This window comes from Vagococcus silagei, from assembly GCF_004795745.1.
GTDB lineage: Bacteria > Bacillota > Bacilli > Lactobacillales > Vagococcaceae > Vagococcus > Vagococcus silagei.
The window spans coordinates 115,344-173,014 of the sequence record NZ_SDGV01000001.1 but is presented as its reverse complement, the minus strand read 5'-3'; the positions used below and the strand labels follow the sequence as shown (position 1 = coordinate 173,014).

Here is a 57,671-nt window from a genome sequence, read left to right as displayed (position 1 = left end):
ACAGTTGGGACATATGGCGGCGTGAAAGTAGGTATGTTAGCTAATCTAAAAGTAGCACATTTAATTAAAGATTTTTTAAAAACAGAAGGCTCTGACAAACCACTTGTCATTGACCCAGTTTTAGCTCTAAAAGAATCTGGTTTTGAGACAAGTGAAACGATTATCCAATTTTTTAAAGACGAATTAATCCCTTTAGCCACGATCATTACGCCAAATCTGCATGAGGCAGAATTATTATCAGGCATATCACCAATTGATACTGTTGCAAAAATGAAGCAAGCGGCGTGTCGTTTAAAAGAATTAGGTACAAAATCTGTGGTAATCAAAGGCGGTTTGCGTTTTCCAGGTATGGAAGCAGTCGATCTTTTTTATGATGGGATCGAGTTTTTAGAATTTCGTGAGTCTAAATTAGCAACTTCGACGAACAACGGAGCTGGTTGTACCTTTGCCTCAGCTATCACTTGCTACTTGATGATGGGACATTCGTTGCCAGATTCTGTGAAACAAGCCAAGGCATTTGTTTATCTGGCAATTGAAAATGGGATTGCATTTTTACCAAACTTAGGTAACGTTTGGCAAGGATTTAGAGAAAGTGAATAAAATTTAATCTTTAGATTTATTTTAAAGTCGGAATCGTGTACACTAGTATTATAAGAAACAAAACAAAAATTATGATCGGTGTAAAATAGAAAGAGGTTATTTTATGAATTTAGTGCGTCAACAAGAATTTGTGCAAGCATTTCACTATGATGCTTTACCAAATGAACATACAGAAGAAACAGCAATTAATGTTAGCCTTAACCCATTTCCAATTGAGGAAGGCACACCTTTAAATCCGGAAAAAGATTCAGTATTAGGTTTAAGAATTGAATTTAAAATTGTGTTAGAAAAAGTGGCCTTATCTGGAGATGTAGCGCAATTTGTACAGTTAATTGATCGTAAAGTCGATAAAATTGAAGATTTTTCGCCTGAAGAAATTAATGAACTTGTACGACCTTTATTTGTTTTAATTGAGCGTTTGGCTTATGAAATTACAGAAATTTCATTAGATGAACCTGGTGTTCAATTAAACTTCTCACCAGAAGCTTAAAACTAAAGTTTGAAGTGTTGCGTTAATGAGCAACACTTTTTCTGCGTGTATAACCATTTTTGTTTTTTTAATATGATATAATTTATTTTAAATCAAAGATTACTACAAGTTGACGTTCGAGTATCAAACGATGACTATGTAAAGAAAAGAGGGCTAGTGATGCTTAATTCAGATATTCGTGTAACAAGTCGTTTATTTAGTAAGGAAAGAAAAAGAGCTACCGAAAAAAGTGAGATTATTCTTTCAGACATTTCTAAAAAACGTCTTGAAAATCAATTAGAGTTAAGTTGGATGAATACCAATCAATTAGAAAAATCATACATTGTCATTGCTTGTCAGGTCATGTTGAATGAGTGGAATCGTTTGTTCCCTGATTTTCGCATTTTCCGCGCGTTTTTAGATTATCAAGAAGCCGGGGAATCATCCTATAATCTGACATTTGAGATCCCACGTACGTTATCTAAAGATGAAATTAAGAGTTTAGTCTCATCAGCTGTTCGTTTGTTAGAAAGTTGCTTAATAAGAGTGACAGAAAGAATGGCTAGACAATCTGCTGAAATGGCAAATCAAACCGTATCAGCAGAAAATTATGGGGTTAATCAAATTGAATTTGATGATCAAGTGCAAAATTATGAGGGCGAAATTCCAGGTATGGATGCGCAACAGTGGATGATCGCCCAAAGTAGTATCTTAAATAGTGATTGGAAAAATGATAATTTAAGATTGCAGGAAACCGTCAAAGAATATTTGAAAGAATTAACGCAAGAAAGAATTGCCAAAGATGAACTTTTACAGAAAAATTCAGACTTGTCGTATCAATTAGAAGAAGCTAAATTATTAAATAAAAAACTCGATCAAGCTAATTTAATTTTAATTGAAGCGGTTAAAAAGGCAAAAGGTAGTAAAAACAAAGGTCATCAAATTGAGGAAATTGATATGGACTTTGTTGATAATGAACTTGAATTAGATGAAACAAAGGATGAAAAACGTACACGTAGACAACGTTATTCAAAACTTGAAAAAGAGAATAAACGCTATCAAGAGATGATTGATCAGTTGTTATCTGAAAAAGAAGCCATCATTCGTGAAGCGCAACAAGATGTGAAGCAACTTGAAGATGAACTAATTGTCATTCAAAAACGCACACACGAAGATGATGCTAAACTAAAAAAACTACTTTCTGAACAACAAATGATGCAAGAACGTGAAGACGCATTGAAAGAGGATTTTGATGTTGTAAATAATAATTTAACGAAAACTAAGGAAGCTTACGCTGAAAAAGTAGCACAGCTTGAAAATATGCAAATTGTCATCGATGAAACTCAAGCTAAGGTATGGCGTTTGGAAACGGATGTTAACGAGTGGAAACGTAAGCATGAGTTTACGCAAAAACAGTTAACAAAAGAACAAACAGAATACGAAGAAGACACGGTGAAATGGGAACATGGATATAAACGTATGGATGAAGCGGTTAGTAATCTGAAAAAACGTGCTTTGAAATATCAACTTCTTTTTGAGGAAGTCGTTAAACGGACGTCTCAACTCGAAAACGAGATTAAACCAGCGCCGGTGACGAGTGAATCAATTGTAATGCAAAACATTTTCAATGAGATTAAAGAAGTACCTTTAACTCTGGAAGAATTAACTGATTTAGATGATCATTATGAACCTGATCCATCAAAAGGTCACGATGTGATGAATGACATGGTTCGAAAAATGACCGTGGATCAAAGTAAGGTTGAAAAAGAGATTTATATGCTCTTTGAAAAATCTAAGAATCCCGTGAATGACGAATTAAAAGTTCCAGAAGAAGAATATGCTTTAGATATGGCAGAACTAACGTACTTGCCTGTTCGTTGGAATAAGATTTATCAGATTAACTTAATCAATAAGAATATGGATTTCTTAAAATGGTGTTTACCATACATCAAAAACTTAGAAAACTTTTGGGATCAAATTGGCGCATTAGTCAAACAACCAATGTTTGAGAATAATGTTGTTCTAATGGACAACCGCACATTTGTATTGCTTAAAGCTTACAGCCAATTGTCAAATTATTTGGATACTTACTATGTAAAACCAGCGCAATATGTCGAACAATATGCAACGAATAAGGGGACGAAATAATTATTATGCTAGATCAACATGTATTGGATATTTTAAATGAAGAGTTACCGCAATATAAAAAAAAACAAGTCGTGACTGTCTTGACGCTCCTAGAAGAAGGGAATACGGTACCCTTTATTGCGCGTTATCGTAAAGATCAAACAGATAGTTTAGATGAAGTGATGATTCGTGAAATTTCAGATCGCTATCATTATGTTGAAAATTTGGTAAATCGGAAGGCAGAAGTGATTCGTTTAATTGAAGAACAAGGTAAATTAAACGATGCTTTACGTAAAAAAATTGAAAAAGCGACTAAAATGCAACAAGTGGAAGATTTGTATCGACCATTTAAACAAAAACGTCGTACCAAGGCAACTATTGCCAAGGAAGCAGGATTGGAACCTCTGGCAGTATGGTTGTTAAGTTTTCCTAAAACAGGTTCAGTTACTGAAAAGGCGACTGAATTTATTAATTCTGAACAGAAAATCACTTCAGCTGAAGAAGCATTACAAGGTGCACATGAAATTTTAGCTGAACAAATTGGTGATAATCCTGAATACCGTAAATGGTTACGCCAATATTTATGGGATTATAGTTTGTTTGTTGTGAAAGAAAAAGATAAAGCCTTGGACGAAAAACAAGTCTATGAAATGTATTATGATTTTTCAGAACAAGTTCATAAATTAGTGCCCCATCGTATTTTAGCTGCTAATCGCGGTGAAAAAGAAGGCATTTTAAAAGTCAGTCTTGATATTGATGAAGAAAAAATTGAAAAATATTTTGCTCGTCATCTGATTAAAGACGAAGCAAGTATAGCAACAGCTTATATACAAGAAGCGTATCGTGATAGTTACAAACGTTTTATTCGCCCGAGTATTGAGCGTGAAATTCGAAATGAATTAACTGAAAAAGCTGAAAAACAAGCTATTTCAATTTTTGGTGAGAACTTACGTCATTTATTGTTACAATCACCGTTAAAAGGTAAAGTTGTCTTAGGTTTTGACCCAGCTTACCGTACTGGTTGTAAATTAGCAGTCATGGATGCGACTGGAAAAGTTTTAGCGATTAAGGTCATCTACCCGCATAAACCATCTGGTGCTGCCAAAAAGGCAGAAGCAGGTAAAGAATTCTTGAAGTTAGTCGAAGAATTTAATGTGGATATGGTCGCAATTGGCAATGGAACTGCGAGTCGTGAGTCAGAATTATTTGTTTCTGAAGAATTAGCTAAATTAAAACGTGATGTTTATTACGTGATTGTCAATGAAGCCGGTGCTTCTGTCTATTCAGCGAGTGATGTTGCTCGTGAAGAGTTTCCAGATCTACAAGTTGAAGAACGTAGTGCCGTAAGTATTGGGCGTCGTTTACAAGATCCATTAGCTGAATTGGTTAAAATTGAACCGAAAGCAGTTGGCGTGGGACAATATCAACATGATGTGTCACAAAAATTGTTAACAGAACAATTAGATTTTGTCATTGAAACAGCAGTTAACCAAGTAGGTGTCGATGTCAATACTGCGAGTGCGCAATTACTGCAACATATTTCTGGTTTGAATAAGACAACGACAAATAATATTGTCCGTTTCCGTGAAGAAAATGGTGTCTTTACCAATCGTAAAGAATTGAAAAAAGTACCACGCTTAGGACCAAAAGCTTACGAGCAATCAATTGGTTTCTTGCGTATTCCTCATGGTGATAACTTGTTAGATCAAACAGGAATTCACCCGGAAAGTTACGCCGTAGTTAAAAAACTATTGAAAAGCTTAAAATTAGCAATCGATGATCTTGGCACAGAGGAAGCAAAACAAAAGATTCAACATGTTGATGCCACAACGATGGCTGCAGAGCTAGAAATTGGTTTAGAAACATTTGAAGATATTCGTAGTGCGTTACTCCAACCAGGCCGTGATATGCGTGATGACATGCCAGCTCCGTTACTTAGAAAAGATGTTTTAAGTATGAAAGATTTACAACCAGGTATGGAGTTAACAGGGACTGTTCGTAATGTCGTTGACTTTGGTGTCTTTGTTGATATCGGTGTGAAACAAGATGGTATGGTGCATATTTCTAAGCTAAGCGATAAGTTTGTTAAACATCCAACTGATATTGTCGCAGTCGGTGATATTGTTAAAGTTTGGGTTGAGAGTGTTTCGTTAGAAAAACAACGCATTGCCTTAACAATGCTACCTGTAACAAAATAAAATAGGAGAATGGTGATATGAGTCAAGAAGAGTTACAAACTTTAGTGGAACAGATATCTAGAGATGTCTTTAAACGCGAGTTTCGACACACTGCCATTTTCAATAAACGATTAAAAACAACTGGTGGTCGCTATCATTTAAGCGACCACCATTTAGATTTTAATCCACTAGTTCTCGAAAAGCATGGAATGACTGAGCTTGTTGGTGTTATTAAACATGAATTATGCCATTATCATTTACATTTGGAAGGTAAAGGCTACCGTCATCAAGACGTAGATTTTAAAAAGTTGTTGCAAGAAACGGGAGGTAGCCGTTATGTTAAAGCCATGCAAACACCTACTGAAATGTATAGTAAATTATATCAATGTACCACTTGTCAAAAAAAGTATCCACGAAGAAGACGAATGAACACGAACCGCTATCGTTGTCAGTGTGGGGGACGCTTAGAAGAGTTGACAAATACGAAATAAACCATTATATTTTAAGAAGATTCTTTTTAGCATCGATGATGGAATTGGCAGACATGCAAGACTAAGGATCTTGTGCCCAATTACGGGCGTGAGGGTTCGACTCCCTTTCGATGCATCAATTGAATTTTGTAAAAAAGGCCTTTGCTTGGTTTTAATTAACGAGCGAGGGCCTTTTTTTGTAAAAAAATAAAACGAATGACCATTTTTTCATTAAAAGTATAAAAACTAAAACAAATGAATACGGTATTTATTACCTTTAAAAAAACAAAAAATGTTAAAAATACTAAAACTCAGTTTAAGCCCGTCATTACTGTAATAGCTTTTGGAAACGCTTGCTAAAAAAGATAAAATACATAATTCACAAACTAATAATTCCAAGTCTATGCTATGATAATTCTAAGACTCTACTTGAAATTATGTTGACATTTTATTTAAAACGCGTTATATTGAAAGTGGTTACAACCAGATGGTTATGATAACTTAAATTGAAAGGAGAGATACGATGATTAATTGTATCGTAACGGGGCATGGAGAGTTTTCAGTAGGGTTAACTCATGCTTTAGAAATGATAGCTGGTCCACAAGCAAATATGGTAGCGTTGCCATTCAGAGAGGAAGATCCTCTAGAAACTTACGTGGATAATATGGCAAATCTAAAAACTAAATTGACTGAGGATTCAGATACTCTCTTTATTTTTACAGACTTACTTGGGGGAACACCTTTCAATCAGGCAATGTTGTTAAAAGGCGACAATCCAAACATTTCTGTAATTGCCGGTACAAATTTACCAATGCTTTTAGAATTTATGGGTCAAAACTTGATGGGAACTACCCCAGCTGAAATTTTAACTCAAATTATTGAAAGCGCTAAAACTGGTATGGTTGTTGGCGAATTAAAAGCGGCTGAAGAAGTCGATGAAGTGGATGGCATTTAATATGTGGCAGAACATACTTTATACGTCCATAGCAATTATTATTATTATTATCGTGACACTTGGTATTTTTTATTTAGTGAACATGAAAAATTTGAAAGCACAAAAAGCCCACTTTAAAGATTTACATCAAAATTTAAAAGTCGGTGATCGCGTTTTAGTTCTAAATGGTATTTATGGAGAGGTAGCTAAAATTAGTGATGAAATCATTGATTTAAGACTGAAATCGGGTCAACTGATGGAAGTTTCGCGATACTCAATTTCAAAAATAATTAAAGATTAGTTAGGGGATAGGAAAATGGCAAATATTTTATTAACAAGAATTGATAACCGTCTAATTCATGGACAAGTAGCAACACAATGGTGTGGCACAATCGGTGCGAACTTAATTTTAGTGGCCAATGACCGCGTTTCAGAAGACAAAGTGAGACAAGGCTTAATGGACATGGCGGCGCCAACTGGGGTAGCAACACGTTACTTCAGTATCCAAAAAACAATTGAAATTATCCACAAAGCGGCTGACCGCCAAAAAATATTTATCGTTGTTGATTCACCAGAAGATGCATTAAAATTAGTAGAAGGGGGAGTTACTGATATAAAGAAAGTCAACATTGGTAATATGCATATGGCTGAAGGTAAACGTCAAGTGGCAACAACTGTTGCGGTAGATGACAAAGACGTGGCAGCATTTAAACGTCTTGAAGAACTTGGCGTAAAACTGGAAATTCAACGTGTACCGTCAACTGCAGTGGAAGATATTTCAAAACTTTACAAATAAAGAAGGAGTGAAACATAGTGGATTATTCAATTATTCAGATCTTATTAATCTTTATTATGACTTTTATCGTCGCAATTGACCAATTCAGTTTCTTAGAATCTCTTTATCAACCAATTGTAACCGGTTTATTAGTTGGTTTGATTTTAGGAGATGTACAAACTGGGTTAGTTGTTGGTGGTACTTATCAATTAATGACAATTGGTAACATGCCAGTTGGTGGAGCGCAACCACCTAACGCTGTAATTGGTGGTATTATGGCAGCTGTTCTAGCGGTAACATTAAAACTAGAACCAACTGTCGCTGTAGCAACTGCAATTCCGTTCTCATTATTAGGACAATATGGTGTAACTTTGATTTTTACTTTAATGTCGCCAGCAATGTCTGTTGCTGATAACTATGCACATGAAGCAAATACCAAAGGAATCGATCGTTTGAACTATATTGCGATGATTGGTTTAGGTACAATCTTTGGTTTAATCGTGACACTTTTCTTTATTGGTGGTGCCACATTTGGTCAAACAGTTGTAGATGCAATTCCTGGCTGGTTAATGTCTGGACTTAGTGCAGCTGGTGGAATGATGCGTTACGTTGGGTTTGCAATCCTTATGAAAGTTATGTTGTCTAAAGACCTTTGGGGATTCTTATTTGCAGGTTTTGGTATGGCAACAATTGTTATGGCTTCAGAAAGTTTAGCAGGACCAGCATTAATTATTTTAGCATTCATTGGTTTTGCCATTGCTTACTGGGATTTCCAAATTCAAACAAAATTCAAACGTGCTGCAGCTGAAGGTAGCTTAAATGATGGAGGAGGAGAAGAAGATGGCATATAATATTCCTGATACGTATCAAGATTTAACACCGGCAGAGCCTCTTGATAAAAAAACGTTAAATCAAATGGTCTGGCGTTCGCTATTCTTACAAGCGTCATTTAACTATGAAAGAATGCAAGCTGGTGGATGGTTATACTCGATTTTACCTGGACTTAAAAAAATTCACACAAATCAAGATGATTTAGCCGCGTCAATGAGTCATAACTTAGAGTTCTTTAATACTCACCCATTCTTGGTGAACTTTGTAATGGGTATTGTTCTATCAATGGAACAAAATAAAGCTGATATTCCGACAATCCGTGCCGTGCGTGTTGCTGCAATGGGGCCTTTGGGTGGTATTGGTGATGCGTTGTTCTGGTTTACATTGGTACCAATTACCGCGGGTATTACCGCCAACATGGCGATTAATGGGAATATAGCCGCGCCATTTATCTTCTTGCTTATTTTTAACGCGGCTCAATTCGCGCTTCGTTTTTTCTTAATGAATTGGTCTTATAAATTAGGGACTAATGCCATTACGATTTTAACTGAAAATGCAAAAGAGTTTACACGTGCTGCGAGTATCTTAGGTATCTTTATCGTGGGTTCGTTAATCTCTGTTTATGGCGCTACAAAAATAAATGTAGTTATTCCAAATGGTACAACGAATGAAGTTCGTCAAATTACAACGGTCGTTCCATCTGAAAAAGCGGTATCTAAATATGATGATATGCTTTATACGAAAGATGAAGACGGTAAATTAACAGAAGAATTCCAAGAAAATGCAAGTGTTACAAAATTAGAAAATGGTCAGTACGAAGTCGTTTTCAATAAAAACGAAGAAAAACCCGTTGAAATTGATTTGCAAAAGATTTTAGATGGTATCTTACCACAAATGTTGCCATTGGCAATTTCAATGTTACTATACTTCTTATTGGCTAAAAAAGGTTGGACACCAATCAAATGTATTGGTCTAGTCTTAATTATTGGTTTAATTGGATCTGGATTTGGTATTTGGATTAATATTTGGCCAGTATAATTTGAGCGTAATTTTAAGGTCATAGGTATCTCTTATACTTATTAACCTGATGGTGAAGTTAATAAAAGAGTCTGTGATAGTGGAATATCACAGACTCTTTTCATTTATAGTGATGATTTGGGATTTTACTAGCTGAGCCTCAACAATTAGCTATCAAAATCACCTTGACATTCTTTAAAAATTCAAGCATAATATAAGTGGTTGATACCAGTTGGTAACTACAAGAGGAGGTGTGTAATGGAAGAAAAGAAGCAGTCTCTGTACGGAAAATTAGTCGACACTTTACGTGAAACAATCAAGACAGAGATGAAGCCGCATGATTTGTTACCTTCTGAACGCGATTTATCAGAAATATATGGTGTCAGTCGAACCACGGTTCGTCTAGCGCTACAAGAATTAGAACATTTAGGCTATATTTATAAACGTCATGGGAAGGGCACGTTTGTTTCAAGTATTTCAGATAATGTCATGAACCTATCTGGAACATATAGTTTTACTGAACAAATGAAGACTTTAGGTCGAACCCCTGAAACTAAAATTATTTCCTTTGAAGAAGTTGAAGCGAATCAATATTTCGCTGAACATCTTGGTGTCTTTCGAGGTGTTAAGATTATCAAAATTAAACGTCTTCGTCTAGCAGATGGCAAACCAATGATGCTTGAACGAAGTTATCTACCAAAAGATAAATTTGATAATTTAACAATTGAACGCTTAGAAGGAAAATCACTTTATGATGTTTTCTTAAATGACTATCAACAGGTCATTCGTTATGCGGAAGAGGAATTTTATGCAAGTTTAGTCAATCGAAAAGATGCTGAATGGTTGGACATCCCAGAAGGTTCACCATCACTTAATATGATTCGTCAAACTTATAATACAAGTAATGAAGTGGTTGAGTACACGCTAAGTGTGGCGCGTGCTGACCAATTTAGATATCGAATATCACACAATCGAATAACTTAAATCAGGAGGAGAATCTTAATGTTAGATTGGAATACAACAGAATTGGATAAAATTGGTGCAACAATTACAACACAAGAAATTAGTCAACAACCAAAACTTTGGCAAGAAGCTTTAGCTATTTTTAAAGAAAATGAAGCGGGTATCGAAAACTTCATCGAAACATTTAAAAAAGAAGCGGGTCAAAAAATTCGCGTTATTTTTACTGGAGCTGGTACAAGTGCTTATGTTGGTGACGTTGTTCGTCCTCACTTAACACGTTTTGGTGACAATGAAAACTTCATTTTTGAAGCTATTCCGACAACTGATATTGTGTCAGCACCCTATTCTTATTTTAAACCAGCAGAACCAACACTTTTAGTGTCATTTGCGCGTAGTGGAAATTCACCTGAAAGTGTCGCAACAATTGATCTTGCGAATCAATTAGTCAAAGACATCAAACATCTTGTGATTACTTGTGCACCTGAAGGAAAATTAGCGCAAAATGCTAAAGACGATAATGATTCATTCGTATTATTAATGCCTGAATTATCAAATGATAAAGGATTTGCGATGACAGGAAGTTTCTCATGTATGACTTTATCGGCATTATTAACATTTGATAAAGAGCATAAGAATCATGATGAGATTGTGAATGCAATGGTTTCTATGGGAACACAAGCTTTAGCACAAGAAGAATTGATTCAAAGTCTTGTCGATCAAAAATTTGATCGTGTTGTATACTTAGGCTCAGGTAGCTTAAGTGGTTTAACTCGTGAGGCACAACTTAAATTATTAGAATTAACAGCAGGTCGCATTACAACTGCTTTTGATTCATCATTAGGCTTCCGTCATGGACCAAAATCATTTGTTGATGAAGAAACATTAGTTTTCGGATTTATTAGTAATGATGCTTATACACAACAATATGATGTTGATATTTTAGAAGAAATTAAAGGCAATGATATTGCAGCAAAAACAGTTGCGATTGCTCAAAACGATTCTACATATACAGGTGAAACAATCGTTCTTAAGGATGATACAGAGCTAACAGATGGTTTCTTAGCTTTACCATTTGTAATGGTCGCTCAAGTTGTTTCATTATTAGCTTCAATTAAAGTTGGCAACAAACCAGATACACCGTCTCCAACCGGAACAGTAAACCGTGTTGTTAAAGGCGTAACCATTCATTCATTATAAAAGGGGATGTTCTAAGTGAACAGATTTTTTGTAAAAGCGAATAAAATATTTTTAGAAGAAACAGTAGAAACCGATGCATATATCGAAATTATCGATGGCATTTTTGGTGACTGTGTTAAAGAAGTATCATCTGATGCTAAAGTAATTGATTTAGGCGACAAATGGATTGGACCTGGTCTAGTCGATACGCACATTCATGGCTTTAAGAGTCATGACGTCATGGATAATGATGCAGAGGGTATCAAAGAGATGTCGAAAGGATTATTAAGTTGTGGTGTGACTTCATTCTTACCAACAACTTTAACAGCTTCATCTGAACTTCTTGGTAAAGTGGCGCATACGGTAGCTTCGGTTAAAGATCAAGTAGAAGGTGCTAAAATTCAAGGGATATTCTTTGAAGGACCATACTTTACTGAAAAACATAAAGGCGCGCAAAACCCAATTTATTTTACGCACCCAAGTATTGAAGAATTTCATGAATGGCAAACACAAGCAGGTGGTTTAATTAATAAAATTGCCCTTGCTCCAGAAAAAGAGGGTGCACTTGATTTTATTTCTCAAGTCACTGCTGAAGGTGTCACTGTTGCTTTAGCGCATAGTGATGCAACATATGAAGAAGCTAAAAAAGGTGTCGAACGTGGTGGTAGTATTTTTGTTCATACTTACAATGGTATGAGTGGCTTCACTCACCGCGAACCAGGAATGGTTGGTGCAGCAATGACTTCTAAAGAGGCATACGGTGAATTAATTTGTGATGGTCATCATGTTCATCCAAAAGCCGTTGAAGTTTTAGTTGATGTGAAAACACCAGATAAAGTAGCGTTAATTACTGACTGTATGCGCGCTGGTGGTATGCCTGAAGGTCATTATCATTTAGGTGAATTCCCAGTTGAAGTGAAAGATGGCGCCGCACGTTTAGAATCAAATGGCTCACTTGCAGGTAGTGTATTACAACTAATTGAAGGTGTCCGTAATGTTGTTGATTGGAATGTAGCAACTGTTTTTGATGCACTTAAAATGGGTTCATTAGTTCCAGCCAAAAGTGTTGGTATTGATGACGTTTGCGGTAGTATCAAAAAAGGTAAACCAGCAGACTTTATCGTTTTAAATAAAGATTTAGAATTACTTGCAACATACTTAGATGGCGAACAAAAATACAGTAAATAATGGGAGATTTTAGCATGAAAAACTTAACAGCAACAAAAAGAAAATTAATGGATCAATTATCAACAAAAGATGGCATCATTGGAGCCTTAGCAATTGACCAACGTGGTGCACTGAAAAAAATGTTAGCTAAAGAAAACTTTCAAGGTGATGTAACACAAGCAATCGTTGACTTTAAAAAACTTGTTTCAGAAGAATTAACACCGTACGCAACATCAATTCTTTTAGACCCAGAATATGGTTTACCAGCTTCAGAAGTGAAAGTAGCAGATGCAGGACTTTTACTTGCTTATGAACAAACTGGTTATGATGCAACTGAACCAGGTCGCTTCCCAGACTTAATCGTTGATTGGTCAGCTTATCGTATCCGTGAGGTTAAAGCAGATGCTGTTAAATTCTTACTTTACTATGATGTGGATGAATCTGCTGAAGTTAACGAACGTAAACATGCATTCGTTGAACGTATTGGTAGCGAATGTGCAGCAGAAGATATTCCATTTTACTTAGAATTATTATCATATGATGCTAACAATGATGACAATGCTTCAAAAGAATTCGCAAAAGTAAAACCACATAAAGTAAATGCAATGATGAAAGAATTCTCTAAAGATCGTTATAAAATTGACGTCTTAAAAATGGAAGTTCCTGTAAACATGAAATTTGTTGAAGGTTTTGCTGAAAATGATGCTGATGTTGTTTATACAAAAGCAGAAGCAGCTAAAATCTTTAAAGAACAAAGTGATGCAACTGACTTACCATTTATTTTCTTAAGTGCTGGTGTAAGTGCTAAATTATTCCAAGAAACATTAGAATTTGCTGCAGAAGCAGGTTCTGAATTTAATGGTGTGCTATGTGGCCGTGCAACTTGGGCAAATGGCGTAAGTGTTTTTGCTAAAGAAGGCGAAACAGCTGCAAGACAATGGTTACAAACAGAAGGACGCAAAAATATTGAAGAATTAAATGAAGTACTTTACCGTACGGCTACTTCATGGCATAAAAAATTCTAAGAAGTAGGTGAAAAGCGATGGTTTTAGCGATTACATTAAATCCGTCACTTGATATTTCTTATCCGATTGAAACGTTAAAAATCAATGATGTCAATCGATGCCAAACAGTCAGTAAAACTGCTGGTGGTAAAGGATTAAATGTTGCACGAGTGATTCATCAAATGGATGGATCAGTCGTAGCAACAGGATTTTTAGGTGGCAATATCGGAAAGTATATTGAAGATCAATTGACAGAACAAGAGATTCAACATCAGTTTCAACATATTAATGGTGAAACGAGAAATTGTATTGCCATTCTGCACGATCAGGGTCAACAAACTGAAGTTTTAGAGGGAGGACCCACACTTTCAGTTGAAGATTTAGAAAAATTGAAAGCTCTTCTTGAAGATTTAGTTGGGGCTCATGATGTCGTGACAATCTCAGGTAGCTTATCAAAAGGCTTACCTGAAGATAGCTATGTTCAATTGATTGAGCAGTTAAATGCAAAGAATAAAAAAGTGATTTTAGATTCTTCTGGTGGTTCGTTGAAAGCTGTTTTAAATTCAAATGTTAAGCCCTATGCAATTAAACCCAATTTAACTGAAATTGAAGAATTGACAGGTGTTGCGGTGTCCTTAGAAGATTTAACAGGTTTGAAATCATTACTTCTAGGAGAACAGTTTATGGCAATTCCATTAATTGTGATTTCCTTAGGAGCTGACGGAGCATTCGTTAAGTCCGGTAAACAATTTTATCGTGTAACAATTCCTAAAATTAATGTTGTCAATCCAGTCGGAAGTGGTGACTCAACTGTTGCTGGTTTAGCTTTGGCACTTGAAAAACAAGCTAGTTTAGAAGAAATTTTGAAAACGGCAATGGCCTTGGGATTGTTGAATACTATGGAACAAAAAACTGGCTTTGTGAATCCGTTAAACTTTGATAAGTATTTTGAATTAGTTAAAGTTGAAGAAATTTAATAAAAATGGGATAGATATAATATTAAAAGCATGAAAACAGGTTTGAACTTGTTTCCATGCTTTTTAGTTTATTCTTATTTTAAATCTGCTAATATTATTAGAATATGCTTTTTATAAATGTTTGAATTCGGTATAATATATATATGTATTTTGTTAGGGAGATGGTATTAAAATGAGATCTTTAAAACAAGAAAAAGAGCCAATGTTATCTTTTTTTCTGATATTTTTAGTTTTTTCTTTGCTTATTCAATTTAGTTTTGCCTATTTAATTAATGAAGAATTAGACATAATAAATTATAATCTTGTGTGGGCAACATCCAAAGTGGATTCAATTGCTACCATGTATCAAGACATTGATATTTTGAATTATCCACCGATTTTTCCGCTATTATTGAGATTAATTAATCCTTTTATGACAGGCTTTTCAGAAGGCCGTATTCCAAGATTAATTTTTGTAGCCTTGAAATTCTGGCCAATTGTTTTTAATGCACTATTAAGCATTTCGGTGTATGTTTTAGCCAAGAAAAATAAATTATTTTGGACTTGCTTCTGCCTCTTTAATCCAGCATTCATTATGAATTCTGCTATTTGGGGTCAAGTCGATTCATTGTATTTACTACTATTAATTCTATGTTTCTATGCACTTAATAACGATCATTTGTATTTAGGCTCATTCTTCTTTGCGCTTGGCTGTTTATCTAAATTGCAATTTTGCTATTTGTTTCCATTATTTTTAATCTTTATTATTCGTAAATATGGTGTTTCGAAAACTTTGAAAGGTATTTTATTGTCATTAGTGACGGGGTTAATAGGATGGCTACCTTTTATGCTCGGAAGTAAAAATATGATGTTACCATTCGAAATTTATTTTGGTGGTGCAAGTATGTATCCTTCTGTGAATATGAACGCTTTTAATATCTACCCACTATTTTACGGAACAGAGTATGGCGACATTAATCGTGCAGTGTTAGGTCCAATCACGTTGAATCATTTAAATTATCTTTTCTTAATTTTGATTGTGATCATAATGTGTTGGCTGTTGTGGAAATACTTTGATAAACCAGGTGTTTCATATATAATTCTAGGCATTTATATCAACAGTGTTTTCATGTTAACAATGGGACAACATGAGAGATACCAGTTGCCTGTCATTGCCTTTTTAATTCTTTATGGTATGGCGTATACCGATAAAGAAGAAATATGGTTTGCAACGCTCTTTAGTTTTATTACTTTTGGAAATCAGTTCTTTATATATTTTATGGACATAATTAAAAACGAGACCATTATGGGTTACGCTTTCTTGATAGGATCTCTGGTTAATATCTTATTATTGGTATTGCTATATATCCGTGGGTCTTACCATATGAAATTAAAGAAAACTGAAATAAGTCTAGAATAATTGAAAAGGCATCTTATCAACTTGTGGATTGATAGGATGCCCTTTTATTTTTGTAAGATTGGTAGACTTTCAATATTTATTTACGTCTTACCATATAGCGTTCTTCTTCATAAATCATTGCAATAATTGATGTGATTGCCGCAACAAGAAGTTCTTTGTCAGGATTGTCTAGCTGAATACTAAAACTGAATGACTGATCATCTTCAGCATTCACCATAATTTTAGCAATTTTCTGTTTACTTTCAGATATGGTAAAAGATTGACCAGTGACTTCGCCATCAATACTTAATTTTTCACCATTGATTTCATACATTGTTTGAAATTGTTTCATGTCTTTAAGAACGGTAATTTCTTTGTGTCCAGGTAATTTAAGGTAGAAACGAGGTAGGTCAAAGAGACCAAAATTGTTCGTTGCGCGTTTAATTGTACCTAACTCATTATTATTTTCATCAAGTAAATCGAATTTTTTCCGAGTAGGAATCGTTCTAAGTGGGTTGAGTTTAAATAAAAGATCACCATTTTCTTTACGAGCAACAATTGTGTTTTCTTCTGTTTTGATTGTTAATGTCATAACAAAAACCTCCCTTTATTATTAGCTATATGATAGCACTTAATTTCAGAATATACTAAAAAAGACATGCATTTTGAAGTACATGTCTTTTTATTTTTGAGTGGGTGCTATGTAACCACAAAGTGTCAGCGCCACCACTTTATAATCCGGGTTCTGTGAGCTGGGGTTCGGCATTAAGCTAATCATCCAAATCTGACAAAAACCGTCGGTTTCATCCGCTTATCTTATTGTTCATCCCAAAGCGCTTTTCCACCCCTTTAATTTCGTTGTTTCTTCCAATTTTCTAATTCTAAGCTGAAGACTTTTTTTGTTTTGGTTAGCTCTTGTATGGTTTTTGTGCCGGTTAGGCTCATTAATTTTTTTAAGTGTTCTTGCCAGTTTAAGAGAGTGGCAATGGTTGCATCATTACCTTGTGTCAGGCATTGATGTAGGATTTCACCGGAAAGTCCGACTGCTTTGGCACCTAAACTGTAAGCTTTAATTATATCAAGTGGGTTTCTAATGCCACCAGAGGCGATAAAATCAGCCTGTGACAAGAATGGCTGTGCTTCTAATAAAGATTCAGCTGTTGTTTGTCCCCAGTCGTAGAGGTAGCTAAACTCTTCTTGTTCACGGCGTTCATTTTCGATTTGAATAAAGTTTGTACCACCACGTCCTGCAACATCAATCATCGTTACACCGATATCGAGTAATTGTTGGATTGTTTCTTGTGACATGCCGAAACCAACTTCTTTAACAATCACTGGTACGTCAAGATGTTGAACGAGAGTCTCAATATTATGCAACCAACTAGAAAAAGCGCGATCACCTTCTGGCATCACAATCTCTTGCGGAATGTTTAAATGTACCTGTAATGCGTCAGCTTGTAAAAGATCAACTGCTCGCTTGGCATTTTCAAGTGAATGATGTGCGCCAATATTTGAAAAAATGAAGCCATCTGGATTTTCTTTGCGGACAATTGTAAAACTGTCACGAATTTCAGAATCATCATGCTTTAAGGCAATACTAACTGAACCAACAGCCATTGCGAGATGACATTCTTTGGCAATCCGACTTAAGTTTTGGTTAATAATTTTAGTTTTTGGGCTACCACCAGTCATGGCATTGATAAAGAAAGGCACCTCTAAATCAAAGGTACCTATCTTTGTATTTAAATTTACATCTGCGATATCAACCGTTGTTAAGGATTGATGAACGAGACGAACGTCATCAAATCCATTGTTTGCATGTGCTTGATAATTCATCTCTGCTAGATGAACGTGTGCATCTTTTCGACTCCAAATTGATGACATCTTTAGTCCTCCCATTGAACAGATTGTTTATTGGTAATATTACTTTCAAAGACTTGTAAGGGTAAATTCAAGATTCCTTGTTCTCGCCATTGGGTAATCATTGGAAGAATTTCATCGCGTTGATTAAAAATCGCAATCCCGCAATCACCACCACCAGCACCGGAAGATTTTGAAGCTCCTTCAAATTCTTCTGCGATGTGAATCAGTTGATGCAAGGCAGATGTTTCAATATCGACCCCACTTTTTGTGCCTAAAGAACGTAATAATTCACGATTTTCACGAATCATGCGTTGAATAGATGCTAAATCTTGCGCTTTAAAAGCAGCGATTAACTCGGTCACACAGGCTTTACTTTTGGCAAGAAAATCTTTATAAAAACCATTCATATCACTTTGTTCATCTTGAACTTGATCGACTAAAAACGTTGTTGAGGCAGGTGTGCCTGTCCAACCAATTAAAAGACGTAGATCTTTTGGAGCCGTCAAAGGCTCAATCATTAGTTTTGGCCATTTTTTATTGACCAAATCAACTAAAGTCATCGTTGGATGATTGGTTTGATTTAGTAACCACTGACGATCGAAACAAGAATAAGCAATCCAACCTTCATATGAACTTGCGGCAAGGTCGCCAAAACTACCATTACTATTCAATGAAAGATGGGTAATGGCGGCTAATTTATAGAGTAATTCAGCAGTATAATCGATTTTGTAAAAACTTAAAATGGCTTTAATTGTTGCAATCGTAACAGCACCACTTGATCCTAAACCATATTTACGTCCATCGCGGTTATCAAGTTCACTTTGAATAGTTAAATCGAAATACTTTAAATCATAGTTTTGTTCTTGTAGGTATTGTTCAACAACAGTCACCGATTTTGTAATATAAGAAAATGGATTTTCACGTTCATCCATATAAAATTTCCCGTTTTTACGTGTCCATGGAATTGAAATACCATTTGAGTAGCGTGAACAAATGCTACCTTGCGATTTCGCTTCAACAAGGGTCACTGTAATAAATTGATCAAGAGCCACAATCACGGCTGGGTGGCCTGGTTCTAAGACTGCATATTCGCCAGCAATGTAAAGTTTGCCGGGTGCGCTTGCTTTTATCAACAAAATTTCCTCCTTTAATACGTCCAATCGGAGAGTTTGAGTGATTGGATACCAGAACCCACACCTGAAGTAATCAGTTGGTCTGGTTTAAAATCTTTTAAAAGTATTTTTTTTATTTTTTCAATGTTTGAGCCTTGGCAAAGTACTTTAACATTTGGCCCAGCGTCCATTGTAACATAACAAGGAATGCCTTGGGCGCGAATTTCTTGAATCTTTTGAAAAGCTTTAACACTTTCAGGTTCCCAATAAGAAATTGGCGGAATAGCACCTAACATCGTGCCATGCATTTTCATACCATTGGCTTCAGTTATTTCACCAACACGAATGAAGTCCTGTGCCTGAATGGCGTCTTTAATTGCAATTAAATCTTTTTCAGCACTTTCGACCCAAGCAGGATAAAAGGCAGAAGTTTCAACGGTTTGTTTCATACCGACACGACTCGATAATTTCTTTTCACCGGTATTTACGGCAATGACAAGCATCGCAACATCCCAATCAGCTGCATCAATCGGAATGGCATGACTTGAAAGAGAGTCATGATCAATGCCTTTATTCCATTCGACAAAACCGCCATAAAGGCTTCTTGTGGCACTGCCACTGCCTCTTCTGGCAAAAGTTGATAAGACTTCAGTTGATAATTCAAGGTTAAATGCATCACGGCATGCGCCTGACAGTGCTGCGAAAGCTGAGGCTGATGACGCTAGCCCAGCAGCAGTCGGTACGTGATTGTAGCTTTCGACTTTCACACGGCTATTATTATTTGCTTCATGGCGGAATAAATCAATAAAGTTGGCGATTTTCTGTGTTTCTTTTTCACCTTGTAAGACACCGTTTAGATAAAAAGTATCCGCTTCTGCAGTAGGTTCAAGGGTTACTTTTGTATCGGTATAAAAAGCATCTAATGTGAGTGAAAGACTACTATTCATTGGTAAAAATAAGTTTTCATCTCTTTTACCCCAATATTTGATTAGGGCAATATTTGTATGCGCTCGACATAAGCCACTATTTTCCATTTTTAACACTCATTTCATGAAGCCAAGTATTTTTAGCGCCTGCCTTAATAAGTGAGGCTTGAATACGTTCAGCGTGATGTTTGTCTTGTGCCAAAGCAATCATACAACCGCCACGACCACCACCGGTTAATTTAGCGCCCAGTGCATCAGTATCTAATGCTGCTTGTACCAAGGTATTAAGGGCATTATTTGAGACACCTAAATCAGTTAATAATTGATGAACTTCAGTCATGTATGAACCTAATGCTGTACATTGATTATTTTCTAAAGCGAATCTACCGAGATCAGCCAGTTCGCCTAAGCGATTAATAATTGCTTGATATTTAGGCCCATCGACGCCATTTAATTTTTCAGCGACACTTGCAACGGCTTCTTTTGTTTGGCCAGTAACACCAGTATCGGCGACAATGAGATAGGCATTTAAATGAGGTGTGATGGGTTGGAAAGGTCGCCCCTTAATATAGTAGAAAGGTATTGAGCTACTTGTCATCAGAGCATCCAATCCACTTGGATTACCATGGGCAATTTTTTCAGCAATATCAACAATTTCTAAGAGCTCATCTTGTGTAAGGGTTGCATTAAAGTAGTCATAGATTGCGCGCGTTGTAGCGACCGCTACTGCAGCACTTGACCCCATGCCACGTTCAGCAGGGATCCTACTTTCAATTGTAATGGCAAGCGGTGTCTCTTTTTGGTTCAAACGTTTGGTACAAACGCGAATCGTTTCTTTTAAACTTTCTAGTAATTCAGGCATTTCATCAACAATTCCATGATAAAAATCACAATCAATCGTTGTTTTATCTTGTTGCGCCGTCACGCTTGTTTTAATAGTGACAGCTGGAAAAGGAATCGCAATTGACGGTTGATGATAGACAACCGAGTGCTCTCCTAAAAGAATAATTTTTCCATTGGCTAAGCCAATTCCTGTGTGTTGCGTCATAAATATAGACTCCTTTAGTTATTTGGATAATAAAGTCACAATAAATGGAGCGGCATAAAGTGACATAAATTGAATACCATAGCCTACCCCCAACCGGTTAAGTGTACCACAAATGAGACTCATTAATAAAACCCCAAAGACATTAATTAAACCTGCATCGATGTAGGCTAGTAAAAAGACTAGTGCGATGAAAAGAGCGAGCATTGCTTCATGTGGGATTTTTTTTAAGACAAAATAAGTTAAAGGTTCTGCAAATTTTGTAGCTAAAAAATAAACCAGAGTTAAGGCAATCACACTTCCAATAATAAAGGCTAGCATTAACCAATTTTTAGGATACATATCCGTAATTGTATTGCCGATACTAAAGACTGGTGGTGCTTCGAAAAAGGCTGCACCTGGGCCAATTGCTGAGGGTGCCATTGGTAAACCAATGGCGACAATCGAAATCATGATGCCTGAGATATAGGTACTTTGTGCTAAGGCTGTCATGGTTGTAATTTTAAGTTCAGCTCGTTTGAGTTCGTCCGTTTCTTTCTTACCCATCATTTCGCCAAAAAGCACAATCAGACCGACTGGACTTAAGACGAAGAGAAAGTTTGATAAGAAACTAGCGACTGTTGCACTGATCCATTCGTTTTTTGTTAAACGATTTTTAAAGGCTTCTTTTTTCGCCTGTTGTTGTTCTTTGGTTGGCATTGGGATTTTCATCGGTTTCACTTCAGCAACCATTAATTTTTTCTTTTCATTTCCATTCAATAATGAAAGCAGTGATAAAATTAAAGGTGCCACAGTAATCCCTAAGAAAAAGGATGTCGTAATATTTTTATCTGCTGGCACAGCTCCAGTTTGCCAGTATAAAGCACGTAAACCTTGGAAAACGAGTGCTAAAGGTACAATACTAATTAATGATAATAATTTCGCAGAGCTTAAAAGAGACAGGAAGATTGCCCCGCCAATAAAAATTAAGTTAGCATGCTGACTGATGTCGCTAGCAAAAGGTGCAATCAGTTTCGCGATAAATAAACAACTAATGAGGGAAACCGTTACGCCAATCGCGCTACCAAGTGCGGCTTTTTTGATGACATGACTGGTACGACCATGCTTTTTAACAATTAGTGCGGAATCTAACATTGGCGTTGATAAAACTCCACCAGGAAGATTGGCAATCAGTGCCGGCATAATATTCATCAGGCCTAGCGTAACAAATGAAGCAACGAAAAAGGTCAGTACAACAAGTGGTTCGACTTTAGCCATGATGAGTGCTAGTGTAATCGGCATTAAAACACTTGTTTCATCTGTTCCTGGAATGAATCCAATTAATGAATAAATAATGAAGGCGCTAAAACTAGCGACAATCATTTGTAAGATTAAAGCAGTTGTCATCTAAACGTGTTCCTCACTTTCTTCTGTGAGTGCTTCCAATTTTCTTTTTGGCTTAACGAGCACAGAGTTAATGATAAAACTAAGGACGGCCCCACCCAGTCCAAAAAATAATTGTTTCGTTGGATCGTCTGCAGGTGCAATAAAAAAGGCGCCCATCGTTAAAATGACAGACAAAATGATTGAGCGAATCAAGTCAGACACACCGACTGTATCCCCCCAAAGCGAAACAAGATCTTGCTTCTTCATATTATGTTTTTCCTCCTAAAAAAGTTAATAACCACTTATCACTATACTTAAAAATTGAGAGAAAGCCATCTTTCTGCTGTCTCTTTAATCAAAAATTATATAATTTTCACAAAAAGCGCTAGATTTATTAAAAAAAGGTTAGGGGAGTCCTTTGAAATATGATAAAATGATGAAAAAAGTACGGAAGGATTGAAAGATATGGTTGAAATCGATTGGAATAATTTAGGATTTAGTTATATAAAAACACCATTTCGTTATCTTGCACATTGGAAAAATGGTGAATGGTCTGAAGGTCAAATGACAGAAGATAATACATTACATATCAGTGAAGGTTCAACAGCACTTCATTATGGGCAACAATGTTTTGAAGGCATGAAAGCTTATCGTTGTAAGGACGGCTCGATCAATCTCTTTCGTCCTCAAGAAAATGCGCGTCGTTTTCAAATCAGTGCGACACGTCTCATGATGCCAGTTATTCCGGAAGAGATGTTTTTAGAGGCTGTTGAAAAAGTGGTACGCTTTAATAAAGCGTATTGTCCACCATATGAAAGTGGCGCAACTTTATACATTCGGCCACTTTTAATCGGTGTTGGCGACGCAATTGGTGTGAATCCAGCCCCAGAATATATTTTTACGGTATTTTGTACGCCTGTTGGTGCTTACTTCAAAGGTGGCTTAAAACCAACAAACTTTATCGTATCTGACTATGACCGTGCAGCACCTGCAGGAACGGGAGCAGTCAAAGTGGGTGGAAATTATGCAGCCAGTCTAATGCCAGGTAAGGAAGCTAAGGCAAAATCATATTCAGACTGTATTTATTTAGATCCTGCAACACACACTAAAATTGAGGAAGTTGGGGCAGCCAATTTCTTTGGTATTACTAAAGATAATTGTTTTATCACGCCACTGTCACCCTCAATTTTACCAAGTATTACAAAATATTCATTGCTTTATCTGGCAGAACATCGTTTAGGCTTGAAAACACTAGAAGGCGATGTGTATTTAGATAAACTTGATCAATTTAAAGAAGCGGGTGCTTGTGGAACAGCCGCTGTCATTTCGCCAATTGGCGGTATTCAAACGAAAGATGATTTCCATGTCTTTTATTCAGAAACGGAAGTGGGACCCTTAACAAAACAATTATATGATGAATTAGTTGGGATTCAATTTGGTGATATCGAAGCGCCAGAAGGTTGGATTACCAAAGTTAACGTGTAAGAAAAATGAACAAATTAATCCATCTTAATAAATTTTTAACTAAAAATTCTTAAAACTATACAAAAAGGTCACAATTTATGCATATTTGTGGGTTATATTATATGCATACCAACAAAACAACCCTAACAAACTTTTCATTTTATTTACTCCTCCAAAGTAAATAAACAACTCCTTTTTTGACAACGGCGTGAGGCCGTTGTCTTTTTTTTGTGTTTATAAACAAGATTGTCGTGTAATCGGACTAAAATGAATAATTGCGTTTAATAAAAGGATGTATAGTAAGAGATGGGAAGGGCGATGGCCTAAATAAAATAAAACGATTATTTTTAGATAGAGACTTAGTATTGGGGAATGCTAAGTCTCTTTTTTTATTTAATTTAAAAGATATAATAATTAATGAAACTTTTTGGAGGGCTTAAGTATCTAATTAATAGAACTTAAGAAAGGAGGATGTTTATGATTTGGAAGACTAGTCTTTTTAAGCGTGCTAAAAAAGGTGATGGCGAAGCATTTGTTACTTTAATTAAGGACTATGAAAATGTTTTGTATGGCACAGCTAAAAGAATTTTAATTAATGAAGCCGATGTACAAGATGTCATGCAGACAACGATTTTAATTGCTTATGAAAAAATGAGCACAGTAAAGAAGGAAGAATATTTTAACACATGGTTGTATCGTATTTTAATCAACGAATGTTATCGATTAATCAAGCAGAATAATCGTGAAAATAATATTATTTATTTAGAAGAGTCATATCAAAATGATTTAAGTGAAATGGAATTAGAAGATCTATTAGGTTCGATGTCAGACAAGTATCGAGTCCCGCTCATTTTATTTTATTATTCAAAATACAGTTTAAAAGATATTAGTATTATTTTAGATTTACCTTTAAATACTGTTAAAACCAGATTGAGTCGTGGTAAACAATTATTGAAAGCGAAGTTATTGAAAGAGGGAGGGTCAGATAATGAGCAAGACGAGCAAACAAGATTATAAGCAATGGCTTGAAGAAGAAATCGCGCCTAAAGCAGATACAAAGAAAAAAATTGATCAAACTTACGAAAATATCATGAATTTGTCAGCAAAAAAAGCAAAACAAAAAAGAAAGCGCAGAACTTGGATTTCTCTCGGAGTAGTTGCAGCAATTATGACCTTAGGCATTTATAATTTTGAACAGGTTCAAGCAGTTCTTGAAAAAGTCATCACTTTTTCGAATCCATGGAGTCAATCTTTAGGAGATGCGACAGTCAAAAATAATAAAAAATCTGAAAATAATGAAGTGGTTGTAGCAATCGATAGTTACTTTTCAACGCCAGAAAGTTTCGGTTTTGATTATTCAGTATCATATGAGGATCAAACGAAATTTAAGAGTGATAGCAGTATTTGGTTAAACTATGCTATTAAAAATGGTGATGGTACTTATCTATTTGATAATGCTCAAGACCCTGAAAAATTTGAAGGATCATGGAGTGAAAAATTAACTGATGTGGAGGGAACACAACAATTGAATCAAGATAAAACAAGTTTATCTGGTAGTGAATACCATTTTTTAACAGATAATTTGACGAAACTACCACTTTTAGAAAATGCTAAAGTGGAAATTAAATCAATTGTGATTGACAACAAAAGTGATAATCCACAAGTGGTTGAAGGAGAGTGGGTGATCCCGTTGAACAATCAAACAAAACGCGTTGATTACACACCCGTTGACTATCAGTTGACTAAAGAATCTTCAATTATTACTTTGGAAAACGCAGTTTCTAACGTTTCACATTTTAACTTTAGTTTTAGATTTAAACAGCCGTTGGATGTTTCTGATATGGAACTGTTAAAAGTTACCTTGATTGATGAAGAAGGTGTCGAGTACAAAGCATCGATGTATAATTTAGAAGAGAACAATCAGCTTGCGATTTATCAATTTCCTTTTATTAAAAATAATAATGGACAACGATTACGCGCTGTTATTAAGTCTAATAATAAAAAATTGACTGAATTTGAGTTAGAACCTAAAAAATAATACGCAAATAATCCTCTCAAATTGTGATTAAATTTGAGAGGATTCTCTGTTTATCTATTTTTTTTTATTGCTTTAATCGTTTTGAGTGCCCTTTTTCGTGTTTTGATGTTGGGGCTCTTTAATCGTCTGTAGGCACTTGCTAAATCTTGTTTTTCCATGTCGTTCTCCTTTTTTACCAACTGGCTTTTGTAACACCAGGTAAATCACCGTGTAACGCTAACTCGCGAAAATGAATTCGAGATACACCAAATTTGCGCATATAACCTCGAGGTCGACCATCTGTTTGGTCACGATTTTTTAAGCGATTAGGATTTGAATCTCGAGGTAGAGAGGCTAACTGTTTGTAGTCGCCAGTTGCCTTGAGTTCTTTTCTTAAATCAGCATATTCTGCGATTAGTTTTTCTTGGCGTTTCATTTTTGCAATCTTTGATTTTTTTGCCATAGTTCCTCCTCATATAGAAAGTCAATAGTAATGATTACGATTTATAATTTAGCATAAATTATTTAGAATGACAAGTAAAAAAAAAAGTATTTCTCATGTTTTCAAGAGAAATACTTCTTTTAATGTCTTGTTTTGTTGGAGCTGACCACTCAGCTACGCTCTTATTTTTTTGCTTCTTGTAGGATTTTGATTTCTTTGATGGTGATGTCTTTTTTAGGCTTATCAGCTTCACCAGTTTCAGTTGTTGCGATTTTATCGACAACATCTTGTCCTTCGATGACTTGACCAAAGACAGAGTATTTTTTATCTAAGAATGGTGCGCCACCTTTTTCATAGGCTTCAATAATTTTTTCTGGATAATCTTCTGCAAGTAAACCATCAGAAACATCGTGACCGTTTGACACAATATAGAATTGACTACCTTGTGTTTTTTCTGTAATGTCATCTCCGCCTGAACGTGCTACCGCAAGTGCGCCGTTAATATGATACAAACTATTTGAAATTTCAGGAGCAAACTCTTCTTTCCAGATACTTTCGCCACCAGCACCAGTACCTTCAGGGTCACCAGTTTGGATCATGAAATCTTGAATAACGCGGTGGAAGATAACGTCTTTATAATAGCCTTCTTTAGCGTGTGTCATAAAGTTTTCAACTGCTTTTGGTGCTTCTTTAGGGAATAATTTGATTTTAATTGAGCCTTCTGAAGTGACCATCTCAACTAAAGCCTCGTCTTCAGCGACTTCTTTACTTAATTGAGGTAACTCAAGTGAGTTTAAGTCAACTTTTTTCTCTTTTTTTGTTTCTTCTGTTTTGTCGCTACTTGAAGCTGATTCTTTTTTATCATTTGAACCACAAGCTGTTAATAAAAGTGTGGCCATTGTTAAACTAGTTAAAGCCACTAACCATTTTTTTGTTTTCATAGTGTCTGTGAAATCCTTTCTATTTCCTTAATATGTAGTTAAATTGTAACAAACTTTCTAGCTAATGCCAAACTATGTTTTTTTGCGTTAAGTTTCCTTAAAAATGTGGTTTCTAGGGCAGACATTTATAGACAAACAACTTTTGAACAGATACAATGAAGGGCGAAGATAAATTATAGGTATAAGGAGGACATAAACGATGTCCATGTTTTTAGATCAAGTCACAATTGACATCAAAGCCGGTAAGGGTGGCGATGGAATGGTTGCTTTCAGACGAGAAAAGTATGTTCCTGACGGTGGTCCCGCTGGAGGCGATGGTGGCCGCGGAGGAAGTATTTATCTTGTAGTTGATGAAGGCTTACGTACATTAATGGATTTTAGATATAATCGCTATTTTAAAGCAACACCAGGTGAAAATGGAATGAGTAAGAGTATGCATGGCCGTGGTGCTGAGGATACTTTTGTTAAGGTGCCACCAGGTACAACTGTTCGTGAACATGAAACAGGCGTTCTTTTGGGCGACCTTGTCACACATGGTCAAAAATTGTTAGTGGCTCAAGGTGGACGCGGTGGACGCGGTAATATTCGCTTTGCGACACCAAGAAATCCGGCACCAGAAATCTCTGAAAAGGGTGAACCAGGTGTTGAAAAGAAAATTGAATTAGAACTAAAAGTTTTAGCTGATGTTGGTTTAGTGGGTTTCCCTTCTGTTGGTAAGTCAACCTTACTTTCAGTTGTGTCACAAGCAAGACCAAAAATTGGCGCTTATCATTTTACAACTTTAGTACCTAACCTAGGTATGGTAACGACCAAAGAAGGCGATAGCTTTGTGATGGCCGATATGCCTGGATTAATTGAGGGTGCTTCACAAGGTGTTGGTCTTGGCACGCAATTCTTACGTCATATCGAACGAACAAGAGTCATTCTGCATGTGATTGATATGAGTGGAATGGAAGGTCGTGATCCGTTTGATGATTATGAAAAAATTAATCATGAATTAGAAAGTCATGATCTACGTTTACTAGAACGTCCTCAAATTATTGTTGCAAATAAAATGGATATGCCTGACGCTGAAGAAAACTTGAAAGAATTTACGAAAAAAATTCAAGCTCTTAAAGAGAATGAGTTTGATGATGATATTCAAATTTTCCCAATTTCTGGTGTTTCTCGCCAAGGGATTGATCCATTGTTAAGTGCAACTGCAGGTCTTTTAGAAGTCACAGATGAGTTTCCACTTTATATTGAAGAAACGGGTGAAGAAGAGATTGTTCACTACGGTTTCCATGAAGATGAGCCAGCCTTTACGATTAGTCGTGATGATGATGCCACTTGGGTTCTATCTGGTGATAAGCTCGAAAAGCTATTCGTGATGACAAACTTCGAACGTGAAGAAAGTATTATGAAATTTGCCCGTCAATTAAGAGGGATGGGTGTCGATGAAGAATTACGTAAACGTGGTGCTCGTGATGGTGACCAAGTACGTATTAAAGAATTTGTTTTTGAATTTGTTGATTAATTAAATGATATAAAAAGAAGTGTTTAGTTTAACGAACGTTCGTGTCGTTTTGCTAAACGCTTCTTTTTTGAAACATATTATTACTTAACAACTTTTATAACGTTCGTTATATTTGTTGTTGTCTTCTATATTTTGATAACTGTATTAAGTAAAAGGAGGTTTCTTTAAGAATGTAAGAAAGAATTAAAGGATTGATTATGGGACTGTTATTTTTTTATGTTTCTTTATGGTAAATGGAGAAATTGTTCACGCCGCTGAATCAATAGAAAAATATCCAGGTGTGGCTGTTTTAGAACATCGGGGTTCGGATTCAAAGGAGAGGAAGTTTGGCTAGACACCAAAATTTATTGTTGGTGATATCAAAGTAACTGCAACCAATGTGATGGTCAAGCGATTAAACGAGAAATCATTACAGATCAGTTCTTCATCAGCGAAGGTACCGTATACATTGTTCCTAAAGGGACTAAAAATGTTGGAAAAGTTCTTTCTGAAATACGGGAACGACCGATGGTAAAATGGCTAATATTGAATTAAGTTTACTGAATTAACTAATTTTGGCTTGACAATCACCTTTATTTATCAAGTAATGCTTGAACTAAATGTGCCAGAAATTGTTGACTTTAAAACAATGTAAGCGTCACTAGTCTTACTAAATAAAGGCCTCTAAAGAATTGAAAGAATCGTTCAAATTCGACGATTTATATGCCAATCTCTTTATTAAATGATCAGCTTGGGTTGCTTCTTAACTTGCAGACTGGTAATCTTTTTGGTCAATACGGTGAAAGTAAAATTATTTGGGAAATTGCAAGTATCCTATAAAAAAATAATAAGGTTTCAAGATAAAATGTTGATTCATTTTATCTTGAAACTTTTCTTTTTGATCAACATAAAATTAAAATAAGATTAAAATTAAATAATAAAAAGATTGCAATTTGTTTTGTGTTTGGTTAGAATGGGATACAAGATATAAATTTGGAGGAGATAGAGATGAAAAAAAGGCGAATAATATACATGCTAATTTTAGCAAGTGCTGTGATATTGGTTAGTGCGTGTGGTAACACAAAATCAGAATCAGCGAAGGATGCTAAAAATTCAAAAGCAGATTCAGAAAAAGTATTTAAATTTGGTATTCCACAAGAATTGGCATCCATTGATCCGGCAATTGCGACGGATAAAGTCAGTTTTGGCGCGATGAATCAATTTTATGAAGGCCTTTATCGCATGAATGCTAAAAATGAACCAGAACCAGCCGGAGCAGCAGAGCTTGCTGAAAAAAGTGAGGATGGTTTAGAATATAAAATTAAATTACGTAAAGATGCGAAGTGGAGCAATGGCGATCCAGTGGTCGCAGCAGATTATGTTTACGCGTGGCAACGTGTAGCAGATCCTAAAACTGGTGCTGAATATGCTTACTTTGTTGAACCAGTAAAAAATGGAGCCGCAATTATTAAAGGAGAAAAACAGCCGAATGAATTAGGTATTGAGGCAATTGGGGATGACCAATTAAAGATTACGTTAGATAATCCAGTACCGTATTTTGATAAATTATTAGCATTTCCGACTTTCTTTCCATTACAACAAAAATTTGTGGAAGAGAAAGGTAAGCAATTTGGAACCTCTACTGAAAATTCACTTTATAATGGCCCATTCACGTTAGAAGAATTTGATGGCCCCGGTTCAGATTTAGAATGGAAATACGTTAAAAATGAAAAGTACTGGGATAAAGATCAAGTCAAAATGAAAGAGATTGGTGCTTTCGTGGTTAAAGAATCTTCAACAGGTTTAAATTTATATGAAGATGGACAATTAGATGATGTTATTTTGACAGGGGAACTTGCACAACAATTCCGTGACAATGAGGATTATGTCCTTGATAAAGAAGGACGTACAATCTATATTGATCTCAATCAAAAAGATAAAAATAAACCATTCCATAATGTTCATTTACGTAAAGCTTTGTCTTACGCAATTGATAGTAAAGCAATTGTTGATAAAGTATTAGGTGACGGCTCGACAGTCGCAACTGGAATTGTCCCAACTGATCTTGCGGTAAATCCAGAAACAAAAAAAGATTTCGTGAAAGATTCAAAAGTGTACAAAGAGTATGATCCAAAGAAAGCAAAAGAATATTTAGATAAAGCTAAAAAAGAGTTAAATGTCGATAAAATCAAATTTGATATTTTAACAGATGATAATGATTCAACGAAAAAAATTGCTGAATTTATCCAAGGTGCTTTCCAGGATAAATTGGGTATTGAGGCTTCAGTCACAGCCGTGACAAAACCAATTCGTTTAGAACGTAGTGGTAAAGGTGATTTCGATATTGTACTAGCAGGTTGGGGCGCGGATTACAATGATCCAAGTTCATTTATCGATTTGTTTGAAACAGGAAATGCCTACAATCGTGGGGGTTATTCAAATCCAGAATATGATAAATTAGTTCGTGCAGCTAAAACAACCAACGTCAACGATCCAAAAGCCCGTTGGCAAAACTTCCTCGACGCTGAAAAAATCTTACTAGGCGACGATGCAGGTATTATCCCAATCTACCAAGTAGCAGAAGGACACCTACGAAACCCGCAAATGAAAGGCTACGTATCCCACACAGCCGGAGCATCATATGAATATAAAGGAATAAAGGCGGAATAAGGTGGTTTTTGGAGTGCTTATGGGTGAACAACAAGATGAGCCTGGGAAAAAATCGGTCTTTGATTTATTACCAGGATTAGCTTGTTGCTGAACCCATGCTCCAAAAAACCCGTCAACTAAGGTGATTATTCTGGCGTTTTGGGCTGAACAGTAAGACGAGCCTAGTTAACAGACGATTTTTGTCTGATTACTAGGATTGGCTTAGTGCTGAGGCCCAGCCAAAATAATCCCGTCAATCAAAAAACTAGCGCAAGAACAGTAGCCAAAATTGTTCTCGCGCTAGTTTTATTTATATCTTTCTTCTATATAAAGCTTTATCACTTTTTTAAATCGCAAAAAATTAAACTGATGCACTAGAGGCAGCTGCTCTTTGTTGGTCTTTGACAAAATCAATCGCCGCAACTAACATGATCGTCAAATGCTCATATTTTTCATCGATAACTTTAATTTCAAAGGTATCAGTCATTGCTATCCATTTTTGTGTGATTTTAGCAATCGATTTTCCATCCCGATAGATTTCATAATTCTTATCTAACCAGTCGCCGCGCACTTCAACGTTTTTACTGATAATGCGGTAACGATCCTTAAAAAAGGTGAATCCTTTTTCAATTCTAATCGTGGGTTCGTTCTCAATTTCAATCTTAAATTTAGGCAATAGTTTGAACATCTCTTTAGTGACAGTACCAATAAGGCGATGATCTTGATCGTACATTTTGAAAGATTTAGGAATTTTAAAGAAACTTCCTTCTACCTTATAAACAATCTGTCCCTCTTCATTTTGAATCGAAAACTTTTCACCAATGCTAAACATTTTTTGTTTCATATATAAATTTTTCATGGGTTCAGCCTCCTCTTTTCCTAATTATACAAAGTTAATAACATTTGTTCAAATTATAACTAGGTCATTTCTTTACTAATGATTCAATAAAAATATTATTTATTTACTAAATATTTACTGTAAGTGCTTGCTTTTTATTTTTTCTTCGATATAATTAAGTTGTAAATTTCTTTTACAGAAACTTGATTTCCAAATAAGAAAATAAGGGAGACGATAGAAGATGCAAATGCAAACACGTTACGGAAGTAGTCCGAAAATGATCGAACATTTTTCTACAACACAATTGAGAGAGGAATTCTTAGTTGAGAAATTATTTGTACCAGGAGAAATCGTATTAACTTATACGCATAATGACCGTATGATTTTTGGTGGAGTAACACCTACAACAGGCGAACTTGAAATCAAATTATCAAAAGAATTAGGCGTAACTTATTTCTTAGAACGTCGTGAATTAGGTGTGATTAACATTGGTGGACCAGGAAGTATCATCATCAATGGTGAAGAAGAATCAATGAAAAAACAAGATGGTTATTACATTGGTAAAGAAACAAAAGATATTCGTTTTAAATCAGACGATGCATCAAATCCTGCAAAATTCTATTGTGTTTCAGTACCTGCACATAAAATTTATCCAAACGTTAAAATCAGCATTGATAACATCACACCAATGCGTACAGGCGAGTCTAAAACATTAAACAAACGTGAAATTTTCCAATATATTCATCCAAACGTATGTGAAAGCTGTCAATTACAAATGGGTTACACAATCTTAGCAGAAGGTTCTTCATGGAACACAATGCCTTGTCATACTCATGAACGTCGTATGGAAACATACCTATACTTTGATATGGATCCAGACACAAAAGTCTTCCACATGATGGGGATTCCAGAAGAAACAAAACATTTAGTAATGGGTAACGAACAAGCTGTAATCTCACCAAGTTGGTCAATCCATACAGGTGTTGGTACTGCTGACTATACATTTATCTGGGCAATGTGTGGCGAAAATATTACATATGATGATATGGATATGATCGACATGAACGACTTAAAATAAGAGGAGACTTTAAAGAATGGAAAACTTTTCAATGGATTCATTCCGTTTAGACGGAAAAGTAGCTTTAGTAACAGGCGGAATTTATGGGATTGGTTTTGGAATCGCCCAAGCCTTAGCTGAAGCAGGTGCAACAATTGTTTATAATAGTAATTCTGCAGAATCAGTAGCTGAAGGTGCAGCATCATATAAAGAAGCTGGCATTGACGCAAAAGGCTACGTTTTTGATGTAACTGATGAAGTAGCTGTCGAAGCAGCAATCAAACAAATTACAGAAGAAGTGGGTAGTGTTGACATTCTAGTGAACAATGCTGGGATTATCAAACGTACACCAATGACTGAAATGAGTGTTGAAGATTTCAGACAAGTAATTGATATTGACTTAAACGGACCATTTATCATGTCAAAAGCTGTTTTACCAGCCATGATGGAAAAAGGTCACGGAAAAATTATTAATATCTGTTCAATGATGAGTGAATTAGGTCGTGAAACAGTCAGTGCTTATGCAGCAGCAAAAGGCGGCTTAAAAATGTTAACACGTAATATCTGTGCTGAGTTCGGTGAACACAATATCCAATGTAACGGTATTGGACCTGGTTACATCGCAACACCACAAACAGCACCATTACGCGAAGATGGACATCCATTCAACGATTTCATCATCGGACGTACACCAGCAGCACGTTGGGGAACAGTCAAAGACCTACAAGGATCAGCAGTTTTCCTAGCCTCAGAAGCCTCAGATTTCGTAAACGGCCACATCCTTTACGTAGACGGTGGAATATTAGCATATATAGGTAAACAACCATAAGGTACTTTTTTGAGCGTTATGAGACGGAGTGATAAGACATTGTGATGAATCAGTCGTACTTTGACTGAATCATCACAATGACTTATCATCGAATCTCAGCTCAAAAAAGTCCGCTAATCAAGTGCCAGCGGAGAATAAGCTGAAGCGACGTAAGCTCTTACTATAATCAGTCGGTCTTTGACTGACTATCAGGATGGACCTAATGCCGAATACCAGCTCATTTTAACCGGCAAATCAACCCCAGAGCGCCACAATAAGCTCCGGATTTGATTTAAAAATCAAGATTCAAATCAAAAAAGGCGGACAATCGCGTCGGCCTTTTCTTTTAAAAAGTTTCAACAAATGAGACGAAGTGGTTGATAAAACTAAAGCTGTTTTGTCGCGGCTTCGTCTTTTTAATTAAAAAATTAGGATGAGTAAAATTGGTTTCAAAATTATATAAAAATTTAAATGCGGTTGACCGCTATATTTTAATGTGTTGCTTCTTTATCTTTTTCGTCAATGGTTTATATGCCATGGTTTTTGGCTCATTGATTCCATTAATTAGTGACACATATGGTTTAAAAAATACTGAAAGTGGTATGTTACTTTCAGGTCATCAAGCTGGTAATTTAATTGCCGGACTTGTCGCAGGTATCTTACCTGTTTATTATGGGCGAAAAAAATCGATTCTCTTTTTAAGTAGTTTCGTTATGGTTGGTTTCTTATTCATGATGCTAACGGGTAATTTCTTAATTCTACTTATCGCCTTTTTCTTCACAGGTATTAGTCGTGGAAGTATTTCAAATTTCAACAATAAAACGGTTAATGATATCTCGCATAGTGATCCAGGTGCTTTGAACTTCTTACATAGTATGTTTGCGGTTGGTGCTTTGATTTCACCATTCTTGATTGTTTTAGCACAACGTTTCTTTGGTGAAACAGGTTGGAAAGTAGTCTGTGGCTTATTTATCGTCTTAATTGCGATTTCGCAATGGATGTTTAGCCGCATGGATGTTGCAGATGAAGTTGCAGCTAAAGAGAAGACCGTAACAGATTATAGCTTCTTTAAAGATCGTTTATTCTGGAATGCAGTCATTATTTTATTTTTCTATTTATGTGCTGAATCTGCAATTACGGGTTGGTTAGTGTCTTACTTTATTGACACCGAAATTTTAGTCCAAAGCCAAGCACAATTAATCTCGTCTCTCCTTTGGTTCTCAATCTTAGTGGGTCGTTTAGGCTGTATCTGGTTGGGTCAAAAATTATCGAAAGCCAATTTGGTGACAATGATTAGTGTGGGGATGACATTTTTCTATTTTCTACTATTAAATAGCCACAGCGTTACGATGATATTAATCTCAGTCTTTGGTTTAGGTTTAACGATGGGTGGCATTTATCCAACAACAATGACCATTGCGGGTGGTGCAATTAAGCAATACCCAATGGCAATGGGTTGGCTCCTAATTATTGGTGGTGTCGGTGGTATTTTAATGCCAATTATGACAGGATATTTAGCTGATAAACTTAGTATTTTTGCTGGAATGGCAGCGATTATTGTCGCAATTATTTTGATGTTACTCGGTGTATTCTGGTATCAATTTTTTAATCAAAAGAAAGAAGGCAACGTATGAAAAAATTAAATGTACTGAATCAACTGATGGAAAATGGTGTAGTTGCGGTTATTCGTGGCAAATCAAAAGAAGACGGGTTACGTCAATGTGACGCTTTAATTAAAGGTGAGTTAGTTTCACTTGAAGTGGCATATACAACACCAGGTGCTAGTGAAATTATTGCTGAATTAAAAACAAACTATCAAGATCGTCCTGATGTTTTAGTTGGTGCAGGCACGGTTTTAGATGAAGTATCTGCTCGTTTAGCGATTGCCGGTGGTGCTGACTTTGTTGTGAGTCCATCATTCGACAAAAAAGTGGCTGAAATGTGTAATCTTTATCAAGTACCATATTTACCAGGTTGTATGACGATTACTGAAATTAATACGGCTCTTAAAACAGGTGTTGATATTATTAAAGTTTTCCCTGGTGATATCGTGGGTAGTCGCTTTATTAAAGATGTTAAAGGCCCACTTCCTTATGTCAATTTAATGCCAACAGGTGGCGTGTCCCTTGAAAATATGGAAGAATGGTTTGACAATGGCGTTGTCGCTGTTGGTGTGGGTGGTAACTTGACAAAAGGTTTAACACATGATAATTATGAAGTTGTGACTGAAAACGCACAAGCTTACATTGCGAAGCTGAAAGAAATTCGAGGCAAGTAATTATGGCAAAAGTAATCACACTCGGTGAAATATTAATTCGTTATGCAACTGAACCTGGTGTTCGTTTAGCAAATACAGCTTCTTTAGCTTTACATTATGGTGGTAGCGAAGCAAATGTTTGCATTACTTTGTCTGGTTTAGGCCATGATAGTCATATTCTTTCTAAATTACCGGATAATCCGCTTGGACATGGTGCGTTGCAACACTTGAGACAGTATGGTGTGCAGACAGATCAAGTGCTGCTTGGTGGCGAACGTTTTGGTGCCTATTTTGTTGAAATGGGTGCGGGTCCTCGTCCGACATCAGTTGTTTATGACCGGAAGTATTCAAGTTTTGCCAGTATGAAAACTGTTGATTGGAAATTAGCACATCTATTTGATGATGCAGAAATTTTTCATGTCTCAGGAATTACACCCGCTCTTTCCGAAGAGATGGCAGAAATCACGCTACAATTAGTCCGTTTAGCCAAAGAACAAGGCTTGAAAGTTTCTTTTGATAGTAATTACCGAGCAAAACTTTGGTCGCTAGAAGAAGCAAGTGCAATGTATGAAAGACTCTTACCTTACGTTGACTATTGTTCAATGGGTAAATTAGATGCTTTGAACATTTTAGGTGTTCCAGAGTATCAAAATAAAGAAGCGACTATTGCTGAGGAATTAGACTATTATTATAGTGAGATGCATCATATGTATCCTAATATTAAATTGTTCTACGCGACAATGCGTGATGTGATTTCGACTAATGAGAATAATCTAACAGGTACCATTTGGTCACATCATGAATTGTATTTTTCAAAAGAATATAAAATCCCAGCAATTGTGGATCGTATTGGTGGTGGCGATGCCTTTACAGCAGGCATTTTACATGGTTTGTTAACTAACTTACCTGCCCAAGAAACAATCGAATTTGCGACGGGTCTTTCTACGCTTAAGCATACAATTTCCGGTGATTCAATTTATGTGACACCTGCAGAAGTTACGCAATTTTGTGCGATGGATTCAAGTAAAATTAATCGATAAGGAGCTTATTTAAATGTTACAACTTAGTTTAAAAAATCAAGATACTATTATTGCGGAACGCAAACACGAACAAGAAACATATTTAGCTTTTAAAAATTATGAATATCAACCAGGAGATACAATTGAATTAATCGTTGCCCAACAAGATTGTTTTGTTTGGGTGCAAGTTGACGAAGCGATTGAGCCAAGTTTAATTTTTGTTAAAAATCATCGTTGGACATATGATGTTGTTTTAGAAGAAAGCTTACGTCAAGCATACTCACCTAAAGCGTTCGCTGGTAAAAAACACTATTTACGTGCTTGGTTCCCAACTTTAAAAGAAGTGACAAGTTACCGTAATTTAGCACGTAATGCACATGACCAAAAAGACGAAACAGGTGCTTATCCACATGCTTTTGCCAATGTTGAAACACGTAATGATTCAACATTTTTCGCACGTAATGCGATTGACGGTATGTTAGCAAATGAAGATCATGGACCATACCCATATCAATCATGGGGCATTAATCAACGAAAAGATGCTGAAATTACGATTGATTTTGGCCGCGAAATTGAAATTAACCAAGTAGCAATTGTCTTACGTGGCGACTACCCGCACGACAGCTACTGGACAAGCGTGACTTTAGAATTATCAGATGGTTCGGAACACGTCTTTGAAACAACTGATAAATTAGATCGTCAATTCTTTACCCTCCCAATGACAAAAGTCACATGGGTCAAATTGAAAGATTTAATCAAACATGAGGATGAATCCCCATTCCCAGCGTTAACGCAACTTGAGGTATACGGTCGCGACCGCATGTTCGATTAATTTAGAAAGGAATCGAAGAGGTATGACCAAAAAACCATATGGCACGGTTCTGATTAAATCGGCTAAAATTATGGATTGCATTGCCTTTGCAGGAGCACCTGTTACGTTAAAAGAGATTGCTGAAGCCGTTGAGATGACGACTTCGACAACGCTTAAAATTCTAGATACGCTGGTTTTAATTGGCTACGCAACTAAAGATGAGAGTGATAAAACCTATCAATTAGGTCCATCATTAATTAAGTTTGGCAATACAATGATTGATAATTCAACTTTGAAGAAAATTGCAGTGCCAATTTTAGAAGAGCTACAAGCAAATGTTGATGAAACGATTCATTTGGGTGTCGCAAATGGTTTTGAACTTGTTTATTTAGATAAACTTGAACCGAAAAATCAATCAATTTATATGTCCTCACGTGTTGGTGTGAGCCGACCACTCTATAGTACAGGGATGGGCAAAATTTTCTTGTCTTCATTTGAAGAGGAAAAAATTGCCCAGTATTTTGAGATGACGGAGCTCGAAGCTTATACGGATAAAACCATAACTAATCAAGAAGCCTTGCGTGAAGAAATTGAACGCATTAAAGCAACCGCAATTGCTTATGATGATGAGGAAATGGAGAAAGACTGTTACTGTATTGCGATGCCAATCGAGAGCGAAACAGGCATTGATGGCTCATTTAGTGTTAGTATGCCTAAGTTTAGAGCTGATGATGCGACGATTGCTGAAATTATTAGCACAATGCAACAAGCGAAAATTGAAATTGAAAGCCAATTATGCGAGAAATAAAGATCTAAATATTAAGAAACTGAGATAAAAACTGTCAATTTTATCTCAGTTTTTTGCGTTCAAAAAGAAATTCAACAAAAGGTAGCGCTTACTTTGTTGCGAGTAGTTGATACAAACTAAAGCGTAACCATACTAATTGAAAATAATAATCAATTTCACTTGCTTAATTAAATAATATTTGCTATACTTTCATTAGGTTTTAGGTAAGCCTAAAAAAATATTTGGAAGTTTAGAAAAGAGTGAGTTACATGAATCATACTATTGAAATCGAGCAACTCAGTGTCGCGTACCAAGATAAGATTGCTCTTCAAAATATTAGTTTAAACCTGACTTCAGGCAGTATCACCGGTATTATCGGACCAAACGGTGCTGGGAAGTCAACTTTAATTAAAAGTATTGTTGGACTAATTAAAAAAGAATCAGGAGTCGTGAAGGTGGATGGTAAACCCTTAGACGATTTCCGCAAACGCATTGCGTATGTTGAACAAAGAAGTGCTATCGACTTAACTTTCCCAATTAGAGTGAGTGAAGTTGTGTTATTGGGAACTTATCCCAAATTGGGACTCTTCAAACGCCCTGGTAAAAAAGAAAAACAAAAGGTGCAAGAATGTTTAGCGAAAGTTCAAATGACTGAATTTGCCGACCGTCAAATTGGCAACCTTTCTGGTGGTCAATTGCAACGTGTCTTTATTGCTCGCGCACTAGCCCAAGATGCTGAAATCATATTCTTAGATGAACCATTTGTTGGGATTGATATGGTCAGTGAAAAATTAATTGTTGATCTACTGAAAGAATTAAAAGAAGCTGGCAAGATGATTGTTATCGTCCATCATGATTTACACCGCACGCGCGAATATTTTGATGATCTTGTGATATTAAACAAACATTTAGTTGCTGCAGGTCCTGTGGAAGATGTCTTCCGTACGAAATACATCCAAGAGGCTTATGGTGAATCAATGGGTGAAATTGTAATTAAAGGAGTGAGTGACTAATGATTCAAAATTTTATTGATGGGTTAATGACCTATGATTTCTTACAAAATGCGTTAATAACTTCTGTGATTGTTGGAGCAGTCTCAGGTTTAATTGGAAGTTTTATTATTTTAAGAGGGATGTCACTGATGGGAGATGCGATTTCTCATGCGGTCTTACCGGGTGTGGCGGTTTCTTATATTGTGGGTGCTAATTATATGATTGGTGCATCACTCTTTGGTATTTTAGCAGCGGCGTTAATTGGCTTTGTCACACAAAAAAGTCAACTTAAAAACGATACCGCAATTGGGATTGTGTTTAGTTCGTTCTTTGCTTTAGGGATTATCTTAATCTCATTTGCCCAAAGTTCGACCGACCTCTACCATATTCTCTTTGGTAATGTGTTGGCTGTTCGTCCAAGTGATTTATATACTACAGCTGGTGTGGCAATTGCAGTTGCAGTTTTCATTGGCTTATTCTATAAAGAATTATTGGTAAGTTCTTTTGACCCAGTGATGGCACAAGCTTATGGATTAAAGGTTCAAGTCATCCATTATGCGTTAATGTTTTTCTTAACACTTGTGGCAGTATCTTCCCTCCAAACAGTAGGTACTGTACTTGTAGTTGCAATGTTAGTGACACCAGCGGCAACAGCCTATTTATTAACAGATCGTCTCGTTGTTATGATGTTCTTATCAAGTGGTATCGGCATTGTGAGCGCGATTATCGGTTTATTCTTTAGTTATAGTTACAATCTAGCATCTGGTGCAACGATTGTATTAACAACTGCAGTCTTCTTTATGATTGCTTTTATCTTTTCGCCTAAACAAGGCTTTTTCAAAAAAAACAACACAAAGGAGCTTAGCCATGAAGAAATTTAAACTAGCCGCAGCAATGCTTGCAGGATTGTTCCTGTTTAACGGCTGCAGTAATAACAATAATTCGGCCTCAACAGAAGCCGCAGATTCATCAAAAATGCAAGTTGTCGCGACAAACTCAATTATCGCTGACATGGCACAAGAAGTAGGGAAAGACAATATCGAGATGCACAGTATTGTGCCTCGTGGAACGGACCCTCATGAGTACGAACCCTTACCAGAAGATATCTCAAAAGCGACAGATGCTAAAGTGATTCTTTATAATGGGTTAAACTTAGAAACAGGTGGTAATGGTTGGTTTGAAAAACTAATGACAACTGCTAAGAAGAAAAAAGAAGAAGATTACTTCGTTGTCAGTAAAGGTGTTGAACCTCAATTCTTGACAAGCAAAGGTCAAGAAAGTGAACAAGATCCTCACGCTTGGTTGGATTTAGACAACGGCATTAAGTATGTTGAAAATATTCGCGATACTTTTGTAAAAAAAGATCCAGAACATAAGGCAGATTATGAAAAAAATGCCAAAGCATATATTAATAAGTTAAAAGAATTAGATATAGAGGCTGCGGGTCGCTTTAAAGATATTCCAGAAGATAAAAAATTGTTGGTAACCAGTGAAGGTGCCTTCAAATACTTCTCAAAAGCATATGGTTTAAAAGCAGCATATATCTGGGAAATCAACACTGAAAGTCAAGGCACACCAGATCAAATGTCACAAATTATTGATAAAATCAAGAAAACAAAAGTACCTGTTCTATTCGTAGAACAAAGTGTTGACCCAAGAAGTATGGAAAGTGTATCACGCGAAACAAAATTACCAATTTACGAAACAATTTTTACCGATTCACTTGGTAAAGAAGGTAAAGATGGCGATACATACTATACAATGATGAAATGGAACTTAGACAAGATACATGATGGTTTAAGTCAATAAGAAAAGAGTGTATAATAGAAGAAAAAGTGGGAGAGTTTAAAATTTCGCCACTTTTTCTTTTTTTTATTTGTATTTAAACGCGATGCGTTATAAAGTATTACTAGTGAAACTTTAAAGAAAAGTAGGAATAGCATGGAATTAGAATTTTTAGGAACTGGCGCAGGGGTGCCATCAAAACAAAGAAATGTGACAAGTATCGCACTTAAGATGCTTGATGAGAGAAATGAAGTCTGGTTGTTTGATTGTGGGGAAGCGACACAACAACAAATCTTAAAGACAGCTATTCGACCACGAAAAATCACGAAAATTTTTATTACTCATCTTCATGGTGATCATATTTTTGGGTTACCGGGATTTTTAAGTAGTCGTTCATTCCAAGGGGGCGAAGGCACACTTGAAATTTACGGACCTAAAGGTTTAAAAGAATTTATTGATATCAGTCTTAAAGTGACCGATACACATTTAAAATATCAATTAAAAATTATTGAAATTAGTCAGTCGGGAGTGCTTTATGAAGACAAAGGGATCCGTATTTTATGTGATACTTTGGATCATCGCATCGAATGCTTTGGTTACCGGGTTGAAGAAAAAGATTTACCAGGAGAATTACAAGTTGAAAAACTAAAAGCTTTAGATGTGCCTGCTGGACCAATCTATAAAAAAATCAAAGATGGCGAAACGGTAACCTTGCCGGATGGTCGCACAATTAATGGTCTTGATTTTGTTGGTGAAACAGTGAAAGGTCGGATCGTCACGATTTTAGGTGACACACGTCAGACACCAAATATCTTAACTTTAGCGCAAGACGCGGATGTGTTGGTCCATGAAAGTACCTTTAAAGAAGCAGAAGCTAAAATGGCACGCAACTATTACCATTCGACAACAGCTCAAGCGGCACGCGTGGCACAAAAAGCAAATGTTAAAAAATTACTCTTAACGCATATTAGTTCGCGTTATTTAGGCTTTATGGTGCATGACTTACAGAAAGAAGCGCAAGCCATTTTTAAAGAATCGAGAATCATGCAAGATTTTGACTGCGTGACGATTCCATTAGTGAAAGAAAAGTAGGTGACTTAAAATGGCCCGGGTATTTAAAAAACTTTGGGGACGTACGGTAATGATTACGGGAGCTTCAAGTGGTTTTGGAGAACAAATTGCATATGAGGCAGCTCGATCTGGTGCACAATTAGTTTTGTGTGCACGTCGTGGGGACAAACTCAAAGAAGTGGCAGATACATGTTGTGAATTGTCAGGTCAACAAGTCCATACTGTCATTTTAGATATTGGGGAATTTGACAATTGCCAACGGGGATTAGATTTTATTAAAGAAACAATTCCGACAATTGATTGTCTGGTGAATTGTGCCGGGATGGGTGTTTTTGAAACAGCGTTAGAAACACCGTTTTCAGTAACCAATCAGATGTTTCAAGTCAATGTCTTAGGTTTAATCCATGTCACACAACAGATTGCTTTAAAGATGGCGGCAACAGGTTATGGTCATATTATTAATATCGCGTCACAAGCGGGTAAAATGGCAACACCCAAATCAAGTAGTTATGCAGCAAGTAAGTTTGCTGTGATTGGTTATTCCAACAGTCTACGCTTGGAACTGCGTCCGTTTAATATTGCGGTCACAACAGTTAATCCGGGACCAATCGAGACTCCATTTTTTGATCAAGCTGATCCAAGTGGAGATTATTTAAAACAGGTGGCTGCTTTTGTGATCCAACCAGAAGATTTAGCGAAAAAGGTTGTCTCGAAGATGGGTCGTTATACAAGAGAAATCAATACGCCACTCTTGATGGCCATGGGGAGCACAACCTATCAGTTATTCCCACATATTGGGGATTACCTAGCACGCACGGTTTTTAATAAAAAATAAGGAGAGAGTCAAATGAAGAAGAAAATAAGTTTCTATTTAATGATTGTTTTGGTCGTCATTTTTGTTTTGTTTGCTGTCACGAATGCGCAAGATACGGTTGTGAATTTTCTGTTTGCACAAGTCAAATTACCACTCGTGATAGTTTTAATCGCCAGCGTTTTGATTGGTGCATTAATTGCGTCCTTATTCTTTTATTTCCGTTCACGTGCAGATAAGAAAGAGATTAAAACATTGAAAGAACAATTAGCTTTCAAACGTAAAACACCCTATGATTTAGAATTACAAGAAAAAATCGTGAAATTAGAAGAAGAGTTGACGACAAAGAGTGCAGAATTATCGAATTTAAAACATAGTATCGTCTCGCAAGTCATGTCTGACTTGCCAACCTATTATGCTGATGAAACGGAATATCAAGAACGAAAAGAAAGTGAGAATGAGATTGAGAGCATATAAAAAAGCTGAAAAACAAGTCGATTACGGCATCATTCTATCGGTATTTTTATTAGCGATTATCGGAATGTTGTCCTATTATGTCGCATTAACCCATGATTCAAGAAGCGTCAATGTGACAAAATTAATGCTACAACAAGGTGTTTGGTACCTATTGGGTGCCGTCATCGTATTTATTATTATGCAATTTAAGCCGAAGATGATTTGGCGCCTGACACCCGCTAGTTACGTCGCCGGTTTAGGAGTGATGGTCGCTTTACTCTTCTACTATGATCCGTTTTTAGAAACTAAAACCGGTTCTAAAAACTGGTTCCGCTTTGGTTCATTGACCTTCCAACCTGCGGAATTAATGAAAATTGTCTTTATTTTGATGTTGGCGTATGTCATTACGCAGCATAATCTAAAATATGTCAAACGAACGCTAAAAACAGATGGGATTCTAATCTTAAAAATGATTTTAGTCATGCTGCCCGTCGCGATTCTTTTGATTTTACAAGATGACTTTGGAACACTGCTAGTATTTGTTGCTATTTTAGGTGGTGTGTTCATCATGTCAGGCATTTCTTGGAAGATTATTGTGCCAGTTATTATTAGTTTTGTTGTTTTAGGTGGTGGCGTTCTTTACCTAGTTACAACAGATGCCGGCCGTGAATTCTTATATAAAGTTGGCTTCAAGAGTTACCAATTTGCCCGTATCGATTCATGGATTGATCCTTTCCATGATGCCACAGGCCAATCCTATCAACAAGCTCAAGCATTAAAAGCGATTGGTTCAGGTGGGATGTTTGGTAAAGGTTTCAATGTTTCTGAAATCTACGTACCCGTGCGTGAATCAGATATGATTTTCTCTGTCATTGGTGAGAATTTTGGGTTCCTAGGTGGCTGTTTTGTCATCTTGGTTTACTTTATGTTAATCTACCGCATGATTCGCGTTTGTTTTGATACAAACAATGAGTTTTTCTCTTACATTGCAACAGGTGTCATCATGATGATTCTGTTCCATGTGTTTGAAAATATTGGTGCTAATATCGGTTTACTCCCATTAACTGGGATTCCACTGCCACTTATTAGTCAGGGTGGTTCGGCCATCATTAGTAATATGATTGGGATTGGCTTGGTGATGTTAATGCGCTATCAATATCGCCCTGGTGAAAAATTGATGGACTATTAAAAAACTAAAGAATGTTTAAGAAGTAGTGTGATACCAAGTATCATGCTCCTTTTTTTATATCATCATTATGTGTATTGAAGCGCGTTAAAAATAACCTTATATTGATATAAAAACAAATAAAATGTATAATTAATTTTGTGCAAGCTAAAATTCTATGACTAACAATTAAGGAGCAAAGCAATGAAAAAAAAGAATATCGTCATAATGGTCTTATTAAGTTTACTTATTTTAGTGTCTGGTCAAACATCAGTACACGCAGATCAATCGTTAGCCGTTTCGGTTAATGCCGTTTTACCAAAAAATCAACATAATAAGGATGTTACGTATTATGATTTACGTATGCAACCTAATCAAAAACAAGAGCTTGATTTTGAATTAAATAATTCATCAGATAAAGATCAAAAAATATTATTGCAGATTAATAATGCGACAACAAATGATGCGGGTTCAATAGATTATTCAGATCGTGGTGGAAAAGTTAAGCGGGATAATACTTTAAAACTTGCTTTATCAGATGTTGCTCAAGTTCCTAAAGAAGTGACAGTAAAGGCAAAAAGCAAGCAAGTTGTTAAAATAAAATTGACAATGCCGGCTGAAAAATATAACGGAAGCATCTTAGGTGGTATTCGCGTTACAACACCAGACGAAGAAGAGAAAAAAGATGCTAAAGATAGTGGCGGCATGAAAATCAAGAATAAAGTGGCGTATTCTGTCGCGATTAACTTAACAGAAACGGACGAACCAGTTAAAGCTGAGCTTGATTTATTAAAAGTATTCCCTGGTCAAACCGCTGGTCGAAATGTAGTAAAAGCAAATGTTCAAAATAGTCAGCCAACTGTACTTGAAGACATTGAGTATTATGCTGAAGTTACAAAAGAAGGTAATAAAAAAGTTCTTCATAAAGCGCAAGCTCAAAAATATCGTTTTGCCCCAAATTCCAACTTTAACTTTGATGTTAGCTGGGAAAGCCAGCCTTTTAAAGCCGGAAAATATACATTAAATATGCGTGCAGAATCAAAAGATACAAAACAAAAATGGAATTGGACAAAGAATTTTGAAATAACTGAAAATGATGCGAAGAAATTTAATAAAACTGCCGTTGATTTAGATCAAGATAATACAAAACTTTATATTATTATTGGTTTGATTACATTGTTGTTACTCATTATTTTAATCATTATCTTTATTTTCCTTAAAAAGAAAAAAGAAGAACAACGACGTATACAACTTAAAAAACGAAAAAAAGCAGGTAAGAATCCAAACCGTAGACCTAATAGAGGTGGACCAGGATCTGGACCTAGACCTAAACAAAAACCAAGACCAAAAAAATAGAAATTGAGGAAGCAGGATGGAAAACCAAGAAGATTTAATTGAATTAACAGCAGAAGAGGAACAAGAACTGCAAGAACTTGAACAAAAAGGGCGTGGTAGTAAGATTTTAAAAGGCGTCTTAACGGGATTAATTGTTCTTTTGCTAAGTGCTGGTATTTTTGGACTATTAAGATTATATCCGTTTCTGTCAAAATTTGAAGGAACTTGGGTGGATAGTCAATCTGGAAATTATATTGTCGAAAATCATGGAAATAAGTCGACTTTTAAAATTGAAAATATTCAAGAATCCGCTAATCTAACACTTATATTTAAAGGGGATTTATATGCTTCAGGAAGTAATCGATATAAGACTAAAAATAATCAAGTTTATTTAGAAGTCTTCAAAAAAGGGCTACCTGAAAACGTCATAAACGAGTTTGAAAAAAATACTGAAGCTTATGAAATTGAAAAAAATACTGAGGAAGAGCTTTTATTAAAGTATAAAGAATCAGCAGTTAAGGCGGCTTTTCGAGAATCGAATATAGACCATCTCTTTTATTATGAATTAACTGGATTTGGCAAAGGTATTAAGGGAAAAGAAGTTAAAATGAGAAATACAGGATTTGCGAGCAACACATTAACACTTTCGAAAGAGGACTCGCATTAATATGAGTAGAAAAAGGGGAGTGGTTGTGTGAATGCATCTGAGAGAAAAAGAAAACCTTATCCAGGTCCAAATAATAGACCGCAAATGAGGAAAAAACCACCTGTAGGTAAGAGAAAGCCACCTTCAGGTAGAAATAATTCATCTCGAAGACCACCCCAATCTATTAATAATAAAAATTATCGCAATTCACCAAAGAAGAGGAACGAAAATAGTGTAAGTAAAAAGAGCATGTTGCTAATCGGGTTAGTTGTTGGAGCATCGTTGTTTGCGATTTGGATTGTTCTCTTTATTTTCACAATGGGAACCGCAAGAGTGATTGACGATTCAATGGATCCTACCCTTCCAGAAGGAGTGGGGCTCTTTTACAAAAGAACAGATAATTTGAAACTTGGCGATGTTGTCATTTTGACATCTCCCGACGATACACGTTATCAACAAGTTCGACGTGTCGTGGGTCTTCCAGGACAAAAGGTTGATTATCTGTCAGACAACTCCGTTGTTATTGATGGTGTGATTTTACAAGAGACGTACTTTACTCAAGAAGTAAAACAGACACAAGAAGAGCGATTAGAAACTGTTTCAATGAAACAGTTTTTGGAAGCGACTAAATCGTTAACTGAATCAATGATTGAAGCAGACAAGATTCCTGAAGATATGATATTAGTTTTAGGAGATAATCGATTGCAGGCTTACGATAGTCGTTACTATGGATTAGTACCAATTCATGAGGTTTATGGTAAAGCAGATATGATGTTTTGGCCGTTAAAAAAAATAAAAAACAAATAATGATTAATAGATAAAAAAGAACACAGCTTAGAGCTAAAATTGACACTAAAGTATGTTATGTATTATAATTACTTTATGGTGAATTCTTATACTCTTTTCTGTGTTTTTTTGTATTTTAAAAAAATAGGAAAGATGGTTTGTAAAGCTTAAAAGAGCTTTGTTGTAAGAGTTTGCAAATATATAAAGGAGGAATTGAGATGAAACGAGTTATGACAAGTTTGACGCTTTGTACGGTTGTGTTATCTGGATTAGCATTAACAGCACATGCAGCACCTGATACACCTGATGCTAGACAAAGTAAAACTGAGGCAGATATTACATTTGAACCTGGTGGCGGAGAAGTGATTGTTCCAACAAAAGATCCAAACCCAGATCCAAATGATCCTCGTACACCAGATCCAGATCCACATGTGTATAATCCTGCTGAGCCAGGACAAAAAGGTCCATTGAGATTCACGTATGTTCCAAATATTTCATTTGGAAAAACAGCATTGATTGCACAAACGCAAAACTACTATGCTAATTATATGAACAGACCGTACACAAAAGAAGATGGAACAAAAGTTGAAGCGGGTATCTATCCAACATTCTTTACAGTTGAAGATGTTCGTGGTGGTGCAAAAGGTTGGACAGTTAAAGTTAAGAACAGTGGAGAGTTTACTAACAGCTCGAACGAAAAAATAAACGCAACACTATGGTTTAAAAAACCAAACGTTCGTTCTGGCACATTCTCTGATGGATCAACTTCAGGTGATGCACAAAAACCAAGTTATCTCACAGGGTTAGCAGACGGTAATTACTTTAATATCTCAACAGATTCAGATGTGACTTTAGTTCAAGCTAAAGTAGGTCAAGGTTATGGTAAATGGTCAGTTGGTTATGGTTCTACAAAAGAAGAAGATAAAACAACTGGTTATGGTTTAGATGGTAATGTACAAATTCCAGCAGGCACTCAGAATCCGACAATTGATATGGCTAAAAAAGGTAAAAATTCAGGTATTAAACTTGAAGTACCTGCACAAGTTATCAATACAGATGGAGACAAGGCAACTTATAAATCAACATTAGAATGGACGATTTCAAACGAACCAGGTCCAGCATAAAAATAAGGAGGAGACAGTTATGAAAAAGGCAACATTATTAATTGGTACAGGATTATTAGCTTCAACATTTGTATTAATGAGTCAAACAGTAAATGCAGAAGATGTTAAAACTACTGGGGAAGTATCATTTACAAAAGGTGGCGGCCCCGTTGATCCTGACAAAGCAATCAAACTTGTTAAACCAGGAACTAAAGAAAAGGTTATTTACCTTAATCAAAAAACTGAAGGAACAAGTACTGGTGATGACTTACGTTTCTCATTTGTTCCAAATATTAAATTTGGTTCTGTAAAAGTATCTTCAGTTTCTGAAAGACATCCTGCATTACCGTTAGAGTATACAGAAAAAGATCCCGAAACTGCAGCTGAAGCAGAAAATCCAAAATTTAAAATCCCACCATTCGTTCAAGTAATTGACGAAACTGGTAATAAAGATGGCTTTGAAGTAAAAGCTGGTGCGGAAGTCTTTAAAGTTAAAGAGACAACAGGACTGGTTGAAACGACTGATTTACAAAATACTCGTATCGAATTTACAGGCCAAACACTTAGAAATACATTATTAGATGGTGGAGCAGGAGATGCTGATGCTGCAAGTATGCTTGCAGGTTTCGCTGCAGAAGGCAGCCAATTTTTAGTACCTTCAAATGATGTAGTGATTATGAACTCAAAAACAGATGTTGATACAAATGCGTCTGCATCATCTTCAGTTTTCCAAGCTGATTACAAACATACGATTGATTACTCAACACCAGATAATATTAAAATGAAAAATGTTTTACTAAACGTACCAGCCGGTGAACGACCAAAAGCTGGTAAAACATATGTGACTAACATTACATGGGTATTAGAAAAAGGTGTTTAGTCGGAGTTTTAATGTTAAAACAATTTAAGGAGGATTAACATGAAACAAATTAGTACAAAAGTTCTTGTGATGTTCCTAACTTGTTTCATTGTCATCGCATCCGCTTCGTTAGTTGTCCAAGCCACACCAGGACAAAATAATGTTGAAATTGAGCTTAAGGAAAAGACAACGACAACAAGTACATCAACTTCTACGAGTAGTACGTCAAGTTCGTCAGGTACTTCAAGTGGTACTGATACAACAACGACTAAAACAACATTTACTAGTGGTAAAGGAACAGGTTCAGGTGGTAGTGGAATCATTAAATATCTCCCACAAACTGATGAAGCACCTCAAAATCACTTTGTTGTTCTAGGTAGCGCACTGCTTGTAATTATGAGTGGTTTGATTTTTTGGCAACGTCAAAGAAAAACGAATGAATGAAAGGGGCAATAAGAAATGCGTAAATGGATAAATTTAGTTTTGGTATCTAGTATTATTCTGCTTTCAGCGTCTGTTGCTCCAACATTTGTCTCTGCCGAAGATGAAAAAACTCAAGGCGAACAGGAAAATGTTCAGAATGTTGGTAAAGCTGGCGGTCGTGCTTCAACTAAAGGCAACGTTGGACTGAAAGGTAATCCTGATCCGGATTATCCGGTAAACCCAGGCCAAGGTGCTGAAGAAGACGAAGAACTCATTGAAACAACTGATGGAGCAACGGAAGGACCATATAGTATTAGCTATATTTCCAATTTTAAATTTGGAACACAATTCTATGAAAAGGGTAAAGATAATACATTCTTTGCTAAAAATGATGAAATTCGTGTGGATAAAAGTGGCGGTCACCAAACAGTAAAAAAACCGAATTTTGTTCAAATTTCAGATGCTAGTGGATCTAAAAATGGTTGGAAAGTATATGTACAATTAGAAGGCCCTTTAAAAAATGAAAATGAAACAACAATTGATAATATGTCTTTACGTTTAGATAATATTTTGGTAAGTCCAATTTTAACTGACTTAAATGATTTCCAAAATCCTGCCAATATTACGATACAAAAAAAAGGCGTGGAATTAACTGGAAAAGATAATGCACCAAAATTAGTTGGAGAAGCTAAAGGGATGCAAGGCCAAGGTCGTTGGCATATTCTGTTTGGAAAAACAGTTGAAAATGGTGAGAAAAGTGTATCATTATTCTTCCCTAAAGGTTCAATTAAGGAACCCGGAAAATACCAAACTAATTTAGTTTGGACTTTTGGAGACGTTAAATAGAAAAAGAAAGGATGAACGAGATGAAAAAAGTAACATTAGGTTTATTAACTTGTGGTTTAGTATTAACAACTGGAATTGTTGCACATGCAGAAGGAAGTGCGACAACTAAAGCTGATATTAAATTTACTCAAGGTGGTACGGAAGAAGTAGAAATTCCAACACCAACACCAAACCCAGATCCAAGTACGAAAAGAAATCCTGACCCAGATCCAATGCCTGGAGATTTAACAGAACCAGGAAATAAAGGTCCGTTAAAGTTTGTTGATTTACCAAAAATTAATTTTGGTGAAGTCGAATTAGCACCGTTTACACAAAACTATTTTGCTCAATTCCAAACACGTAAATATACTAAAGAAGATAAAACAAAAGCAGATGGCGTTTACCCAACATTAGTAGCAGTTCAAGATTTACGTGGGGGAGCAAAAGGCTGGTCAGTATCTGTTTCTCATAATGGACGTTTCACAAAAACGGGCGTTAATGGTGGTGGAACAATTAAGGCAGGACTTTCATTAAAAGGTGGAAACGTCAGAACAAATACATTTAATGAACCAGAAGCAACGACATTCAAACCAGAATCTGCAATCAAGACAGATGAATATACAAATATCTCATATGCAGATACAACAACTGAGGTAGCAATTTTCAAAGCAGACCCAGCTAAAAAACAAGGTTATGGTAAATGGTCAATTGGTTTTGGTGGAATCGATGAAAAAACATCAGGTCAAGGTTTAGATGGTAATGGTACAACTGGCGAAGTGAACAATAAGAAAAAAGGACTTAACCCAGGTGTACGTTTAACAGTACCAACTCAAATTATTGATACAGACAATGGTGGAGCATACGAAACAACATTAGTATGGACACTATCTCAAGTTAAATAATAAGGGGGATGAAGTCATGAAAAAAAGTATATTATTAATTTCAACACTTTGTCTCGGAGGACTTTTAGTTGCCGTACCAGCTGTCCATGCGGATGGCGGTGCAGCGACAACTAAAGGTTATATCAAATTTTCCGATGGAGATGACGATGGAGGACCATCTGATCCAGGTGATGAAAAAGATCCTGATGATAAAACAAAACCAATCGTTCCAACAAAACCAGTTGATCCAGGTAAGAAAACTGATGGACCGTTGAGATTTGTTTATATCCCAAATGTTGATTTTGGGGATAGCAACGTGATTAAAACAGTTGGAAAAGCCTACTATTATGCAAGATTTCCGATGGTAGATGATACAAAAGAACGTCCGAATTTCTTTGAGGTGAGTGATGCTCGTGGTGGCGGTAAAGGCTGGACAGTGACACTTTCGAATAATGGCGTTTTCAAAAATGGTAGTGGTCATGAGATTAAAGCGAATCTTTACGTTAACGGCATGAATATTCGTAGTAATTCTCAATTAGAAGAAAATTTTTACCCAGAATTAAATAAAAATTTAAGTGATACGATTAATGGCACACCGTATATGCGCGTTTCGTCAAACACAGTTTTAGCCAAAGCTGATGGTGCTAAAAAACAAGGATTTGGTCGTTGGTCAGTCCGTTTTGGTTCGACAGCGAATAAAATTGATCAAAAAGTGAAAGATGGAAAGATTGAAAAAAGAAATCCAGCTGTTGCTTTAGAAGTTCTTCCTGGCATGAAGGACACATCAAGTGGCTATTCAACTGACTTAGTTTGGGAAATTACGGACGGAAAATAAAAAGAAAAGGAGAAAGCAGAATGAAAAAAGTTCTTTTGTTATCAACAATAACTTTAGGTGCATTTGTTTTTACAACACAAAGTGCGAATGCAGCACCTATTACATCAGCAAAAACGATTGGAGATGTAACTTTTACAACAGGTGGAGATGAAGACAACGAAGGTGGTAAACCTGAGCTTCCAGGTGAACCTGGTGGTAAGGTAAATCCTGATGGAGATGGTAGTTTTTCAAACGGGACGTTACGTTTAGAATGGATCAGTAATTTTCACTTTGGTAGTCAAAAAATTAGTTCGGCCGATCAGGACTACGCATCAATTTGGAATCCTATGAAAATAAGAGGCCAAGAAGAGATGACATATTACACACCATTTGTTCAAGTAACAGATGAAACAGGTAATCCAAATCAAACTTGGGAATTAAAAGTCTCAATGGCGGATGATGACAAATTTAAAGAAGAAAATGGTACGGGTATCTTGGCTAATACATATATTGAATTGTATGATGTTCAACGTACCAACCGTGTTTATCATGGTGATGCATTTAAAAACATCATTCAAGAAGCCGCAGCAGAGACTTTTGAAACACCAAAACGTATCGACAAAAACGGTGTTGTCTTAGCTAAAACTAAAGTTCCTGGTGCAACAAATGGTACGAAAACAAGTGTGGCTTTTGCAAGCCCTGCAGACTTTGATCGTACAACTAGTGATATGGTGGGTATTAAAGAAGAAAACGGTAAAAACAATGCCGTTAAATTACACAGTCCAAGTAGTGATGTGAAAGTAGCAACTAAAAAGTATACAGCGACACTAACATGGGAATTAAATAATGTTCAATAATAAAAAATAAAGGAGAAACAGTCATGAAAAAAACAGTTATGTCAAGCTTACTCCTAAGCGGATTAGTTTTAATAGGAGTGGCAACAACAGTGGATGCAGCGGATATTGTTGTACCAACAGAAGGTAAAGTAAACTTTGTTCCTAATACGGATCCTCCAGTAATTAAAGATGGTGCTACATTAATTAAACCAGGAACTAATAATCAAGTAATTGAACTTGAAGGTTCTGAAGGTAAATCAACAACAGGTGGGTTACGTATTGGTTTTGTTCCAAATATTACTTTTAAAGATGCTAAAGTATCAGTTATGCATCAAGAGTATTCAGCACAAGTAATTAAATATAAATATAAAGATACAGCAGAAAACAAGTTTATTGCCCCATTTGTTCAAGTTATTGATGAACGTGGTGGAGATAAAGGGTTTAAGTTACTTGTAAAAGCTACAAAATTTAAAACAGGTTCTGACGCAACTGAACATATATTAGATAATACCCGTATTAAAATGTATAAAAAAACATTAACAAACCAAACTTCTGACAAGGGAGCTGGCGGACCATTAGCGACAGCTTTATTGTCTGGATTAAATGATGGAGAAACTTTTGAAGAAGCGGATAAAACATTGTTAACAACAAAACCTGGTGAAGGTGTTGGTTCAGCAACCAATAACGCGGCGAGTTCATTAGTATTTGATGAAAGCTATGTTGCTAATACAACAGACACTAAGTACCCAACTGCAACTTCTACAACAGAAGGTCTGAAATTAGTTGTGCCACAAGGTGATCAACCACGTGTTAATCAAACGTATACTTCTACAATTACTTGGACGCTAGCAGATCAACTATAATATTTTCTCAAATCTACTAAGAAAGGAGGAAATATAAGTGAAACGAATTAATAGAGTATTAATGACAGGATTACTTGTTGTAATGTCTTTAATTGTGAGTATTGTTGCGTGTGAAGAAGTTGTACATGCAGATTTGTATCAAGATCGAATTGATTATTACAAAGGAAAAGGATACACTCCCAAAAATAATAACAATCCAGTTGTTAAGCAAATCCTAAATGCAGAAGGAAAACCAGAAAAATTTTGGTATAAAATTGGTGGTACTGACGACAATTCTAAAGTAAATAGAGTACGAGCTAATGTTGCCTATTACAAGAATGGAACAGATTTAATTCATTCTTTATACAAAGATGGAACAGGTACTGGAGGCTTAGGATTAAAAATATTAGAACAAAAAAATGCAACTTCTATGGGACGTGGTTTTTCAGAAACTGGTGGAGTTTTATATGAATCACCAGATAAGTTTTCGTTGGTTTACTTGAATAAAGATGGAAAGTATGTTTTGGAGACTTTGATGGAACCAAATGAAACTTCTGTTGGGATTAAAACAGAAATTTCAATTTGGAATGATACTGGTTCAGCAAAAACATATGGTGTTATGTATGGTCATGATAGTTGTTTGGGGCCATATACTTATGAAAATGATCGTGTTCCAATACGTTCGCTAGGTGCAAATAAAGGAATGTACATTACAAATACTACTGACGTGAGGTTAAACTATACATTTAAGCGCTATAAAGATAACCCTACAAATTTTATGGGTGCTGTGTATAGTGACGGGACTTTTAATAAGTATACACCTAAAAATGCAAATGGTACCGGTGTTGACGGTTGGACAGATGACGCTCCTCAAAAAATCATTTTGAATGGTGAGGATACCGGAATATTTGTAAAAAGAAGCCCAGCTTTAATACCAGATAAAGGTCGTACTTTTTTTGAATTTAATACGGGACTTGGACTTTTTACGACTAATCCCGAATTGACCCCTGAGTACGATGAATATGAAACATTAGCAGGTAAGACAGTTGAAATCAAAGGTGATTGGTTTGACACTGAAGGTAAGGCTAATCAAGATGCAGTAATAACTGGAACTTGGATCAATGGCGATCTTGTCCCATACAAATATAAAAAATCAACAAATAATCCAGAGTCAGGGAATTTTAAATTGGATGTTCCAGTTGGAAACCTATCTCCTGGTAAGTATCCAATGACTTTACAGATACAAGATTCTACTGGCAGAACTGGGTCTGTTAAAGTAGATATTATTATCTTACCAAACATGGAAATTGAGCAAAAAGTAAAAGGGACAACAACGGTAATTAATTCAATTCTGACAGGATTAGCTGGTAAGAAAGATGAGAATTATGAAGTAAACTTACCTACAATTACCTCCGATAACAAATTTTTAATCGATACAGCAACACCTGGTTATAACAAAACAACTGGAAAACTTACTGGTCAATGGACTGAAGCCGAAGTGGCTGCTGGTAAAAGAGTAGTCGATTATTATCCAGTTCCAACTGTTAAAGCTGAACCAGCTGAGTACGACATGCTGGAAGGTGATCCCAGTAAAGTTATTACTGGAAAATGGACGGATGCGACAAAACAAGGTGGAACTGTAGAAATTAAAAAAGGGAATACAGTCATCGGTAGTCAAACATATAACGCAGGAGCGGATAATGGGACTTGGAGTATTACGATTCCTAAAGCTCAATTGGATATTGGTGAAAACACCTTAACAGTTACATTGAAACACAATTATTCTAGTTTTGTAACTGAACCTCAAACGATTAAAATTAATCGAATGAAACGTGTAATGATAAATTACTACCTAGCTAAAGGACCGATTGATAAAGAACTTCTTCCTGAAAGTGCTTTGGCAGGCTTAAATTTACCAAAACAATTGGACAAAAAAGTGAATGAATCTATTCAATTTAGTTTACCTAATTTTTTAGTTGGGCAAAAATATAAATTGAATCTTTCGCGAACGGGTGTGGATGCTAGTGGACAAATTAACATACCAGTAACACCTACATTGAATAACATCGATATTTTTTACGACTTGAATCAAGTAACAGTTGAAACACAATTTATCAATGTTGAAACAGGTAAAGCTGTTTTTGAAAATTTAGATTCTACTGATCGTCGTGCGAAGATTGAACATGGGATGAAAGAAGTAGGTACTTCAATTGGGTCACTAGTAACCGAAAACGATAAAAAATCAGATGGTTATGATTTTGATCGCATGGAGGTTAAAGTGGGTGGTATAGTAACAAATGATGGTAAAGTTGGTGATAAACCAACAGTAATCACAATGTATTTTAAACCAAAATTTACTATCAAACCACCAAAACTTGATTTCGGTGAACATAGTTTATCTATTTTTAATGAAACTAAAAATGTCGAAGGAAATCCAACTGTAGAAGTCATTAATACGCATGAGAATGCAAATGAAAAAATTACACCTTGGAAAGTATCTGGTAAATTCTCTGGCTTTAAGAGAAACGGGACAGCATTAGGTGGCGTGGTTTCATATGATGGAAATAGCTTACAGACAACTAACGACGTTGAAATAAAACGTGATGCAACTCCTAATAAAGGAAAACAAACGTTTGGCGTTTCGGATAAGATGAAATTGGATGTTCAAGGTGGAGGTTCTATGCTTGGTGAATTTAAAGGAACCATGACTTGGATTCTAAGTGATGAACTATAATAAGTGATGTTTTTAAGGATTAGAAAATGAGATGAAATGAGACACGTTTAAATGAAAGTTTAAATGTGTCTTTTTTTTGTTTTGGGAAGCTGTAAATATTTTTGTTGATAAGAGCTTGAAAATACTACTATATAAGAGCTTGAAATACTACTATACCTTGAAAGTCTATTATATAAATTGTATAATTAATGTAATACAAAAAATATGTTTTTTGTTATTAATGCGCGAAACTAGGAAATAATAAAACTATATATTTGCAATTGGTTATTTATCTGTTTAGGGGTTGAAAGGAGTAGAAACTGAATGAAAAAAATATCAGGCTTTTTTAAAACGATATTGTTTGTTG

At 35.9% G+C, this 57,671-nt stretch carries 59 protein-coding genes and 1 tRNA gene (2 of these 60 cut by a window edge); 49 read left to right on the top strand and 11 right to left on the bottom strand.

What is annotated here, in order from left to right:
- From ESZ54_RS00805 to ESZ54_RS00725, 17 genes are all read left to right on the top strand, one after another.
- Nucleotides 1–600, top strand: the 3' portion of a protein-coding gene (locus tag ESZ54_RS00805) for a hydroxymethylpyrimidine/phosphomethylpyrimidine kinase (protein WP_162615046.1). The gene continues 201 nt to the left of window position 1, outside the view; only the last 600 of its 801 coding nucleotides appear in the window; the start codon falls outside the window, past its left edge; the stop codon is at nt 598–600.
- 103 nt (nt 601–703) lie between these two features.
- Entirely contained in the window at nt 704–1,090 is a 387-nt protein-coding gene (locus ESZ54_RS00800; protein ID WP_136135770.1) for a DUF1149 family protein, read from the top strand.
- Nucleotides 1,091–1,249: 159 nt separating this feature from the next.
- Nucleotides 1,250–3,217: a coiled-coil domain-containing protein gene (locus tag ESZ54_RS00795; protein ID WP_136135769.1), complete on the top strand. Its 1,968-nt coding sequence runs from the start codon at nt 1,250–1,252 to the stop codon at nt 3,215–3,217.
- 5 nt (nt 3,218–3,222) lie between these two features.
- Nucleotides 3,223–5,394, top strand: coding sequence for a Tex family protein (locus ESZ54_RS00790; RefSeq protein WP_136135768.1), 2,172 nt, complete (start codon nt 3,223–3,225; stop codon nt 5,392–5,394).
- Between the two features lie 17 nt (nt 5,395–5,411).
- Complete coding sequence (locus tag ESZ54_RS00785; RefSeq protein ID WP_136135767.1) at nt 5,412–5,864, top strand: SprT family protein; 453 nt, start codon at nt 5,412–5,414, stop codon at nt 5,862–5,864.
- Nucleotides 5,865–5,893: 29 nt separating this feature from the next.
- A tRNA-Leu gene (locus ESZ54_RS00780) sits at nt 5,894–5,979 on the top strand.
- 387 nt (nt 5,980–6,366) lie between these two features.
- Complete coding sequence (locus ESZ54_RS00775; RefSeq protein WP_136135766.1) at nt 6,367–6,798, top strand: PTS sugar transporter subunit IIA; 432 nt, start codon at nt 6,367–6,369, stop codon at nt 6,796–6,798.
- Entirely contained in the window at nt 6,788–7,078 is a 291-nt protein-coding gene (gene yajC, locus ESZ54_RS00770; protein ID WP_204249490.1) for a preprotein translocase subunit YajC, read from the top strand. The genes ESZ54_RS00775 and yajC overlap by 11 nt, the downstream gene beginning before the upstream one ends.
- A 15-nt stretch (nt 7,079–7,093) precedes the next feature.
- Entirely contained in the window at nt 7,094–7,573 is a 480-nt protein-coding gene (agaV, locus tag ESZ54_RS00765; protein ID WP_136135764.1) for a PTS N-acetylgalactosamine transporter subunit IIB, read from the top strand.
- 17 nt (nt 7,574–7,590) lie between these two features.
- Nucleotides 7,591–8,403 carry a PTS mannose/fructose/sorbose/N-acetylgalactosamine transporter subunit IIC gene (locus tag ESZ54_RS00760; protein ID WP_136135763.1) on the top strand — a complete coding sequence of 271 codons (813 nt, stop codon included), beginning with the start codon at nt 7,591–7,593 and terminating at the stop codon, nt 8,401–8,403.
- Nucleotides 8,393–9,421: a PTS system mannose/fructose/sorbose family transporter subunit IID gene (locus tag ESZ54_RS00755; RefSeq protein ID WP_136135762.1), complete on the top strand. Its 1,029-nt coding sequence runs from the start codon at nt 8,393–8,395 to the stop codon at nt 9,419–9,421. The genes ESZ54_RS00760 and ESZ54_RS00755 overlap by 11 nt, the downstream gene beginning before the upstream one ends.
- A 237-nt stretch (nt 9,422–9,658) precedes the next feature.
- Nucleotides 9,659–10,384, top strand: a complete 726-nt coding sequence (locus ESZ54_RS00750) for a GntR family transcriptional regulator (protein WP_136135761.1) — start codon at nt 9,659–9,661, stop codon at nt 10,382–10,384.
- Between the two features lie 18 nt (nt 10,385–10,402).
- Nucleotides 10,403–11,560, top strand: a complete 1,158-nt coding sequence (locus ESZ54_RS00745; protein WP_136135760.1) for an SIS domain-containing protein — start codon at nt 10,403–10,405, stop codon at nt 11,558–11,560.
- Between the two features lie 15 nt (nt 11,561–11,575).
- Nucleotides 11,576–12,727, top strand: a complete 1,152-nt coding sequence (nagA, locus tag ESZ54_RS00740) for an N-acetylglucosamine-6-phosphate deacetylase (RefSeq protein ID WP_136135759.1) — start codon at nt 11,576–11,578, stop codon at nt 12,725–12,727.
- A 14-nt stretch (nt 12,728–12,741) separates the two neighbouring features.
- Nucleotides 12,742–13,731 carry a tagatose-bisphosphate aldolase gene (lacD, locus tag ESZ54_RS00735; RefSeq protein ID WP_136135758.1) on the top strand — a complete coding sequence of 330 codons (990 nt, stop codon included), beginning with the start codon at nt 12,742–12,744 and terminating at the stop codon, nt 13,729–13,731.
- 17 nt (nt 13,732–13,748) lie between these two features.
- Complete coding sequence (locus tag ESZ54_RS00730) at nt 13,749–14,687, top strand: hexose kinase (protein WP_136135757.1); 939 nt, start codon at nt 13,749–13,751, stop codon at nt 14,685–14,687.
- Nucleotides 14,688–14,859: 172 nt separating this feature from the next.
- On the top strand, nt 14,860–16,086 hold the full coding sequence (locus ESZ54_RS00725; RefSeq protein ID WP_136135756.1) for a hypothetical protein: 1,227 nt from the start codon (nt 14,860–14,862) through the stop codon (nt 16,084–16,086).
- Nucleotides 16,087–16,162: 76 nt separating this feature from the next.
- Here the strand turns inward: ESZ54_RS00725 and ESZ54_RS00720 are convergent, their stop codons facing one another.
- The 7 genes from ESZ54_RS00720 to ESZ54_RS00690 form a co-directional block, all read right to left on the bottom strand.
- Complete coding sequence (locus ESZ54_RS00720; RefSeq protein WP_136135755.1) at nt 16,163–16,657, bottom strand: LURP-one-related family protein; 495 nt, start codon at nt 16,655–16,657, stop codon at nt 16,163–16,165.
- Between the two features lie 257 nt (nt 16,658–16,914).
- On the bottom strand, nt 16,915–17,949 hold the full coding sequence (fni, locus tag ESZ54_RS00715) for a type 2 isopentenyl-diphosphate Delta-isomerase (RefSeq protein ID WP_136135754.1): 1,035 nt from the start codon (nt 17,947–17,949) through the stop codon (nt 16,915–16,917).
- Between the two features lie 2 nt (nt 17,950–17,951).
- Nucleotides 17,952–19,061 (bottom strand): phosphomevalonate kinase, encoded by a 1,110-nt coding sequence (locus tag ESZ54_RS00710; protein WP_136135753.1) that lies wholly within the window; start codon nt 19,059–19,061, stop codon nt 17,952–17,954.
- Between the two features lie 14 nt (nt 19,062–19,075).
- Nucleotides 19,076–20,074, bottom strand: coding sequence for a diphosphomevalonate decarboxylase (mvaD, locus tag ESZ54_RS00705; RefSeq protein ID WP_136135752.1), 999 nt, complete (start codon nt 20,072–20,074; stop codon nt 19,076–19,078).
- A complete protein-coding gene (mvk, locus tag ESZ54_RS00700; protein ID WP_136135751.1) occupies nt 20,064–21,014 on the bottom strand; it encodes a mevalonate kinase in 951 nt (316 codons plus the stop codon). The genes mvaD and mvk overlap by 11 nt, the downstream gene beginning before the upstream one ends.
- An 18-nt stretch (nt 21,015–21,032) precedes the next feature.
- Nucleotides 21,033–22,397, bottom strand: coding sequence for a tripartite tricarboxylate transporter permease (locus tag ESZ54_RS00695; RefSeq protein ID WP_136135750.1), 1,365 nt, complete (start codon nt 22,395–22,397; stop codon nt 21,033–21,035).
- Nucleotides 22,398–22,643: a hypothetical protein gene (locus tag ESZ54_RS00690; RefSeq protein WP_136135749.1), complete on the bottom strand. Its 246-nt coding sequence runs from the start codon at nt 22,641–22,643 to the stop codon at nt 22,398–22,400.
- A 198-nt stretch (nt 22,644–22,841) separates the two neighbouring features.
- Here ESZ54_RS00690 and ESZ54_RS00685 point away from each other — a divergent pair, with 198 nt between their 5' ends.
- The 3 genes from ESZ54_RS00685 to ESZ54_RS00675 all read left to right on the top strand — a co-directional run bounded on the left by ESZ54_RS00685 (nt 22,842) and on the right by ESZ54_RS00675 (nt 25,878).
- Complete coding sequence (locus ESZ54_RS00685; protein ID WP_136135748.1) at nt 22,842–23,861, top strand: branched-chain amino acid aminotransferase; 1,020 nt, start codon at nt 22,842–22,844, stop codon at nt 23,859–23,861.
- A gap of 456 nt (nt 23,862–24,317) precedes the next feature.
- Nucleotides 24,318–24,857: an RNA polymerase sigma factor gene (locus ESZ54_RS00680; RefSeq protein WP_136135747.1), complete on the top strand. Its 540-nt coding sequence runs from the start codon at nt 24,318–24,320 to the stop codon at nt 24,855–24,857.
- Complete coding sequence (locus ESZ54_RS00675; RefSeq protein ID WP_136135746.1) at nt 24,829–25,878, top strand: hypothetical protein; 1,050 nt, start codon at nt 24,829–24,831, stop codon at nt 25,876–25,878. Before ESZ54_RS00680 ends, ESZ54_RS00675 begins: the two co-directional genes overlap by 29 nt.
- 50 nt (nt 25,879–25,928) lie before the next feature.
- On the opposite strand, the gene ESZ54_RS00670 is transcribed toward ESZ54_RS00675, so the two are convergent.
- The 3 genes from ESZ54_RS00670 to ESZ54_RS00660 all read right to left on the bottom strand — a co-directional run bounded on the left by ESZ54_RS00670 (nt 25,929) and on the right by ESZ54_RS00660 (nt 27,240).
- Nucleotides 25,929–26,036, bottom strand: coding sequence for a putative metal homeostasis protein (locus tag ESZ54_RS00670; RefSeq protein WP_136135745.1), 108 nt, complete (start codon nt 26,034–26,036; stop codon nt 25,929–25,931).
- A gap of 14 nt (nt 26,037–26,050) precedes the next feature.
- Entirely contained in the window at nt 26,051–26,320 is a 270-nt protein-coding gene (gene rpsN / locus ESZ54_RS00665) for a 30S ribosomal protein S14 (protein ID WP_136135744.1), read from the bottom strand.
- A gap of 161 nt (nt 26,321–26,481) precedes the next feature.
- Nucleotides 26,482–27,240, bottom strand: coding sequence for a peptidylprolyl isomerase (locus tag ESZ54_RS00660; protein WP_136135743.1), 759 nt, complete (start codon nt 27,238–27,240; stop codon nt 26,482–26,484).
- Between the two features lie 205 nt (nt 27,241–27,445).
- Between ESZ54_RS00660 and obgE the strand changes: the two genes are divergently transcribed.
- The gene (gene obgE / locus ESZ54_RS00655; RefSeq protein ID WP_204249493.1) at nt 27,446–28,756 is read left to right on the top strand and encodes a GTPase ObgE; all 1,311 of its coding nucleotides are present in this window, start codon (nt 27,446–27,448) and stop codon (nt 28,754–28,756) included.
- Nucleotides 28,757–29,743: 987 nt separating this feature from the next.
- Nucleotides 29,744–31,405, top strand: coding sequence for a peptide ABC transporter substrate-binding protein (locus ESZ54_RS00650; RefSeq protein WP_136135741.1), 1,662 nt, complete (start codon nt 29,744–29,746; stop codon nt 31,403–31,405).
- Between the two features lie 340 nt (nt 31,406–31,745).
- Here ESZ54_RS00650 and ESZ54_RS00645 read toward each other — a convergent pair whose 3' ends face one another.
- Nucleotides 31,746–32,243: an LURP-one-related/scramblase family protein gene (locus tag ESZ54_RS00645; RefSeq protein ID WP_136135740.1), complete on the bottom strand. Its 498-nt coding sequence runs from the start codon at nt 32,241–32,243 to the stop codon at nt 31,746–31,748.
- A gap of 220 nt (nt 32,244–32,463) precedes the next feature.
- Here ESZ54_RS00645 and kduI point away from each other — a divergent pair, with 220 nt between their 5' ends.
- From kduI to ESZ54_RS00510, 27 genes are all read left to right on the top strand, one after another.
- Nucleotides 32,464–33,300: a 5-dehydro-4-deoxy-D-glucuronate isomerase gene (gene kduI / locus ESZ54_RS00640; RefSeq protein ID WP_162615044.1), complete on the top strand. Its 837-nt coding sequence runs from the start codon at nt 32,464–32,466 to the stop codon at nt 33,298–33,300.
- 16 nt (nt 33,301–33,316) lie between these two features.
- On the top strand, nt 33,317–34,108 hold the full coding sequence (locus ESZ54_RS00635) for a gluconate 5-dehydrogenase (RefSeq protein ID WP_136135739.1): 792 nt from the start codon (nt 33,317–33,319) through the stop codon (nt 34,106–34,108).
- A gap of 422 nt (nt 34,109–34,530) precedes the next feature.
- Nucleotides 34,531–35,721: an MFS transporter gene (locus tag ESZ54_RS00630; protein WP_136135738.1), complete on the top strand. Its 1,191-nt coding sequence runs from the start codon at nt 34,531–34,533 to the stop codon at nt 35,719–35,721.
- Nucleotides 35,718–36,365 (top strand): bifunctional 2-keto-4-hydroxyglutarate aldolase/2-keto-3-deoxy-6-phosphogluconate aldolase, encoded by a 648-nt coding sequence (locus tag ESZ54_RS00625; protein WP_136135737.1) that lies wholly within the window; start codon nt 35,718–35,720, stop codon nt 36,363–36,365. Before ESZ54_RS00630 ends, ESZ54_RS00625 begins: the two co-directional genes overlap by 4 nt.
- A gap of 2 nt (nt 36,366–36,367) precedes the next feature.
- Nucleotides 36,368–37,384 carry a sugar kinase gene (locus tag ESZ54_RS00620; RefSeq protein ID WP_136135736.1) on the top strand — a complete coding sequence of 339 codons (1,017 nt, stop codon included), beginning with the start codon at nt 36,368–36,370 and terminating at the stop codon, nt 37,382–37,384.
- 13 nt (nt 37,385–37,397) lie between these two features.
- Entirely contained in the window at nt 37,398–38,195 is a 798-nt protein-coding gene (locus ESZ54_RS00615; protein ID WP_136135735.1) for a discoidin/SUN/FTP domain-containing protein, read from the top strand.
- A gap of 22 nt (nt 38,196–38,217) precedes the next feature.
- Nucleotides 38,218–38,982 (top strand): IclR family transcriptional regulator, encoded by a 765-nt coding sequence (locus tag ESZ54_RS00610; protein ID WP_136135734.1) that lies wholly within the window; start codon nt 38,218–38,220, stop codon nt 38,980–38,982.
- Nucleotides 38,983–39,230: 248 nt separating this feature from the next.
- Nucleotides 39,231–39,974, top strand: coding sequence for a metal ABC transporter ATP-binding protein (locus ESZ54_RS00605; protein WP_136135733.1), 744 nt, complete (start codon nt 39,231–39,233; stop codon nt 39,972–39,974).
- Nucleotides 39,974–40,834, top strand: coding sequence for a metal ABC transporter permease (locus tag ESZ54_RS00600; RefSeq protein ID WP_136135732.1), 861 nt, complete (start codon nt 39,974–39,976; stop codon nt 40,832–40,834). The genes ESZ54_RS00605 and ESZ54_RS00600 overlap by 1 nt, the downstream gene beginning before the upstream one ends.
- The gene (gene efaA, locus ESZ54_RS00595) at nt 40,821–41,762 is read left to right on the top strand and encodes an Mn/Fe ABC transporter substrate-binding lipoprotein EfaA (RefSeq protein ID WP_136135731.1); all 942 of its coding nucleotides are present in this window, start codon (nt 40,821–40,823) and stop codon (nt 41,760–41,762) included. Before ESZ54_RS00600 ends, efaA begins: the two co-directional genes overlap by 14 nt.
- Nucleotides 41,763–41,894: 132 nt before the next feature.
- Nucleotides 41,895–42,830 carry a ribonuclease Z gene (gene rnz / locus ESZ54_RS00590; protein ID WP_136135730.1) on the top strand — a complete coding sequence of 312 codons (936 nt, stop codon included), beginning with the start codon at nt 41,895–41,897 and terminating at the stop codon, nt 42,828–42,830.
- 10 nt (nt 42,831–42,840) lie between these two features.
- The gene (locus ESZ54_RS00585) at nt 42,841–43,644 is read left to right on the top strand and encodes an SDR family NAD(P)-dependent oxidoreductase (protein WP_136135729.1); all 804 of its coding nucleotides are present in this window, start codon (nt 42,841–42,843) and stop codon (nt 43,642–43,644) included.
- Nucleotides 43,645–43,656: 12 nt separating this feature from the next.
- Nucleotides 43,657–44,097, top strand: coding sequence for a LapA family protein (locus ESZ54_RS00580; protein ID WP_136135728.1), 441 nt, complete (start codon nt 43,657–43,659; stop codon nt 44,095–44,097).
- Nucleotides 44,078–45,265 (top strand): FtsW/RodA/SpoVE family cell cycle protein, encoded by a 1,188-nt coding sequence (locus ESZ54_RS00575; RefSeq protein ID WP_136135727.1) that lies wholly within the window; start codon nt 44,078–44,080, stop codon nt 45,263–45,265. Before ESZ54_RS00580 ends, ESZ54_RS00575 begins: the two co-directional genes overlap by 20 nt.
- 180 nt (nt 45,266–45,445) lie before the next feature.
- Entirely contained in the window at nt 45,446–46,597 is a 1,152-nt protein-coding gene (locus tag ESZ54_RS00570; protein WP_136135726.1) for a WxLIP family cell surface protein, read from the top strand.
- Nucleotides 46,598–46,613: 16 nt separating this feature from the next.
- Nucleotides 46,614–47,243: a hypothetical protein gene (locus ESZ54_RS00565; RefSeq protein WP_136135725.1), complete on the top strand. Its 630-nt coding sequence runs from the start codon at nt 46,614–46,616 to the stop codon at nt 47,241–47,243.
- Nucleotides 47,244–47,327: 84 nt separating this feature from the next.
- Nucleotides 47,328–48,029, top strand: a complete 702-nt coding sequence (gene lepB, locus ESZ54_RS00560; protein WP_136135724.1) for a signal peptidase I — start codon at nt 47,328–47,330, stop codon at nt 48,027–48,029.
- Between the two features lie 197 nt (nt 48,030–48,226).
- The gene (locus tag ESZ54_RS00555; protein ID WP_136135723.1) at nt 48,227–49,132 is read left to right on the top strand and encodes a WxL domain-containing protein; all 906 of its coding nucleotides are present in this window, start codon (nt 48,227–48,229) and stop codon (nt 49,130–49,132) included.
- A 19-nt stretch (nt 49,133–49,151) separates the two neighbouring features.
- Entirely contained in the window at nt 49,152–49,991 is an 840-nt protein-coding gene (locus ESZ54_RS00550; protein WP_136135722.1) for a WxL domain-containing protein, read from the top strand.
- A 39-nt stretch (nt 49,992–50,030) separates the two neighbouring features.
- Nucleotides 50,031–50,414 carry an LPXTG cell wall anchor domain-containing protein gene (locus ESZ54_RS00545; RefSeq protein ID WP_136135721.1) on the top strand — a complete coding sequence of 128 codons (384 nt, stop codon included), beginning with the start codon at nt 50,031–50,033 and terminating at the stop codon, nt 50,412–50,414.
- A gap of 15 nt (nt 50,415–50,429) precedes the next feature.
- A complete protein-coding gene (locus tag ESZ54_RS00540; protein ID WP_136135720.1) occupies nt 50,430–51,239 on the top strand; it encodes a WxL domain-containing protein in 810 nt (269 codons plus the stop codon).
- 20 nt (nt 51,240–51,259) lie between these two features.
- Complete coding sequence (locus ESZ54_RS00535) at nt 51,260–52,120, top strand: WxL domain-containing protein (RefSeq protein WP_162615043.1); 861 nt, start codon at nt 51,260–51,262, stop codon at nt 52,118–52,120.
- 16 nt (nt 52,121–52,136) lie between these two features.
- Nucleotides 52,137–52,934, top strand: a complete 798-nt coding sequence (locus ESZ54_RS00530; RefSeq protein WP_136135718.1) for a WxL domain-containing protein — start codon at nt 52,137–52,139, stop codon at nt 52,932–52,934.
- A gap of 20 nt (nt 52,935–52,954) precedes the next feature.
- The gene (locus ESZ54_RS00525; RefSeq protein WP_136135717.1) at nt 52,955–53,770 is read left to right on the top strand and encodes a WxL domain-containing protein; all 816 of its coding nucleotides are present in this window, start codon (nt 52,955–52,957) and stop codon (nt 53,768–53,770) included.
- A 23-nt stretch (nt 53,771–53,793) separates the two neighbouring features.
- Complete coding sequence (locus ESZ54_RS00520; protein WP_136135716.1) at nt 53,794–54,612, top strand: WxL domain-containing protein; 819 nt, start codon at nt 53,794–53,796, stop codon at nt 54,610–54,612.
- A 37-nt stretch (nt 54,613–54,649) separates the two neighbouring features.
- Entirely contained in the window at nt 54,650–57,325 is a 2,676-nt protein-coding gene (locus ESZ54_RS00515) for an Ig-like domain-containing protein (protein WP_136135715.1), read from the top strand.
- 303 nt (nt 57,326–57,628) lie between these two features.
- On the top strand, nt 57,629–57,671 hold the 5' end (the start) of the coding sequence (locus ESZ54_RS00510; RefSeq protein ID WP_136135714.1) for a WxL domain-containing protein. 2,651 nt of this gene lie beyond the right edge of the window; only the first 43 of its 2,694 coding nucleotides appear in the window; the start codon lies at nt 57,629–57,631; its stop codon lies beyond the right edge, outside the window.

Bases quoted from the DNA above. Each gene is read 5' to 3' on its own strand.
- ESZ54_RS00730 (WP_136135757.1), top strand. From the start codon at position 13,749: ATGGTTTTAGCGATTACATTAAATCCGTCACTTGATATTTCTTATCCG.
- ESZ54_RS00685 (WP_136135748.1), top strand. From the start codon at position 22,842: ATGGTTGAAATCGATTGGAATAATTTAGGATTTAGTTATATAAAAACA.
- ESZ54_RS00725 (WP_136135756.1), top strand. From the start codon at position 14,860: ATGAGATCTTTAAAACAAGAAAAAGAGCCAATGTTATCTTTTTTTCTG.
- ESZ54_RS00565 (WP_136135725.1), top strand. From the start codon at position 46,614: ATGGAAAACCAAGAAGATTTAATTGAATTAACAGCAGAAGAGGAACAA.
- ESZ54_RS00525 (WP_136135717.1), top strand. From the start codon at position 52,955: ATGAAAAAAGTTCTTTTGTTATCAACAATAACTTTAGGTGCATTTGTT.
- ESZ54_RS00660 (WP_136135743.1), bottom strand. From the start codon at position 27,240: ATGAAAACAAAAAAATGGTTAGTGGCTTTAACTAGTTTAACAATGGCC.
- ESZ54_RS00775 (WP_136135766.1), top strand. From the start codon at position 6,367: ATGATTAATTGTATCGTAACGGGGCATGGAGAGTTTTCAGTAGGGTTA.
- kduI (WP_162615044.1), top strand. From the start codon at position 32,464: ATGCAAATGCAAACACGTTACGGAAGTAGTCCGAAAATGATCGAACAT.
- ESZ54_RS00690 (WP_136135749.1), bottom strand. From the start codon at position 22,643: ATGAAGAAGCAAGATCTTGTTTCGCTTTGGGGGGATACAGTCGGTGTG.
- yajC (WP_204249490.1), top strand. From the start codon at position 6,788: ATGGCATTTAATATGTGGCAGAACATACTTTATACGTCCATAGCAATT.
- ESZ54_RS00795 (WP_136135769.1), top strand. From the start codon at position 1,250: ATGCTTAATTCAGATATTCGTGTAACAAGTCGTTTATTTAGTAAGGAA.
- ESZ54_RS00750 (WP_136135761.1), top strand. From the start codon at position 9,659: ATGGAAGAAAAGAAGCAGTCTCTGTACGGAAAATTAGTCGACACTTTA.
- ESZ54_RS00800 (WP_136135770.1), top strand. From the start codon at position 704: ATGAATTTAGTGCGTCAACAAGAATTTGTGCAAGCATTTCACTATGAT.
- efaA (WP_136135731.1), top strand. From the start codon at position 40,821: ATGAAGAAATTTAAACTAGCCGCAGCAATGCTTGCAGGATTGTTCCTG.
- ESZ54_RS00540 (WP_136135720.1), top strand. From the start codon at position 50,430: ATGCGTAAATGGATAAATTTAGTTTTGGTATCTAGTATTATTCTGCTT.
- ESZ54_RS00615 (WP_136135735.1), top strand. From the start codon at position 37,398: ATGTTACAACTTAGTTTAAAAAATCAAGATACTATTATTGCGGAACGC.
- ESZ54_RS00530 (WP_136135718.1), top strand. From the start codon at position 52,137: ATGAAAAAAAGTATATTATTAATTTCAACACTTTGTCTCGGAGGACTT.
- ESZ54_RS00670 (WP_136135745.1), bottom strand. From the start codon at position 26,036: ATGGAAAAACAAGATTTAGCAAGTGCCTACAGACGATTAAAGAGCCCC.
- ESZ54_RS00680 (WP_136135747.1), top strand. From the start codon at position 24,318: ATGATTTGGAAGACTAGTCTTTTTAAGCGTGCTAAAAAAGGTGATGGC.
- ESZ54_RS00790 (WP_136135768.1), top strand. From the start codon at position 3,223: ATGCTAGATCAACATGTATTGGATATTTTAAATGAAGAGTTACCGCAA.
- ESZ54_RS00575 (WP_136135727.1), top strand. From the start codon at position 44,078: ATGAGATTGAGAGCATATAAAAAAGCTGAAAAACAAGTCGATTACGGC.
- ESZ54_RS00570 (WP_136135726.1), top strand. From the start codon at position 45,446: ATGAAAAAAAAGAATATCGTCATAATGGTCTTATTAAGTTTACTTATT.
- ESZ54_RS00745 (WP_136135760.1), top strand. From the start codon at position 10,403: ATGTTAGATTGGAATACAACAGAATTGGATAAAATTGGTGCAACAATT.
- obgE (WP_204249493.1), top strand. From the start codon at position 27,446: ATGTTTTTAGATCAAGTCACAATTGACATCAAAGCCGGTAAGGGTGGC.
- ESZ54_RS00610 (WP_136135734.1), top strand. From the start codon at position 38,218: ATGACCAAAAAACCATATGGCACGGTTCTGATTAAATCGGCTAAAATT.
- ESZ54_RS00755 (WP_136135762.1), top strand. From the start codon at position 8,393: ATGGCATATAATATTCCTGATACGTATCAAGATTTAACACCGGCAGAG.
- ESZ54_RS00635 (WP_136135739.1), top strand. From the start codon at position 33,317: ATGGAAAACTTTTCAATGGATTCATTCCGTTTAGACGGAAAAGTAGCT.
- ESZ54_RS00535 (WP_162615043.1), top strand. From the start codon at position 51,260: ATGAAAAAAGTAACATTAGGTTTATTAACTTGTGGTTTAGTATTAACA.
- ESZ54_RS00645 (WP_136135740.1), bottom strand. From the start codon at position 32,243: ATGAAAAATTTATATATGAAACAAAAAATGTTTAGCATTGGTGAAAAG.
- ESZ54_RS00600 (WP_136135732.1), top strand. From the start codon at position 39,974: ATGATTCAAAATTTTATTGATGGGTTAATGACCTATGATTTCTTACAA.
- fni (WP_136135754.1), bottom strand. From the start codon at position 17,949: ATGTCATCAATTTGGAGTCGAAAAGATGCACACGTTCATCTAGCAGAG.
- rpsN (WP_136135744.1), bottom strand. From the start codon at position 26,320: ATGGCAAAAAAATCAAAGATTGCAAAAATGAAACGCCAAGAAAAACTA.
- ESZ54_RS00695 (WP_136135750.1), bottom strand. From the start codon at position 22,397: ATGACAACTGCTTTAATCTTACAAATGATTGTCGCTAGTTTTAGCGCC.
- ESZ54_RS00675 (WP_136135746.1), top strand. From the start codon at position 24,829: ATGAGCAAGACGAGCAAACAAGATTATAAGCAATGGCTTGAAGAAGAA.
- ESZ54_RS00555 (WP_136135723.1), top strand. From the start codon at position 48,227: ATGAAACGAGTTATGACAAGTTTGACGCTTTGTACGGTTGTGTTATCT.
- mvk (WP_136135751.1), bottom strand. From the start codon at position 21,014: ATGACGCAACACACAGGAATTGGCTTAGCCAATGGAAAAATTATTCTT.
- ESZ54_RS00720 (WP_136135755.1), bottom strand. From the start codon at position 16,657: ATGACATTAACAATCAAAACAGAAGAAAACACAATTGTTGCTCGTAAA.
- ESZ54_RS00545 (WP_136135721.1), top strand. From the start codon at position 50,031: ATGAAACAAATTAGTACAAAAGTTCTTGTGATGTTCCTAACTTGTTTC.
- ESZ54_RS00620 (WP_136135736.1), top strand. From the start codon at position 36,368: ATGGCAAAAGTAATCACACTCGGTGAAATATTAATTCGTTATGCAACT.
- ESZ54_RS00605 (WP_136135733.1), top strand. From the start codon at position 39,231: ATGAATCATACTATTGAAATCGAGCAACTCAGTGTCGCGTACCAAGAT.
- ESZ54_RS00585 (WP_136135729.1), top strand. From the start codon at position 42,841: ATGGCCCGGGTATTTAAAAAACTTTGGGGACGTACGGTAATGATTACG.
- lacD (WP_136135758.1), top strand. From the start codon at position 12,742: ATGAAAAACTTAACAGCAACAAAAAGAAAATTAATGGATCAATTATCA.
- ESZ54_RS00650 (WP_136135741.1), top strand. From the start codon at position 29,744: ATGAAAAAAAGGCGAATAATATACATGCTAATTTTAGCAAGTGCTGTG.
- lepB (WP_136135724.1), top strand. From the start codon at position 47,328: ATGAGGAAAAAACCACCTGTAGGTAAGAGAAAGCCACCTTCAGGTAGA.
- ESZ54_RS00625 (WP_136135737.1), top strand. From the start codon at position 35,718: ATGAAAAAATTAAATGTACTGAATCAACTGATGGAAAATGGTGTAGTT.
- ESZ54_RS00520 (WP_136135716.1), top strand. From the start codon at position 53,794: ATGAAAAAAACAGTTATGTCAAGCTTACTCCTAAGCGGATTAGTTTTA.
- ESZ54_RS00785 (WP_136135767.1), top strand. From the start codon at position 5,412: ATGAGTCAAGAAGAGTTACAAACTTTAGTGGAACAGATATCTAGAGAT.
- ESZ54_RS00580 (WP_136135728.1), top strand. From the start codon at position 43,657: ATGAAGAAGAAAATAAGTTTCTATTTAATGATTGTTTTGGTCGTCATT.
- agaV (WP_136135764.1), top strand. From the start codon at position 7,094: ATGGCAAATATTTTATTAACAAGAATTGATAACCGTCTAATTCATGGA.
- ESZ54_RS00550 (WP_136135722.1), top strand. From the start codon at position 49,152: ATGAAAAAGGCAACATTATTAATTGGTACAGGATTATTAGCTTCAACA.
- mvaD (WP_136135752.1), bottom strand. From the start codon at position 20,074: ATGGAAAATAGTGGCTTATGTCGAGCGCATACAAATATTGCCCTAATC.
- rnz (WP_136135730.1), top strand. From the start codon at position 41,895: ATGGAATTAGAATTTTTAGGAACTGGCGCAGGGGTGCCATCAAAACAA.